Origin of the sequence: Bacillus sp. OTU2372 (genome assembly GCF_038440275.1) — a bacterium.
Classification (GTDB): domain Bacteria; phylum Bacillota; class Bacilli; order Bacillales; family Cytobacillaceae; genus Neobacillus; species Neobacillus bataviensis_B.
Genome location: NZ_JASATK010000019.1, coordinates 57,672 through 115,342, shown reverse-complemented (window position 1 = coordinate 115,342; position 57,671 = coordinate 57,672). Strand labels below are relative to the sequence as shown.

48 protein-coding genes, 1 pseudogene and 3 riboswitches are annotated in these 57,671 nt (G+C 38.8%); of the genes and pseudogenes, 43 read left to right on the top strand and 6 right to left on the bottom strand.

All coding sequences use genetic code 11. The annotated features are described in order from the left end of the window. Positions 1-488: 488 nt before the first annotated feature. A complete protein-coding gene (locus tag AAHB15_RS22990; protein ID WP_335575587.1) occupies positions 489-1,934 on the top strand; it encodes a DEAD/DEAH box helicase in 1,446 nt (481 codons plus the stop codon). 169 nt (positions 1,935-2,103) lie between these two features. Here the strand turns inward: AAHB15_RS22990 and AAHB15_RS22985 are convergent, their stop codons facing one another. Beyond that, positions 2,104-5,229 (bottom strand): efflux RND transporter permease subunit, encoded by a 3,126-nt coding sequence (locus AAHB15_RS22985; protein ID WP_342043440.1) that lies wholly within the window; start codon positions 5,227-5,229, stop codon positions 2,104-2,106. Between the two features lie 345 nt (positions 5,230-5,574). Here AAHB15_RS22985 and pssA point away from each other — a divergent pair, with 345 nt between their 5' ends. The 18 genes from pssA to argH all read left to right on the top strand — a co-directional run bounded on the left by pssA (position 5,575) and on the right by argH (position 26,557). Further along, entirely contained in the window at positions 5,575-6,066 is a 492-nt protein-coding gene (pssA, locus tag AAHB15_RS22980) for a CDP-diacylglycerol--serine O-phosphatidyltransferase (protein WP_335575589.1), read from the top strand. Positions 6,067-6,276: 210 nt separating this feature from the next. Continuing rightward, the gene (locus AAHB15_RS22975; RefSeq protein WP_342043438.1) at positions 6,277-7,554 is read left to right on the top strand and encodes a DedA family protein; all 1,278 of its coding nucleotides are present in this window, start codon (positions 6,277-6,279) and stop codon (positions 7,552-7,554) included. Between the two features lie 57 nt (positions 7,555-7,611). Continuing rightward, a complete protein-coding gene (locus tag AAHB15_RS22970; RefSeq protein ID WP_335575591.1) occupies positions 7,612-8,322 on the top strand; it encodes a response regulator transcription factor in 711 nt (236 codons plus the stop codon). Beyond that, positions 8,306-9,679, top strand: coding sequence for a sensor histidine kinase (locus AAHB15_RS22965; protein ID WP_342043436.1), 1,374 nt, complete (start codon positions 8,306-8,308; stop codon positions 9,677-9,679). Before AAHB15_RS22970 ends, AAHB15_RS22965 begins: the two co-directional genes overlap by 17 nt. 148 nt (positions 9,680-9,827) lie before the next feature. Next, positions 9,828-11,018: an MFS transporter gene (locus tag AAHB15_RS22960; protein ID WP_342043435.1), complete on the top strand. Its 1,191-nt coding sequence runs from the start codon at positions 9,828-9,830 to the stop codon at positions 11,016-11,018. Positions 11,019-11,163: 145 nt separating this feature from the next. Continuing rightward, positions 11,164-11,265: riboswitch (glycine riboswitch) on the top strand. A 3-nt stretch (positions 11,266-11,268) separates the two neighbouring features. Then, positions 11,269-11,325: riboswitch (glycine riboswitch) on the top strand. A 310-nt stretch (positions 11,326-11,635) separates the two neighbouring features. Further along, a complete protein-coding gene (locus AAHB15_RS22955) occupies positions 11,636-13,024 on the top strand; it encodes an amino acid permease (protein ID WP_335574819.1) in 1,389 nt (462 codons plus the stop codon). 120 nt (positions 13,025-13,144) lie between these two features. Beyond that, a riboswitch (glycine riboswitch) is annotated at positions 13,145-13,248 on the top strand. A 227-nt stretch (positions 13,249-13,475) separates the two neighbouring features. Then, the gene (gene glyA / locus AAHB15_RS22950) at positions 13,476-14,726 is read left to right on the top strand and encodes a serine hydroxymethyltransferase (RefSeq protein WP_342043433.1); all 1,251 of its coding nucleotides are present in this window, start codon (positions 13,476-13,478) and stop codon (positions 14,724-14,726) included. 15 nt (positions 14,727-14,741) lie between these two features. Further along, a complete protein-coding gene (locus tag AAHB15_RS22945) occupies positions 14,742-15,254 on the top strand; it encodes a serine dehydratase beta chain (protein WP_335574817.1) in 513 nt (170 codons plus the stop codon). Next, positions 15,254-16,132 (top strand): L-serine ammonia-lyase, iron-sulfur-dependent, subunit alpha, encoded by an 879-nt coding sequence (gene sdaAA / locus AAHB15_RS22940; RefSeq protein WP_342043446.1) that lies wholly within the window; start codon positions 15,254-15,256, stop codon positions 16,130-16,132. The genes AAHB15_RS22945 and sdaAA overlap by 1 nt, the downstream gene beginning before the upstream one ends. A 14-nt stretch (positions 16,133-16,146) precedes the next feature. Then, positions 16,147-17,259 carry a glycine cleavage system aminomethyltransferase GcvT gene (gcvT, locus tag AAHB15_RS22935; protein ID WP_342043431.1) on the top strand — a complete coding sequence of 371 codons (1,113 nt, stop codon included), beginning with the start codon at positions 16,147-16,149 and terminating at the stop codon, positions 17,257-17,259. A 116-nt stretch (positions 17,260-17,375) separates the two neighbouring features. Continuing rightward, complete coding sequence (gcvH, locus tag AAHB15_RS22930; RefSeq protein ID WP_335574814.1) at positions 17,376-17,771, top strand: glycine cleavage system protein GcvH; 396 nt, start codon at positions 17,376-17,378, stop codon at positions 17,769-17,771. 1 nt (position 17,772) lies between these two features. Continuing rightward, complete coding sequence (gene gcvPA, locus AAHB15_RS22925) at positions 17,773-19,131, top strand: aminomethyl-transferring glycine dehydrogenase subunit GcvPA (RefSeq protein ID WP_342043430.1); 1,359 nt, start codon at positions 17,773-17,775, stop codon at positions 19,129-19,131. Then, on the top strand, positions 19,118-20,608 hold the full coding sequence (gene gcvPB / locus AAHB15_RS22920; protein WP_342043429.1) for an aminomethyl-transferring glycine dehydrogenase subunit GcvPB: 1,491 nt from the start codon (positions 19,118-19,120) through the stop codon (positions 20,606-20,608). Before gcvPA ends, gcvPB begins: the two co-directional genes overlap by 14 nt. Positions 20,609-20,696: 88 nt before the next feature. Then, positions 20,697-21,575, top strand: a complete 879-nt coding sequence (gene lipA, locus AAHB15_RS22915; RefSeq protein WP_098528216.1) for a lipoyl synthase — start codon at positions 20,697-20,699, stop codon at positions 21,573-21,575. 35 nt (positions 21,576-21,610) lie between these two features. Beyond that, positions 21,611-21,916: an iron-sulfur cluster biosynthesis family protein gene (locus AAHB15_RS22910; protein WP_342043428.1), complete on the top strand. Its 306-nt coding sequence runs from the start codon at positions 21,611-21,613 to the stop codon at positions 21,914-21,916. Between the two features lie 106 nt (positions 21,917-22,022). Continuing rightward, positions 22,023-23,423, top strand: coding sequence for a dihydrolipoyl dehydrogenase (lpdA, locus tag AAHB15_RS22905; RefSeq protein WP_342043426.1), 1,401 nt, complete (start codon positions 22,023-22,025; stop codon positions 23,421-23,423). A gap of 148 nt (positions 23,424-23,571) precedes the next feature. Continuing rightward, positions 23,572-24,438: a formyltetrahydrofolate deformylase gene (gene purU / locus AAHB15_RS22900; RefSeq protein WP_342043424.1), complete on the top strand. Its 867-nt coding sequence runs from the start codon at positions 23,572-23,574 to the stop codon at positions 24,436-24,438. 583 nt (positions 24,439-25,021) lie between these two features. Beyond that, entirely contained in the window at positions 25,022-26,557 is a 1,536-nt protein-coding gene (gene argH / locus AAHB15_RS22895) for an argininosuccinate lyase (RefSeq protein ID WP_342043423.1), read from the top strand. 255 nt (positions 26,558-26,812) lie between these two features. On the opposite strand, the gene AAHB15_RS22890 is transcribed toward argH, so the two are convergent. After that, positions 26,813-27,724: a TauD/TfdA dioxygenase family protein gene (locus tag AAHB15_RS22890; protein ID WP_342043421.1), complete on the bottom strand. Its 912-nt coding sequence runs from the start codon at positions 27,722-27,724 to the stop codon at positions 26,813-26,815. A 483-nt stretch (positions 27,725-28,207) separates the two neighbouring features. Here AAHB15_RS22890 and AAHB15_RS22885 point away from each other — a divergent pair, with 483 nt between their 5' ends. From AAHB15_RS22885 to ssuE, 9 genes are all read left to right on the top strand, one after another. Further along, complete coding sequence (locus tag AAHB15_RS22885; protein ID WP_335574805.1) at positions 28,208-29,251, top strand: ABC transporter substrate-binding protein; 1,044 nt, start codon at positions 28,208-28,210, stop codon at positions 29,249-29,251. A 12-nt stretch (positions 29,252-29,263) separates the two neighbouring features. Beyond that, positions 29,264-30,091, top strand: a complete 828-nt coding sequence (locus tag AAHB15_RS22880; protein ID WP_335574804.1) for an ABC transporter ATP-binding protein — start codon at positions 29,264-29,266, stop codon at positions 30,089-30,091. A gap of 34 nt (positions 30,092-30,125) precedes the next feature. Beyond that, positions 30,126-30,956: an ABC transporter permease gene (locus AAHB15_RS22875; protein WP_446715894.1), complete on the top strand. Its 831-nt coding sequence runs from the start codon at positions 30,126-30,128 to the stop codon at positions 30,954-30,956. Between the two features lie 19 nt (positions 30,957-30,975). Beyond that, positions 30,976-32,340 (top strand): LLM class flavin-dependent oxidoreductase, encoded by a 1,365-nt coding sequence (locus tag AAHB15_RS22870; protein WP_342043419.1) that lies wholly within the window; start codon positions 30,976-30,978, stop codon positions 32,338-32,340. Positions 32,341-33,330: 990 nt separating this feature from the next. Further along, positions 33,331-34,320 carry a sulfonate ABC transporter substrate-binding protein gene (locus tag AAHB15_RS22865; RefSeq protein WP_342043418.1) on the top strand — a complete coding sequence of 330 codons (990 nt, stop codon included), beginning with the start codon at positions 33,331-33,333 and terminating at the stop codon, positions 34,318-34,320. Between the two features lie 17 nt (positions 34,321-34,337). After that, entirely contained in the window at positions 34,338-35,477 is a 1,140-nt protein-coding gene (gene ssuD, locus AAHB15_RS22860; RefSeq protein ID WP_342043417.1) for an FMNH2-dependent alkanesulfonate monooxygenase, read from the top strand. 13 nt (positions 35,478-35,490) lie between these two features. Further along, positions 35,491-36,249 carry an aliphatic sulfonate ABC transporter permease SsuC gene (gene ssuC / locus AAHB15_RS22855; protein ID WP_342043416.1) on the top strand — a complete coding sequence of 253 codons (759 nt, stop codon included), beginning with the start codon at positions 35,491-35,493 and terminating at the stop codon, positions 36,247-36,249. A 15-nt stretch (positions 36,250-36,264) separates the two neighbouring features. Beyond that, positions 36,265-37,038 (top strand): ATP-binding cassette domain-containing protein, encoded by a 774-nt coding sequence (locus AAHB15_RS22850; protein WP_342043415.1) that lies wholly within the window; start codon positions 36,265-36,267, stop codon positions 37,036-37,038. A 139-nt stretch (positions 37,039-37,177) separates the two neighbouring features. After that, complete coding sequence (gene ssuE, locus AAHB15_RS22845; RefSeq protein ID WP_342043414.1) at positions 37,178-37,738, top strand: NADPH-dependent FMN reductase; 561 nt, start codon at positions 37,178-37,180, stop codon at positions 37,736-37,738. A gap of 126 nt (positions 37,739-37,864) precedes the next feature. Here ssuE and AAHB15_RS22840 read toward each other — a convergent pair whose 3' ends face one another. Then, positions 37,865-38,068, bottom strand: a complete 204-nt coding sequence (locus AAHB15_RS22840) for a hypothetical protein (RefSeq protein ID WP_342043413.1) — start codon at positions 38,066-38,068, stop codon at positions 37,865-37,867. 1,142 nt (positions 38,069-39,210) lie between these two features. Here AAHB15_RS22840 and AAHB15_RS22835 point away from each other — a divergent pair. From AAHB15_RS22835 to AAHB15_RS22785, 11 genes are all read left to right on the top strand, one after another. Then, positions 39,211-40,995 carry a S9 family peptidase gene (locus tag AAHB15_RS22835; protein ID WP_342043412.1) on the top strand — a complete coding sequence of 595 codons (1,785 nt, stop codon included), beginning with the start codon at positions 39,211-39,213 and terminating at the stop codon, positions 40,993-40,995. A 677-nt stretch (positions 40,996-41,672) separates the two neighbouring features. Next, the gene (locus AAHB15_RS22830; protein WP_335575807.1) at positions 41,673-42,857 is read left to right on the top strand and encodes an acyl-CoA dehydrogenase family protein; all 1,185 of its coding nucleotides are present in this window, start codon (positions 41,673-41,675) and stop codon (positions 42,855-42,857) included. After that, a complete protein-coding gene (locus tag AAHB15_RS22825; protein ID WP_335575808.1) occupies positions 42,844-43,716 on the top strand; it encodes a transporter substrate-binding domain-containing protein in 873 nt (290 codons plus the stop codon). Before AAHB15_RS22830 ends, AAHB15_RS22825 begins: the two co-directional genes overlap by 14 nt. 21 nt (positions 43,717-43,737) lie before the next feature. Then, complete coding sequence (locus tag AAHB15_RS22820) at positions 43,738-44,445, top strand: amino acid ABC transporter permease (protein ID WP_335575809.1); 708 nt, start codon at positions 43,738-43,740, stop codon at positions 44,443-44,445. Between the two features lie 11 nt (positions 44,446-44,456). Further along, complete coding sequence (locus AAHB15_RS22815) at positions 44,457-45,170, top strand: amino acid ABC transporter permease (protein ID WP_335575810.1); 714 nt, start codon at positions 44,457-44,459, stop codon at positions 45,168-45,170. A 22-nt stretch (positions 45,171-45,192) separates the two neighbouring features. Next, positions 45,193-45,948, top strand: a complete 756-nt coding sequence (locus AAHB15_RS22810) for an amino acid ABC transporter ATP-binding protein (RefSeq protein ID WP_335575811.1) — start codon at positions 45,193-45,195, stop codon at positions 45,946-45,948. Positions 45,949-46,291: 343 nt separating this feature from the next. After that, entirely contained in the window at positions 46,292-46,561 is a 270-nt protein-coding gene (locus tag AAHB15_RS22805; RefSeq protein ID WP_342043410.1) for an ArsR/SmtB family transcription factor, read from the top strand. 73 nt (positions 46,562-46,634) lie between these two features. Then, positions 46,635-47,735 carry an alkene reductase gene (locus tag AAHB15_RS22800; protein WP_342043409.1) on the top strand — a complete coding sequence of 367 codons (1,101 nt, stop codon included), beginning with the start codon at positions 46,635-46,637 and terminating at the stop codon, positions 47,733-47,735. Between the two features lie 106 nt (positions 47,736-47,841). Further along, on the top strand, positions 47,842-49,032 hold the full coding sequence (locus AAHB15_RS22795) for an MFS transporter (protein WP_342043407.1): 1,191 nt from the start codon (positions 47,842-47,844) through the stop codon (positions 49,030-49,032). Between the two features lie 79 nt (positions 49,033-49,111). Further along, positions 49,112-49,522 carry a potassium-transporting ATPase subunit C gene (locus tag AAHB15_RS22790; protein WP_342043406.1) on the top strand — a complete coding sequence of 137 codons (411 nt, stop codon included), beginning with the start codon at positions 49,112-49,114 and terminating at the stop codon, positions 49,520-49,522. Between the two features lie 87 nt (positions 49,523-49,609). Then, positions 49,610-50,236 carry a chloramphenicol phosphotransferase CPT family protein gene (locus AAHB15_RS22785; RefSeq protein ID WP_335575820.1) on the top strand — a complete coding sequence of 209 codons (627 nt, stop codon included), beginning with the start codon at positions 49,610-49,612 and terminating at the stop codon, positions 50,234-50,236. Positions 50,237-50,542: 306 nt separating this feature from the next. Here AAHB15_RS22785 and AAHB15_RS22780 read toward each other — a convergent pair whose 3' ends face one another. After that, the gene (locus tag AAHB15_RS22780) at positions 50,543-51,091 is read right to left on the bottom strand and encodes a TetR/AcrR family transcriptional regulator (protein ID WP_342043405.1); all 549 of its coding nucleotides are present in this window, start codon (positions 51,089-51,091) and stop codon (positions 50,543-50,545) included. 229 nt (positions 51,092-51,320) lie between these two features. On the opposite strand from AAHB15_RS22780, the gene AAHB15_RS22775 reads away from it, so the two are divergent. Then, complete coding sequence (locus AAHB15_RS22775) at positions 51,321-52,274, top strand: alpha/beta hydrolase (protein ID WP_335575818.1); 954 nt, start codon at positions 51,321-51,323, stop codon at positions 52,272-52,274. A 379-nt stretch (positions 52,275-52,653) separates the two neighbouring features. After that, a complete protein-coding gene (locus AAHB15_RS22770; protein ID WP_342043402.1) occupies positions 52,654-53,310 on the top strand; it encodes an NAD(P)H-binding protein in 657 nt (218 codons plus the stop codon). Between the two features lie 329 nt (positions 53,311-53,639). Here AAHB15_RS22770 and AAHB15_RS22765 read toward each other — a convergent pair whose 3' ends face one another. Next, positions 53,640-54,059: a MerR family transcriptional regulator gene (locus AAHB15_RS22765; protein ID WP_335574827.1), complete on the bottom strand. Its 420-nt coding sequence runs from the start codon at positions 54,057-54,059 to the stop codon at positions 53,640-53,642. A gap of 369 nt (positions 54,060-54,428) precedes the next feature. Between AAHB15_RS22765 and AAHB15_RS22760 the strand changes: the two genes are divergently transcribed. After that, complete coding sequence (locus AAHB15_RS22760) at positions 54,429-55,469, top strand: NAD(P)-dependent alcohol dehydrogenase (RefSeq protein WP_335574826.1); 1,041 nt, start codon at positions 54,429-54,431, stop codon at positions 55,467-55,469. Positions 55,470-55,602: 133 nt separating this feature from the next. On the opposite strand, the gene AAHB15_RS22755 is transcribed toward AAHB15_RS22760, so the two are convergent. Further along, entirely contained in the window at positions 55,603-56,505 is a 903-nt protein-coding gene (locus AAHB15_RS22755; RefSeq protein ID WP_342043400.1) for a LysR family transcriptional regulator, read from the bottom strand. 356 nt (positions 56,506-56,861) lie between these two features. Between AAHB15_RS22755 and AAHB15_RS22750 the strand changes: the two are divergent. After that, a pseudogene (locus AAHB15_RS22750) lies at positions 56,862-57,632 on the top strand (SDR family oxidoreductase); the annotation flags it as partial. Positions 57,633-57,671 lie beyond the last annotated feature (39 nt).

Sequence of the window (57,671 nt, the reverse complement as noted above, 5' to 3'; positions counted from 1 at the left end):
TGGAGATACTGATATTATTACTCTAAAAAAGGGGTATGATCAGTATGGGGTCCTGATACGATTGCTTTATTAAGCATCGCAATTGTTAAAGGATTAGTAGGATTATTTTCGCATCTGGTTAATTCGGGTATATAAAATTTGCTTCTTAAAGTAATGGGTGCTTGTGCGACCGAGCATAGGTCGTATCATATAGCGGGTGGACAGACTGTAGAGCCTCTTTTGCTATGTTGGGAAACCAAAAATGCAAAGGAGGCTATTTTATTGAAGACATGCAAAAGGAAGGGAAGACAAACGGTCATCAACCCGGATATTCGTTGAAGAAGAGGATAAGTTTACAAAAGAGGCAAATCGTTAAAAGATCTGTTTGAAACGTTTATGCGCGCGAAAGTTTCTAGTATAATGAACCATATTCAGATTATGCATATGATATTTCTTTGAGAGAAATCCTATAGATAAGCCGGATAAATACAAAAAAATGAGGTTAATACATGAGTGAAACAAGATTTGAGGGTTTTAATTTAAGTGATGAAATAAGAAGATCTTTAGAAGTATTAAAATACGAAGCTCCGACAGAGGTTCAGAGTAAAGTCATTCCATTAGCATTGGCAGATCAAGATCTTGTTGTAAAATCTCAAACGGGCAGCGGCAAGACTGCGTCCTTTGGAATTCCTATTTGCGAAATGATTGAATGGGAAGAAAAATTGCCACAGGCCTTAATCCTTACACCAACCAGAGAGCTGGCTGTTCAAGTTCGCGAAGATATTACGAATATTGGAAGGTTTAAACGGATCAAAGCAATGGCCGTTTACGGAAAAGAACCTTTTACGAAACAAAAAGAAGAATTGAAACAAAAAACTCATGTAGTTGTTGGTACTCCAGGACGTGTTATGGATCATATTGAAAGAGAAACCCTGATTTTAGATAAAATAAAGTACCTAATTATAGATGAAGCTGATGAAATGCTTAATATGGGTTTTATCGATGAAGTGGAAGCAATTATAAATCAACTCCCTTTAAACAGAGTAACAATGGTATTTTCGGCAACATTACCTAAAGATGTTGAAAATCTCTGCCATAAGTATATGGAAAATCCCATTAATGTCGAGATTGAGGCTGGCGGGATCACGACGGATACAATTGAACATCGTCTAATCGAAGTGAAGGAAGATGAAAAAATTTCACTCCTGAAAGACGTTACCGTTGTTGAAAATCCAGACAGCTGCCTTATTTTTTGCCGAACAAAAGAACACGTCGATACTGTCTATACCGAATTGGAAGAATCCAATTATTCTTGTGAAAGACTCCATGGCGGATTAGAACAACAAGATCGGTTTGCTGTAATGGATGGTTTTAAAATGGGGAATTTCCGTTATTTAGTTGCCACCGATGTAGCTGCACGAGGAATTGATATTGATAATGTGACACTTGTTATCAACTATGATGTTCCAATGGAAAAAGAGAGTTATGTCCACCGGACAGGCCGAACCGGCCGTGCAGGTAATGAAGGAAAAGCGATTACGTTTGCGACACCTTTTGAAGGAAAATTCGTTAAAAATATTGAACGGTATATTGGCTTTGAAATACCAAAAATGGATGCACCAAAGTCACATGAAGTTACTAGTAAGAAGGCTGCTTTCGAAGAAAAAATCAGCGGCCGACGAGTCGTAAGAAATAATAAGACCGCAAGAATTAACCAAGATATCATGAAACTATATTTTAGCGGTGGAAAAAAGAAGAAGATTCGAGCGGTAGATTTTGTTGGTACGATTGCGAAAATTCCTGGAGTAACTGCAGATGACATTGGGATTATTACGATCCAGGATCAAATGTCCTATGTTGATATTCTGAATGGAAAAGGCTCGCTCGTTTTACAAGCTATGGAGAATGCAACCATAAAAGGAAAGAAGTTAAAAGTGAGTAAAGCCCTTAAATAATTAAACCCAGCAAGGACGATATGCCAACATAATCGTCCTTTAAATTATCGGAGTAGAGAATACTTGTACGAGATGTGGAAGAATCCGTTCCAGTATAAAATTTGTATTATTTAATATGAAAAGCCACAAGGCACCTTATTAAATAAGGTGCCTTGTGGCTGGGATTAAATCAGCTAATGCTGTTTTCAATTTTTGTACTATTGTTTTTTGTTTCTGATTTTTTATGCAGCCATTCATAAATAATAGGGATAATAATAAAGCTGTTAATGGTTGATGTAACCATACCTCCAATTACCACAATACCAAGTGTTTGAGAAATAACCGTATCTGCATTATGAGAAAATGCAAGTGGTAACAACGTAAGGACAGTTGCAGCTGCTGTCATTAAAATCGGTCTAATCCTTGAAAGACTACCTCTTAAAACAGCCTCTTTAATAGGCATTCCTTCTTTTCGATTTCTTTCAATTTTGTCAATTAAGACAATACCGTTTGTTACGACAATACCAGTAAGCATTAGAATACCTATTAATGCTGCTAAATTCCATTCTCCATGGAATAAAATAAGCGCAATGACTACACCACTCAAAGCAAGCGGAATGCTTAATAGTACAGCTAATGGTGCTCGCCATCCTTTGAAGATAGAAGACGTGATGAGTAATACTAAAAGGATAGAAAATGCAACCGCAACGGACATATCGAAAATCATTTGTTTTACTTGTTCAGTGATACCTCCCAATGAATAGGTTACATCTTTAGGAAGTTTAAGGCTGCTTAAAGCTTTGTCTGCTTGGCTTGACACCTTACTAATATCATTTGATGTGATCTGTGCCGTGACAAGAGAGAATGGCTGACCATCTCGTTCGCTAATCGTTGAAGCAGACTGATCTTTTGTAATTTTGGCAATTTGGTCAAAACGGACCATTTTACCATTATTTCCATTAAACGTTTCCGCAGATAGAGATGCTAAAACATCATCAGCAGTGGCATTTAAGGTAATGGTTGAATTTGTTCCAGTTGCAATTTGATCTAAATATTGATCCACAGGAAGGGCTTTATGATCAACTGTAATCGTTGCGTCCTTGGATGAAGACATGTAACGATTAACAACGGTCAAAATGTCTGCAACCTTAACTCCTTTATCTTGAATTACTTTTTGGTCAAATGTAATCTTGTATTTTGGTGAACCATTCGTTAAATCTACTTTTCCATCGACACTTAGGTTCGCAATTTTTGATAAGTTTGTTCTTGCTTCTTGTGCGACTTGATCCAAAGTTGCTTGGTCTGAACCGGTAAACAGGATACGCATTTGTGAATCATCACCAGAAATGTTCTGGCTAGTTACCGTATAAATAACATTTTTAGATAAAGTCGGTAGTTGTTGTTGTAATTGCTTTATAACAGAATCCGTACCCTTCTCGTTTTTCAATACAACAGATAGGTTTGCGACGTTTGGATAGGTGATAAAACCTCCACCTTGGTCAAAAACGTCATCACTTTGTGGTGTCATAGTCGAACCAAAATTGGCTGAATAAGCATCCACATTTGGATTGACTTTTAATGCTTTTTCGATTTTTTGGACTTCAGAATCTACTTGAATTAACGTACTTCCTTTTGGCAATTCTGCTTTAATGGCAATTTGACCGATTTTCCCACTCGGCAATAAGCTTACTGGAAGAAAAGCAGAATAGATACCAGCAGCTAAAAAGACTAATATAGAAACAATAATCATAGCTTTTTTGTGTTTAAATGCTGATAGCAAAATTGGTTTCATTTTTGCATCGAGTTTGACCGTTTGCTTTTCTCCGTTTCCACCTTTCCATCCCATAAAGGCAAGAGCAGGGATGACAAGCATAGCAACAAAGAAAGAAATAATGAGTGCAATGACGACTGACCAAGCAAATCCTCTATATGATGCACTGATTACACCACCAACAAAAGCAATTGGAATATAAACGGCAATCGTTGTTAAGGTAGAACCTAAAATGGCAGGAATCATTTCAACAACAGAGGATGCAAGGACAGAAAGAAGAGATTGGTCCTTGGATTCTTCACGTTTACGATACATATTATCTAAGATAACAATGGAATCATCCACAATACGGCCCATGGCTACAATTAAACCTGAAACGGTTAAAATGTTCAACGTGATACCCATTGATTTTAGGAATGCAGTAGTTGCCAGTAATGAGATTGGCAATGAAATTGCTATTAATAATGTGCTTCTTACATTTCGGAAAAAGAAGAACACGCAAATCATGGAGAATAAGCAGCCTAGTAAACCTTCACGAACTAATCCGAAAAGAGAACTGTTTAATTCTTTTTCCCGGTCAAGTAAAACTTTGAAAGACACATCTTTTGAATTTACTGTATCCAAGTGAAGATGTGAAACACGATCCTTTACTTGTTCTGCAACATCCGTGATATTGGCTGATGGTGTCTTGATAACATTTAAGGTAACACTTGGTGCTCCGTTTGTTCTTGAGACGGTTTTTAAGTCATTTAATGAATGAGTGATGGTCCCAAAAGCTGATACAGGAATTACTTTTCCTTCCTTATTCTTAATTGTTGCATTTTCCATTTGCTGTTCTGTTAACGGTAACCCATCGAATGATACTGGAATTGATAATTGGTTGTTTACAATATTTCCTTGAGGCATGGATGGAACAGCTAACGCAAATGATTTATTTACATCATCCAATGTTAAGCCATTTTTCACTAGGTCTTTCATTCGGACAGTTAATACATATCCATCCTTTGCTCCACCAACTACGGATACCTCAGATACACCTGGCACAGATTTTAATTGTTTCACAATTTCCTGTGTGGCAGTTGAACGTAATGTTTGTTCATCTAATTTTGAACTTGTTACGCTATAAGTCAAAATTGGGAAAGAACTAGTTGTTAATCGTGTTACCGAAGGAGTGCTTGTAATGGTTGTCGGAAGATCTGCATTTGCCAACGCTTTATTTACTTGGTCCTCGGCTTGCTTCATATCTGTATTCATCGGAAAATACAAACTCATAAATAATCCACCGTCGTAAGAGGTTGTTTCAACATTGGACAATCCATCCACTGTTTTGACGGCACTTGACAGATTATCGGTTACTTGTTGTTTTACTTGTGCAGCTTGATACCCTGGCACTCTCATACTAACTGAAAGGGTGGTATTGTTAATTCCAGGCAAATAATCTCTTTGCATCTGGTATGCAGAAATTCCTCCCCAAGCCAAAATAATCACAACGCACACAATCATAAGAATCGCTCTTTGCATGGTTGCCTCTACTAATCTTTTCATTGTTTTACCTCCCAAAAATATTAAAACAATAATAATTATGAAAAAACCCGCTTTGGCAGCTTTTAAAATCTTTAATGGTTAAAAAAAATGATACGGCTTTTCAAAACTGGGTAACCTAAGTATATAAAAGGAAACTTTTCGTTCTATGAATAAATCCTTAAGAATTCCTTAAGATGCAAAAAAGATATTGTTTTGATGACGAACCTGAAGGAAAGACAGATGCCGGGGCTTATGAATCATGTGGGGCAGAGTGATGGTTTTTCCTTGGATAATTTAGAATAACAGAAGAGTTTATAGAAAATGCTACTTAAATGGTAAGTGTTCGACGTAAGGGGAGGGAATATGTTGATTAATCAGTTAGTAAAAAATGTACCAAATTTATTTACGATCGGAAATTTATTGTGCGGTGTTCTTTCCATTACCTCTAATATGAGTGGCTTATTGGAATTAGCCTCCGTTTTTATTTTCTTTTCGGCTATATTAGATCTTCTGGATGGAAGGGTTGCTAGAAAATTAAAAGTGAACAGTGAATTTGGCGTAGAATTGGATTCTTTGGCTGATATTGTTAGTTTTGGCGTTGCTCCTGCACTTTTATTCCATTCAATCGCAGCCCCTTCCCTTTTAACTTCGCTAGCATTTATCCTTTTCCCAACCATGGGGGCATTAAGATTGGCTAAGTTTAGTGTTAAACCAACCATTGGGTATTTTAAAGGATTACCTATTCCAGCTGCCGGATTGCCATTGGCTGGTATGGGGTTCTTTTTATATAGCAATGCATGGATTACCTTAATTCTCGCTCTTTTAATGGTAAGTCCCATTAGAGTAAAAAAGCTTTAATTTTATCTCCCTTATAAAAAAGCTAGTAACCTTTTCGAAAGGGTTTAGCTTTTTTATTTTATCCATAAACCTTTTGGTTCTCTTAAAACATGATTAAGAATTCATTAACATAGAAAATGAATGCATTTATCATGATAAATTGTATGTAGATTTATAGATGGAAGAGTTCTTAAACGTTAGTTTCTTTTTTTAACAGATGGGGGCATTTTTATGTCATACTTAATAACTTTATTTGAACAGCACAGTTATCTAATTCTATTTTTAGGAATCTTTCTAGAACTCATGGCTCTGCCTATTTCAGGTGAATTTTTAATGAGCTACGCTGGCTATTGTGTATTTCAGGGAAAAATGAATTATATTTTGGCACTCTTCACAGTCTTTGTTTCAGGTGGTGTTGGTATTACCGTAACGTATTGGATTGGTAAGGCAGGAGGATATAAACTAATTGAAAAATACGGGAAGTATATTCACCTAGGACCAGAAAGATATAAAAAAACAGCCGCATGGTTTGAACGATCAGGCAGTAAATTGTTGGTCTTTGCTTATTTCATTCCAGGAATTAGACATTTCACAGGTTATATTTCAGGGATTTCTAAAATGCCTTTTCGCAAATTTATTCTACCTGCATATACAGGTTCATTTTTATGGGGATTTTGTTTTATTACTCTTGGAAAAGTATTGGGACCTCGCTGGGAGGTTTTTCATCAAGCTGCAAGTAAGTATTTCATAATTTTTATTATTGGATTAGCGGTATTAATAGTTGGGTATTTGGCTTATCGGTTTTATAAAGTTCCAATTAAAAACTTATTTATTGTTTTAATTAAATGGTTAACGAATCGACTAAAAACTATAAGAAAAACTGAATTCTTTCTCATTTCTCTCACTTTAGTTTTAATCGGTATGGTGATCTTGATGCTGGGAATGGCTCAAGACTATTTATATAATGAGTTTACTCAGTTTAATGAAATTGCTAAATATATCGTCAAATCAGCCGTTTATATGTACTGGATGAAAGGATTTTTCGTATTTCAAACCCCAATGGCGATTGCGTCCATCATCGCCATAACCATCATCCGGATTTGGAGTAAGGGTCGGAACAGAGTGTTAGAGTATCTTCTACTCATCGTGTCCATTTTAGGGGCAAGGTTGTTTCATCAATCAGTTATACAGATTTTTACCTATCTCCAATCCATAGGGTTCGTTGGGAAATTTCATTCCGCAAATTTTCCTGATATAAATGCTACTATAATAATTATTATTTATGGAACATGCTTATTCTTACTTGTCCGTCATTCGAAAAAAAATTATATTTCCATAATCGTTCCTTTATTTGGGTTACTATTATTGATGGGGGTAACGATTGTAAATATTGCAACGACTGATTTACTTCCAAGTGATATTTTAGGTGGATATGTATATGGAAGTGTCTGGATATTTTTTAACTTCTTGTTGTTTGAAATGTTACGACTTGTATTGGAAAAGTATTGATTGGAAAATGGGGAATAAGGAGCAAAATGATTTACAGAAGAGGGGGATGAGCAGGAAGTGAAAACACATATACTCATAATAGAGGATGAAACTCAGATTGCTCGCGTCTTAAAAGTGGAATTAGAGTATGAGGGTTATCAAGTAACAGTAGAACATGACGGTAAAGCAGGATTAGAAACCGCTTTGCATTCCGAGTTTGACTTAATTTTGTTAGATGTTATGTTACCAGGGTTAAGTGGAATCGAGGTACTAAGGAGATTAAGAAAGGAAAACAGAAAGATTCCTGTTATTCTTTTAACAGCTCGTAATACTACATTTGATAAAGTAGCGGGATTGGATCAGGGAGCTAATGACTATGTAACAAAACCTTATGAAATTGAAGAATTATTAGCCCGAATACGTGCCATTATTCGCAATTATCCTAATAAAGTAGAATCAAAGAAAGAAGAGTCCTTATTGACCGTAGCCGACCTGATCATAAATCTGGATTCACGAGAAGTAATAAGGAATGGAAAAACGATTTCGTTAACACCGAAGGAATACGACTTCTTGGTTTATTTAGTAATGAACAAAAATAAAGTAGTTACACGGGAGAATATCATATTAAACGTTTGGGGATATGAATATGAGGGCGAAACCAACGTAATTGATGTCTTTATAACACACCTAAGGAGAAAAATGGATGAAGGTTTTCCTACCCATCTAATCACCACCGTTAGAGGGGTTGGTTTTACTATAAAGGAGAAAACGGATGAAGATCACGACTAAGATTAATCTTTTAACAACGGTCTGGATGCTTTGCATCTTAATGCTCATTAATTTTGTGGTCTACTTTTTATTTATGAAAACGACAGTAAATATGGAAGAAAATGTCCTTTTTCAAAAGGCAGAAGATATTGTAACAGACATCCATCCAAATTCATCCTCTAGTTATGTTGAGTTAAAATTAAAAGATTATTTAACCGACCATTCCTATATTAGGATCATACAACCGAAAAACAAGGTGATTCATGAAGTAACCAATGATCAGAAGCTCTTAAAAAAAATTAAGGGAAAATACACGAAGTCAAAGCAGTCACAAACACGGTTGATTTCGGCAGAAAATGGGGAAGAAGAAGTATTAGTTGTTAGAATCCCGATTAAAAAGGGAAACTTTGGGAGCTTGGAAATTGGTGAACGGTTAACAGGTCTAGAAACGAGAAAAGAACTCCTTCGTGGGATTTTAGGGTTTTGTACCATTTTAGCAACTATTTTGTCCTTACTTGGAGGTAGATGGTTAGCTAGTATGATCATGAGACCCATTTCTAATATGATAAAAACCATGGAGGAGATTGAAAAGAGCGGTGTGCCTAAAAAGATAATTATACAAAATGAAACCAGGGATGAACTGCAAATAATGGCAAGTACATTTAATCGGATGATCGATAGGCTCCAAGAAAATTTGGCGAAGCAATCACAGTTTGTTTCTGATGCATCACATGAATTAAAAACGCCTCTAACCATCATTAAAAGTTATGCAAATATATTAAGAAGGCAGGGGTTAGAAAATAAAGATATGGCCGAAGAAGCCATCCACGCCATTCATTCAGAGGCAACCAGAATACAAAAAATGACTGAAACTTTTCTAGACCTAACTAACTTAGAGAAAGAAAATGTATTAGAAAGGAATAAAGTTGATTTAGTATCTCTATCCGAAAGCATTCTAAAACAACTTAAAGATGTATATAAAAGAGAAATAATACTGCATTTTGAGGGAAATCCAATCACTATTTTTGCAGATGAATTAAAGATAAAGCAGGTAATTATTATTTTGATTGATAATGCGATTAAATATAGCAATGACAAAATTGAAGTCTTCTTAAAAAGGAACCAACAACATGCCAAAATCCTTATAAAAGATTATGGTATTGGGATCCCAGAGAAAGAAATAGTTAATATTTTTGAACGGTTTTACAGAGTGGATAAAGCAAGAAGCCGAGAAACGGGAGGCCATGGATTGGGTCTCCATATTGCCAAAAGTATTATAAAACTTCATAAAGGCGACATTAAAATTAAAAGCAAAGAAGGATTAGGGACTACAGTTGAATTGTTTTTACCCATTAACAATGAAAATGTTGAAGATTAATGTTCTTTAATACCAATATAAAAGTGAAGAAGTTCGACTAATCCGGAAGAATAGGTAAAGATAAATTAATTGTGGATTTGCACTACTGCAATATATGGCTAATTACTGTTTTAACATCCATTTTCTATAAAGTTATTAGAGGTGAATTATGGAATCTGAGAGACAATCTAAAAAGCAATTTTTTGGATTAAATTCAGTGATCTTTGTCCTTGGTATGGTTAGTCTTCTGACGGACCTTTCGAGTCAGATGATTGTTCCTATCCTTCCACTATATTTAACTTCCATATTACATGTACAATTAGGTACTGTGGGTATTATCGAAGGGATAGCTGAGAGCACATCAAGCATTTTGAAGTTTTTCTCAGGGTGGATTTCTGACCGATTTGGCAAAAGAAAATGGTTAATGGTTGGAGGTTATGGACTATCCAATCTGATTAAACCTTTTTTCGCATTATCAGCAACCTGGGGTCAAGTTCTCTTTATTCGGTTTGCTGACCGTTTTGGTAAAGGGATTCGTACATCACCAAGAGATGCCATCCTTGCCGATACCACTACAAAAGAAGAACGTGGAAAAGCATTTGGATTCAGAAGGTCAATGGATACGCTAGGTGCAGCTCTTGGACCTTTTGTAACCTACTTAATTCTTACTCTATGGAATGGCAGTTATCAGGCTGTATTTTGGTTATCTGCAATCCCTGGGTTAATTGCAACTTTGCTCCTGATCATCTTCTTAAAAGAAAAAAGAAAATCAATAAAAACACCAAGCAATGTAAAGTTGTTACCTAAGATTAGCTTCAAGGGGCTTAGTTCGCGTTTTGTGTTGTTCACACTCATAACTACATTATTTACCATAGGGAACTTCTCTGATGCATTCCTAATCTTACGAGCGAAGGACGTTGGCATGGCTGCCGAATATATCCCACTCACTTATTTTGCATACAACATCATTACAAGTTTATTTTCTACTCCATTTGGTATGCTTTCTGACCGTATCGGTCGCCGACCAGTTTTGATTACAGGTTATGTAATGTTTGCACTCATTTATCTCGGCTTTGGTCTGGTACATACTGTCTTTGGGATTTGGATATTATTCTTTATTTACGGGTTGTACTACGCGACTACTGAAGGAATTCAAAAGGCTTATGTAGCAGATATGGTACCAGAAGGACAACGTGGGATGGCAATGGGAACATTTAATGCATTAACTGGTATAGCTACATTGCCAGCAAGCGTAATGGCAGGTTTTTTGTGGCAATCATTTGGTGCTTTTACTGCTTTTGGCGTAAGTAGTTTACTGGCAATTATTTCAGCATTGCTAATGTTCATCCTTCGTATATAACAAAGCATAGTTAAGTTTTAATTGTAAACATATTACATTTATTCCTATGGTAATATACTTTTTCGGAATAATTAATAAATTCTGAATATTTAATTGACATCATCCTTTCCATAGAGTAGTATGTAAATGAAATGTATGATAGCGGATGAATATTGTGGGAGAGACCAAACGTATTGTTTGGCACCGAAGGAGCAAGTCCCCAAAAAATGGGGAACAATCTCTCAGGTAAAAGGACCATAATAGGACGCGTCTCTGGAGAGAGCCATGGGCCACCAAAGGAGTTAAACTCTCAGGTAAAAGGACAGAGGAAAGATTAGAGAAAATCTATCTTCCCTCTGTCCTTTTTTTGTTTGGGAAAGATAGTACACACGGAAAAAGGAGGATTGTGCTATGAAATCTATTGAGGAATGAGACTATGGGGACCTGCTAAGAACAAGCTGATCCTATTAATTTTATTTGAATTGTAAGCGCTTTTTTAGTTGTAGAATTAACCGGTAATATTATCTTAAACTTTTTTTGGGATATTAATTTGCATTTAGTTTGATTTAAATTCTTTAAAAATAGATTTAAAACGAAAAAAATTGTAAACATCCTAGAAAAGTAGAGGGGGAAATCGAATGCAGGAACAAAAATTGGAAAGAGGCCTAAAAAACAGGCATGTACAACTAATCGCTATTGGTGGAGCAATCGGAACGGGATTATTTCTTGGTGCAGGAAAATCGATTCATTTAGCAGGACCATCGATTTTATTTGCTTATATGATTACGGGGGCCATATGCTTTTTAATCATGCGCGCACTTGGCGAACTTCTCTTAACCAATTTAAACTATCATTCTTTTGTTGACTTTGTAAGAGACTATTTAGGTAATATGGCAGCCTTTGTAACTGGCTGGACCTACTGGTTCTGCTGGATTTCCATTGCTATGGCTGACTTAACAGCAGTTGGTCTCTACACCCAATATTGGCTTCCTAATGTACCGCAGTGGATGCCAGGATTAATTGCCCTTGTGATTTTGTTAATTATGAACCTTACAACCGTTAAACTTTTTGGTGAAATGGAATTTTGGTTTGCCTTAATAAAAGTCATCGCTATTCTGGGACTAATTTTTATCGGTATTGTCATGATTGTAAAAGGCTTTTCTACAAATTCAGGTCCATCTAGTTTCACGAATTTATGGAGCCACGGCGGCATGTTCCCGAATGGCATAAATGGGTTTATTCTCTCATTCCAGATGGTAGTGTTTGCATTTACAGGGATCGAACTAGTAGGACTTACAGCAGGCGAAACAAAAGACCCTGAAAAAGTTATTCCAAAGGCAATCAATAATATCCCAATTCGGGTATTTATTTTCTACCTTGGCGCATTGTTTGTCATTATGAGTATTTATCCATGGAACGCGATAAACCCGGCGAAAAGTCCATTTGTCCAAGTCTTCGTAGCAGTTGGTATCGCAGCAGCTGCCGGAATTGTTAATTTTGTCGTACTTACATCCGCTGCTTCGGCATGTAATAGCGCCGTTTTTAGTACAAGCCGGATGGTATACTCACTTGCCAAAGATAAAAATGCACCTGAATCATTTGCAAAACTTACTTCACGAAAAGTACCTTCAAATGCATTGTTCTTTTCAACTGTAGTTATTCTTATTGCAGTTATTTTGAACTATGTCATGCCGGAAGGCGTATTTACACTCATTACAAGTATATCTACAGTATGTTTCATCTTTATTTGGGGAATTACTGCCATCAGCCATTTAAAATACCGTAAAACAAGACCCGATCTGGCGAAGGTCAACCAATTTAAATTGCCGCTTTATCCATTTTCGAATTATCTGATCCTTGCTTTCCTAGCTTTCGTTCTTGTCGTGCTTGCTCTTGCTGAAGATACTCGTATTGCCTTGTTTGTAACTCCAGTCTGGTTTATTGTGCTAATTGCCATTTATAAGATTCGGACCATGAATACTAACGAGGTTGATCAAGTGAATCAGGAAACGATAGCAGATAATTAAACAGTAGCTCCAATTTAAGTCTTATTTTCCTATTTGTGTTACCGTTTTCAAAAAAATAAAAAACCGCTTGACTTAGCGTACTTTAACAACTATTCTGAAAATAACAAAATAATAGAGCGGATGACGGTTGTGGGAGAGTGCACGATTTAAACGCCACCGAAGGAGCAAGTTCCAAAAAAACCCTTGGAATAAATCTCTCAGGTAGATGGAACCACAGCTGGACGCAACTCTGGAGAGCGCATAATAAGAGATGCCACCAAAGGGGATGTTCTACACAGAACTAAACTCTCAGGTAAAAGGACAGAGAAGGGACAAAGAGCTTTTAAGCTACCCTTCTTCTGTCCTTTTTTGCGTGCAAAAAAGTCGTGTTTGGATAGTGAAAATGGGAGATCCATCTTCCATTTTGACACATTAAAGGGTAGTTTGAGCGATATTTCAAGGAGGAGTAGGAATGGGATTAAAACAAAATGATACAACTATTTTTGAAGCAATTAGGAATGAGCAGCAGCGCCAGCTTCAAACATTGGAGTTGATTGCATCTGAAAACTTCGTGAGCCCTGATGTGTTAGAAGCAATGGGAAGTGTGATGACCAATAAATATGCGGAAGGGTATCCAGGGAAGCGCTACTATGGCGGCTGCGAAGTGGTCGATGTGGCAGAACAAACAGCTATTGACCGCGTAACACAGCTTTTTGGTGCCAAATATGCAAATGTCCAACCGCACTCAGGTGCACAAGCCAATTTTGCTGTATTCTTCGCACTGCTTCAGCCTGGTGATAAAGTGATGGGAATGAACCTCGCACAAGGTGGGCACTTAACTCACGGAAGCCCTGTAAGTGTTTCAGGAAAATGGTTTGAAATTGTCTCCTATGGGGTTAAAGAGGATACTCAATTGATTGACTATGATGAACTAGAAGCAATCGCGAATAAGGAAAAACCAAAATTGATTATTGCCGGGGCAAGTGCTTACCCAAGAAAGATCGATTTCGCGCGCTTTAGGCAAATTGCCGATCAAGTTGGCGCAAAACTCATGGTCGATATGGCGCATATTGCCGGGCTGGTTGCAGCTGGACTACATCCGTCGCCGGTTTCATATGCGGATGTCGTAACGAGCACTACTCATAAAACATTAAGAGGCCCGCGGAGCGGAATTATTTTAACAAATGATGAAGAAATCATTAAAGCGATTAATAAATCAGTGTTCCCAGGAATCCAGGGCGGCCCGCACATGCACATTATTGCAGCCAAGGCGGTTGCTTTTAAAGAAGCATTGCAGCCAAGCTTTAAGGAATATGCAAAACAAGTAATTGAAAATGCAGCCACACTTGGCGAGACATTGAAAAATGAAGGTGCAGCCCTTGTTTCTGGTGGAACAGATAACCATATTGTTCTTTTAGATTTACGTCCATGGAACCTAACCGGAAAAGTAGCAGAAAAATTATTAGAAGAAGCTGGCATCACCGTCAATAAAAATACGATTCCTTATGATCCAGAAAAGCCGTTTGTTACAAGCGGAATCCGGATGGGAACAGCGGCTTTAACGACACGCGGCATGAAGCATGACGAAATGGTGAGAATCGGAAAAGTCATTGCAGCTGTTCTGAAGAGTAAAGGGGACCAAGTCGTGCTTGAGAAAGCAAAGGAAACAACGAAAACCATTTGTGACGCTTTCCCGTTATTTGAACAAGCAATCACAGTATAAGAAAGGGGCATTTGAATGGAATTTCAAAGTTGTTTTGACATTATCGGTCCGATCATGGTGGGACCGTCGAGTTCTCATACAGCGGGTGTCGTATCAATCGGAAAGTTTATATACGATTTATTGGAAGATTGTCCGCAAGAAGCAAATATTGTCTTTTATGATTCTTTTGCTGAAACCTATCAAGGTCATGGAACAGATAAAGCACTTCTTGGCGGATTACTTGGGATGGAAACGGATGATCCACGAATAAAATATTCACTGGAATGGGCTATAAAAGATGGGATGCAGTTCAGGTTCGAATTTGCAGAAGACTGTAAGTATTATGACCATCCAAATATAACAATCGTAACAGCAAAATGTGAGGAACATGTTGTTAAAGTTGGCGGCGTGTCACTCGGCGGCGGCTTATCCAAAATCTTTATGATTGACGAAGAAATGGTCGATATTCGTTTGAGTGCAGGCGAGGATTTTACAGCTCTTGCTCGTCATTATCAACCTAAAAGGAAAAGGCTACTGGGGGCGAAATGATGGAAATTCAATCCATGAGAGAGCTAATCAATGCTTGTGAAAGTGAACAAAAAACCATTGGTGAAATGATGTTGATGATGGAAGTAAAAAGATCAGGAAAAGACCAAGAAACCATTATTAGCATGATGGAAGAGCGGTTGATCAAAATGAAAGAAGCTGTTACTAGCGGCATCAATGATGCATCAGCCGCCCCAAGCGGTCTTTCCGGCGGTGATGCCGTAAAGATGAATGATTATATGAGTCAAGGCAAATCTTTGTCAGGAAATTACATTAGCAATGCAATGGCCTTTTCGTTGGCTACTTCAGAAAACAATGCGCGAATGGGTGTCATTGTAGCAACGCCAACTGCCGGGGCAGCCGGCATTTTACCCGGGGTATTGTTTTCACTTCATAAAAATGATGGTACGCCTTTTAAAGATTTAGTCATGGGGTTGTTTACGGCAAGTATGCTCGGTTATGTCATTGCGAACCGTTCCTTTATTTCGGGAGCAGCCGGAGGGTGCCAGGCTGAGGTCGGTTCGGCAACCGCTATGGCCGCCGGAACGATTGTTGAGTTAAAAGGGGGTACACCACAGCAAGCTGTAAATGCCACTGCCATTGCGATGAAGTCACTTTTGGGTTTGGTTTGTGACCCAGTGGCAGGACTTGTTGAAGTTCCTTGCATTAAGCGGAATGTGATCGGAACCTCCATCGCATTTTCAGCAGCCGACATGTCCCTTGCCGGGATTGAAAGCCGTATTCCTTGTGATGAGGTAATAGAAGCCATGTACAGGGTCGGAAAAGATATGCCCCGGACACTCCGCGAAACCGCACTTGGCGGTCTGGCAACGACTGAAACCGGAAAACAAGTAAAAGAACGACTATTCTGCAGGAAATAATAGGGGGGAGCAAGATGAGTACGGTAACAGCATTAAAGCAAACACCACTTTTCGAAACTTATGGAAAATATGGTGCGAAGGTTATAGATTTTGGCGGCTGGGCGCTTCCAGTCCAGTTTTCGAGCATTTTAGATGAGCATGAGGCGGTCCGAACAAAAGCAGGACTCTTTGATGTCTCTCATATGGGTGAAGTGCTTGTTGAGGGGAAAGATGCAGAGAGTTACATCAACTACCTTGTCACCAACGATGTGACAAAGCTTGCCATCAATCAAGCACAGTATACCGCCATGTGCTATCCAGACGGTGGAACAGTCGATGATCTATTAGTCTATAAATTAGATAATGAAAAATATTTACTCGTCATTAATGCCGCCAACATTGAGAAAGATTTCAACTGGATGCAGCAACATGTAAAAGGAGAGATGACGCTCCAAAATATTTCGAATGAAACCGCCCAGCTTGCCATCCAAGGTCCAAAAGCGGAAGGGATCTTGCAAAAGTTAACAGGAATCGATCTATCCAAAATAGGCTCATTTTATTTTGCCCAACATGTTGTTCTTGACGGTGTAACAGATGTACTGGTATCCCGTACGGGTTATACAGGAGAAGATGGGTTTGAGCTCTATTTAGCAGCGGATCAAGCTGAAACACTTTGGGAAAAACTTTTAGCCGCAGGAAGTGAAGACGGCCTAAAGCCATGTGGTCTTGGAGCACGGGATACGCTCCGATTAGAAGCACGTCTAGCACTCTATGGTCAAGAATTGTTAAGTGATATTAGTCCGCTTGAAGCAGGAATCGGCTTCGCCGTTAAACTCAAAAAAGAAAGTGACTTTATCGGGAAAGATGCACTGTTAGCCCAAAAAGAAGCAGGATTAAAACGAAAATTAGTTGGGATTGAAGCCACAGGACGGGGGATACCGCGTCATGGTTATAAGGTGATTTCAGAAGATGGAGAGGACCTTGGTGTTGTGACATCGGGAACCCAATCACCGACTTTAAAGAAAAGCATTGGTCTTGTTTTAATAGCAGCGGAACATGCTGAAGTGGGGACAAAGTTAAAAGTAGAAATTCGAAATAAGCTTATTGATGCTGTTGTTGTGAAAACACCATTCTATAAAAGAGGTTAATAGAGTATCAGAGTTCTCTAGAATACCACGATACAGGCTCCAGGAAGGCAGTCTGGTATGTAAAATACTTAAAAAATCATAAACCCAAATTTAAAAATTGAAAGGAAGTAATAATAATGACAAAAGCGACTGCAACCTTACTATATAGCAAAGAACATGAGTGGGTTTTACAATTAGACGGAAATCGAGTGCGAATTGGAATTTCTGATTATGCCCAAAAACAGCTGGGAGATATCGTATTTGTAGAAAGTCCGCAAGTGGATGATGATGTAACAGCAGATGAATCCATGGGAACAATTGAATCGGTTAAAGCCGTTTCTGAAATTTATGCTCCAGTTTCAGGTACAGTTGTTCGGATTAATGAGGAGTTGGAAGAAGCTCCAGAAACTATTAACGCCTATCCATTCAGCAAAGGCTGGTTAGTAGAAGTGGAAATGTCAAGTCCAGAAGAATTGGAATCTCTTTTAAATGAAGATGAGTATCAAACATTTATCAATGAAGGAGAGGAATAGAATGACATCTACTTACAGATATCTCCCTGATACGAAACAAGATCAAGAAGAAATGCTCGCTTTTTTAAATATGTCTTCTATCGATGAGTTGTTTGAAGATATTCCAGCTGAAATTCAATTGCAAGGTGAGCTAAATATACCAAAGGCGGACCCTGAAGTACTCCTACTGAAAAAAATGAATCGTCTTGCTTCCATAAATAAAAATGCGAATCAATACCCAACCTTTCTAGGGGCAGGAACTTATGATCACTACATACCAAGTGTGGTCAACCACATGATTTCCCGTTCTGAATTTTATACGGCCTATACACCATACCAGCCGGAAATCAGCCAAGGCGAATTACAGGCGATTTTTGAATTCCAAACGATGGTTTGTGAGCTGACAGGAATGGATGTTGCCAATTCTTCCATGTACGATGGTTTTACATCACTTGCGGAAGCGGCATCACTTGCCGTTTCATCAACAAGACGTTCGAAAGTGCTCGTATCAAAGGCCGTTCATCCTGAATCACGCGCCATCTTAAATACGGTAGCAAGCGGTCAAGGGTATACCGTAGAAGATGTGAATCTTGCTGCGGATGTTACCGACCTAGAAAAACTTGCAGAACAAATCGATAAGGGGACAGCTGCTGTTATTGTTCAATATCCTAACTTCTTCGGTTCGATTGAAGATTTGGCAGAAATTAAAAAAATTGCCGCAGCTAACGGAGCACTTTTCATCGTAAGTGCCAATCCGTTGGCGCTGGCGCTCCTGCAGGCTCCCGGTAAGCTTGGGGCAGATATTGTGATCGGCGATATGCAGCCATTAGGAATTCCGATGTCTTTTGGCGGCCCGCACTGTGGTTATTTTGCTGTAAGTAAGAAATTTATGCGGAAAATTCCTGGACGGATTGTCGGGCAAACGAAAGATGAGAAAGGACAGCGTGGCTTTGTCTTAACCCTTCAAGCACGTGAACAACATATTCGCCGTGATAAAGCTTCCTCCAATATTTGTTCAAACCAGGCATTAAATGCACTTGCTTCTGCTGTTTGTATGAGTGCACTTGGGAAGCAGGGAATTCGTGAAATGGCTCAACTAAACATTGAAAAAGCTGATTACATGGCAAAATGTCTCCAAAAGAAAGGCTTTATCGTTACGAACCAAGCACCATTCTTTAATGAATTTGTGGTAGAACTTCCTCTTCCAATCAAAGAGGTAAACGCAAAACTGCTTGAGGCGGGAATCATCGGAGGCTTTGACTTAGTGAGTGATTACGGCTTTGAAAATCAAATGCTGATCGCGGTGACCGAGCAGAGGACAAAAGAAGAGATAGACCAATTTATCGAGGTACTGGAGGCTGTTGTAAATGGTGGAATATAATGATCTGATTTTTGAAATTAGTCGACAAGGACGAGTGGGTTCAAGCCTTCCGGAAAGTGATGTTGCGAAAGTGGATATAAATGATAAACTTCCGCAGCATTTGATTCGTGATATTCCGGCAGAACTCCCGGAAGTATCAGAACTGCAGCTTGTTCGCCATTATACAGCGCTTTCGAATAAAAACCATGGGATCGATAACGGTTTCTATCCACTTGGTTCTTGTACAATGAAGTACAATCCAAAAATAAATGAAGATGTAGCCCGTTTGGAAGGGTTTAGCCGTATTCATCCATACCAGCCAACTGAAACCGTACAGGGTGCATTAGAAGTTCTATATGAATTACAGGAAGAACTAGCTGTTATCACAGGAATGGATGCAGTAACATTACAGCCTTCAGCAGGAGCTCAAGGTGAATGGACAGGGTTAATGATGGTCAAAGCCTACCATAAGCAAAAAGGTGAAGTGAGAAAAAAAGTACTTGTTCCGGACTCGGCACATGGAACAAACCCTGCAAGTGCATCGGTTGCCGGCTATGAAACCATAACGATTCCATCCAATGAGCATGGGTTAGTCGATCTGGAAGAATTAAAGAAACATGTGGATGATAACACAGCAGCACTGATGCTGACAAATCCGAATACGCTCGGACTGTTTGAAAAAGAAATTGTTGAAATTGCTAATGTTGTCCATGAAGCTGGCGGTTTATTGTACTATGACGGTGCGAATGCCAATGCGATTTTAGGAAAAACAACACCTGGTCAAATGGGCTTTGACATCGTGCATTTAAATCTTCATAAAACATTTACTACACCTCATGGCGGCGGTGGCCCAGGTGCAGGTCCAGTCGGCGTGAAAGAGAAGCTGATTCCGTTTTTACCAGTTCCACGAGTGGTCAAAGAAAATAATCAATATAAGCTAGACTATAACCAGCCTCTATCAATCGGTCGTGTGAAAGGGTATTATGGAAACTTTGGTATTCTATTGCGTGCGTACACCTATATTCGCACCATGGGACCTGAAGGATTACGTCAAGTATCGGAAGGTGCCGTCCTTCATGCGAACTATCTTCGCAAAAAGCTTGAGCCGTATTTTGATGCACCATATTCACAAATTTGTAAGCATGAATTTGTATTATCCGGGTCTAGGCAGAAAAAGTTAGGGGTAAGAACACTCGATATGGCCAAACGTCTGCTGGATTTTGGTTACCATCCGCCGACCATTTACTTCCCACTGAATGTGGAAGAGTGTTTGATGATCGAACCGACGGAAACAGAGTCAAAGGAAACGATGGATGCCTTTGCTGATGTGATGATTCAAATTGCCAAAGAGGTAGAGGAAAACCCAGGTATCGTATTAGCGGCACCACATACAACGGTGATTGGCCGATTGGATGAAGTGCAGGCAGCAAGACAACCGATTTTGCGTTATACAAAAGAGGAATCAGCAGTGAAAGAAAAAGAAACGGTAAACGCATAAAATGAAACTTTCATCTGTGCAGCGGATGCGCTGCACAGATGGTTTTCAAGTTAAAAGATAATATGATCCGTTCATAGGAGTGAATTAGATGGCCACCGAGTATGTACGTAAACCAGAATGGCTCAAGATAAAATTAAATACGAATGAACAGTATACGGGTTTAAAAACGATGATGCGTGAAAAAAAGCTTCACACAGTCTGTGAAGAAGCGAAATGCCCGAACATTCATGAATGTTGGGCATCACGAAAAACGGCAACCTTTATGATTTTAGGAAGTATATGTACACGTGCCTGCAGATTCTGTGCGGTTCAAACGGGGCTGCCGACAGAGCTTGATTGGGAAGAGCCGGAGCGCGTTGCTGAATCTGTGGAGCAGATGGGGTTAAAGCATGTTGTGATTACTGCTGTTGCCCGTGACGATTTAAAAGATGGAGGAGCAGGGGTTTTTGCAGAAACGGTCAGAGCCGTAAGACGCCGTAATCCATTTTGCAGTATTGAAGTTCTTCCTTCCGATATGAATGGTGAGTATGACAACTTAAAGACATTAATGGATGCGAAGCCTGACATTTTAAATCACAATATTGAGACGGTAAAACGTTTATCACCAAAAATTCGAGCACGGGCTACCTACGAACGTTCCCTTGAATTTTTACGCCGGGCAAAAGAACTAAATGCTGCTATTCCAACAAAATCAAGTATTATGATTGGTCTTGGAGAAACAAAAGAAGAAATTATTGAAACGATGGATGATCTTCGTGTGAATAATGTCGATATTATGACGATAGGCCAATATTTACAACCTACCAAACATCATTTAAAAGTTCAAAAATATTGGAGTCCGCAGGAGTTTGATGAACTAAAAGTAATAGCTATGTCAAAAGGATTTAGTCACTGCGAAGCCGGCCCGCTTGTTCGCTCCTCTTATCATGCCGATGAACAGGTCAATGCAGCAAAGGCGAATGCGTAATCAAGGAAATGAGCGGTTAGGAGAGGTGAGGTCCGATGAAATTAAAAATGACAGAAGCAGCCATAAACAAGCTAAAAGAATTAGCTGGGAATGAAGAGGGAATTCCTCGGATTGATGCGGAAGTAGCTGGCGGATGCGGGATGTCAGTTAAGTTTTCGATTCTTTTTGATGAACCGCGTCGAAACGATATATACATAGAGATAGAAGGGCTGCAGATCCGAATGGATCGCTTTACAAAACGTTATTTAGATGAAGAAACAGTAATTGATTATCAAGATGACCATGGTTTTCTAGTCGGAGTCAGCTTTATCTCAAGTGCGTGTGCAATCGAAATAGATTAATAGGAACGTGGCTAATGTTAGTGTCCTAGGAGAATCAACTGTTTTAACACTATAAATCAAAGTTTTCCTGTAGGTAATATGGGTATTATGGAAAGGAGAAATGAAAATGACAAAAGAATATGACATTGTGATTATCGGCGGGGGACCAGGAGGCTACGTTGCTGCCATACGCGCATCACAATTAGGCTTAAAAGTGGCGGTAGTCGAAAAAGGAAAAGTCGGTGGAACATGCCTTCATGCCGGATGTATTCCAACCAAGGCCTTATTAAGAAGTGCAGAATTATATGCACAAACAAAAAATGCAAATCGATATGGTGTCATTGCCCCAGAAGTTGGACTCGATTTTACAAAGGTACAAGCTCGGAAAGAAGAAATTCAGGACCGACTGTATAAAGGGATCCAACATTTAATGAAAAAAGGAAAAATTGATATTTATGAGGGAAAAGGAAGTATCTTGGGGTCAAAGGATGTGTTAGTTCAATTAAACAATGAGGAAGGGGAAGTCATTGTAAGTCCTCGGAATATTTTAATTGCAACAGGTTCTCGCCCAAGAACATTTCAGGGCTTGGAAGCGGATGAAAAGTATGTCATGACATCAGATGAAGCGTTAGAAATGGAAACGTTACCAAAATCAATTATCATTGTGGGCGGAGGAGTAATTGGAATCGAATGGGCGTCGATGCTAGTAGACTTCGACATCCAGATTACAGTGATTGAATATGCTGATCGAATTTTACCGACTGAAGATAAAGATGTTTCAAAGGAAATCCAGCGCTTACTAAAGAAAAAAGGCGTGAAAATCGTCACAGGGGCAAAGGTGCTCTCAGAAACGCTTGAAAAAGGTGATGGTGTTTCGATCAAGGCGGAGCATAAAGAGAAAGAAGTGTTATTTTCTGCAGACAAACTTTTAGTATCCGTAGGTAGGCTGCCGAATATTGAAGGGATTGGACTTGATAAAACAGCGATCGAAATGAATGGGATTTTTATCAAAACAAATGAATTCTATCAAACAAATGAGCCCAACATCTACGCAATTGGTGATGTTATTGGGGGATTACAGCTGGCCCATGTCGCCTCACATGAGGGAATCATTGCTATTGAACATATGGCAGGAAAAAATCCTAAAGTGCTTGATCCAACTCAAGTTCCAAAATGTGTATACTGCAGTCCAGAAGTAGCAAGTGTTGGTCTTACAGAAGATGATGCGAAGGAGAAAGGATTTCAAGTTAAAACTGGTAAATTCTCATTCCGGGCAATCGGAAAGGCCCTCGTTTTTGGTGAATCAGACGGATTTATCAAACTTGTTGTTGAAGAAGGAACAAATAAAATGTTAGGTGCCCATATGGTGGGTCCCCATGTAACGGATATGATTACAGAGTTTGGATTAGCCAAAGTTCTGAATGCAACTTCAATGGATATTGCTCATATGATCCATCCACACCCAACATTAGCCGAAGCGATTGGTGAAGCAGCGCTTGCTGTAGATGGAAAGGCAATTCATGCATAAGTCTAATACTTTAAGAATGATAGTGTTATAAAATAGAACAAATATTTCAGAAGTATGAGAGGATTCCTCTTGGGCGGGACGAGTAGCCCTTCTTATCAATTCATTTCATTTCACATAAATCATAGGCCTAAGGATGGTGTGAGCAAGGATGACAAAAGTAAACCTGAACCGTGTTAAACTATTAATTTCTTGTCCAGAAAAGCCTGGTATTATCTCAAAAGTAACGAATTTTTTATTAGAACACAAGGTGAATATTGTACATTTTGACCAACATACGACAGATCCAAACTCAGGTATATTTTTTATGCGGATAGAGTTTGAAATGAAAGAATCTGATTCTTCATTTGAAAAACTAGAACAGGATTTACAGGTAATGGAACGGGACTATAGTCTGGATTGGCAGCTGAGCAGTAATGAAAAAAGAAAGCGAATGGCTATCTTTGTTTCCAAAGCAGACCATTGCCTCAATGAGCTTCTTTGGCGCTGGAAATCCAAGGAAATCGTGGTGGATTTCCCTTTGGTCATCAGTAATCACCCCGATTTAAAAGAAGTCGTTGAGGGGTATGGCATCCCTTTTTATCATATCCCCATGTCACATGAAACGAAAGAAGAGGCTGAACAGAAGGCATTAGAACTATTGGAAGGGAAGGTAGACTTTATTGTCCTGGCAAGGTATATGCAAATTCTTTCCCCCAATTTTATATCCCATTTTCCTAATCAAATTATTAACATCCATCACTCCTTCTTACCGGCATTTGTTGGGGCAAATCCTTATGTGAGAGCGTTTAATCGAGGTGTAAAGTTAATCGGGGCAACGGCCCACTATGTAACAAATGATCTTGATGAAGGACCAATTATCGAACAAGATGTACAACGGATTAATCATCGCTATACAGTAGAAGATTTAAAGACGGCCGGACGTCATGTGGAAAAAAGGGTTCTTGCCGAGGCTGTTTCCTGGCATGTTGAAGATAAAGTACTAGTCCATGGCAATAAAACGATTGTTTTTACATGAGTTTAAACGGCAGATGATAGGAGATGAGGTTATTGGCAGGAAATGAACGTGTACTAGGCGTTATTCATTTCATATTAGCTATTCTTTGGATATGGATTTTTCTTCAAAGTAAACGAAGGAAATCGGTAAACTACATACATATCATGCTACTGCTTTTTGCCGTTGGTATTTTAATTAATTCTCTTTATAAAGTGATTAATCGTTGGTGGTATTAGGATAGTAGAAAAAGCTTGCGGATGATTTGTTATATGCAAGCTTTTTTTAATCAGAAATTGGTAAAAAATATCCTAGTTGCTGATTGAAGTACAAAACTCCAGTAGTTAGGATTAATGATAAAATTATAATTTTAAGAAAATATCGAAAGATAAGTAAATTACTGTTATAATTAAATATCCAATAGGAATAATTGAAAACAAAAAGTCTTCCGGACAACCGATGTCATGAACATACAATGTTCATGCTTTTTTTATAAGTATAAAAGGCTGCAGGCCAAAATAAACAAAAGATTGCGAACCTCTTTCTCTTATTTCATTTTCTAAAGTTTACTTGTCAGTATGTTAGGGATTTTTTAGGGGGGATAGTGATGGATAGTAAGGAGAGCATTTTGAAAAAGGAAGGACGGAAGTTTCCTGGAGCGACTTATTCAGAGGTAGTATTGGCACCTGCTTATGAGCACGCCAAACAAACTTTACTAGAGCCGATGCTAGCAGTCCATAAAGCCCATCTAATTATGCTGGTGGAACAAGGGTTGTTGGAGGTGAATGAAGCTTACCAAATTCTGGCAGGTATTTACGCGCTTGATAAGGAGGCACTTCTTCAATCCACCTATGATGGACAGTATGAGGACCTCTTTTTCCTTGTAGAGAGTCAAATAATGAATGTTGCCGGCGAAATGGGTGGAAGTTTGCACCTTGCCAGGAGTCGAAACGATATGGGTGTTGCCATGTACAGAATGGTTCTTAGGGACAAGATTCTACTCGCCATCGAGGCGCTGCTTTCCTTTCAAGAAACCCTTTTGAGGGTGATTGACACCTATAAGGAAACCATTGTCCTAGGGCATACTCATACCCAGCAGGCCCAGCCAATGACGTTCTCCCATTATCTACTAGGAATATACGATGTTGTTGACCGTGACTTAAAAAGATTGAAGGCAGCATATGAAACATGCAATGCCAGTCCTCTCGGCGCGGCGGCCCTCACTACGACCGGATTTCCGATTGACCGAAAAAGGATTGCAGAGTTATTAGGATTCCCTAAAATCATCAAGAGTGCCTATGATTCAATTGGCGGTGCTGATTATTTAGGGGAAATTGCCACAGCGATCCAATTAACCTTTATCAATCTCGGCCGATTTTCACAAGATCTTCTCTTATGGTCCAGTCAGGAATTTTCAGCGATCCGTGTGGCAGACCCCTATGTGCAAACGAGTTCCATTATGCCGCAAAAAAGAAATCCCGTTTCATTAGAGCATATTCGGGCATTAAGCTCAAGCGGGATTGGAAATGCCCAAACCGTACTTCAAATGTTACATAACACACCATTCGGTGATATAAACGATACCGAGGATGACCTTCAGCCTTATTTATGGAAGGGCCTGCACCTCATAGATCAAGTTTTTCGGTTAACAAAAGTGGTGGTTGGAACGATTGACGTAAATGAAGCACTGTTAAAAAGAAGGGCTCAAGAAAGTTTTGCGACGATTACCGAATTAGCCGACACCCTGTTTAGGGAAGCAAACATCCCGTTCCGGACCTCTCATTCCATTGCCAGCCAGGTGGTGAAAATTGCCTTGGCCAGAGGACTAAATGCGACTCATGTCACATCTCTACTCGTAGATGAAGCGGCAAAAGCAGTTGTCGGAGTTTCGTTGAATTTACCGGAAGAGGTCATTCGCACAGCAATGGACCCAGAACACTTTGTTAAAATTCGGTCGCTGCCTGGCGGACCAGCACCAGAGGAAATGCAGCGGGCCATTGTGGAAAGAGAAGCTAGTCTACACCACCAAATTTCTTTACTCCATACGGAGGTTAATCGAATTACAGTTTGTATGGAAAAACTTGATAAACTGACAAGCCATTGGGGCAAAAAGGATGAAGACGATATCAATACAGGACATTGATGTAGGCGGTACTTAGGAAAATTCTCGAAAAAGAATAGAAAGGTGCTTGTGATGTGATTGGAGTTCTATATTTGCGACTGTTGCGCACGCGATGCCTGTGTCAAATCACTAAATAAGCCTAATTTCTCAATATATTAAGGAGAAATTAGGCTTTTTATTTTCCGATAACATTTATGTTGTCATAACACTTTAATACGTCCCAAATTGGGGAGAACTATTTCCTAACTTTACAATATCTGATGGAAAGAAGATTACCTATTGAATCTTTTTTACTTTTGTTTTTGTAATACTACGGCGACCATCTAAACCAACAGGTACCTCTCCATCAATGGTAACTCTTCGGACAACCCTTTGTGAATTACCATAGTCATTCACTGCATAATGTTGGGTTGCGCGGTTATCCCAAATGATGACATCGCCCGCTCTCCATTTCCAACGGACCGTATTTTCGAGTTGTGTTACATGTCCTTGTAAGATAGAAAATAAATGAGCCGAATCAGTGGAAGAAAGCCCGATAAAGTTTTTCACAAAATGACCAAGTAGAAGGTGTCGCTCTCCTGTTTCAGGATGTACATGGACAACGGGATGTTCGGTTTCATAGATGGTAGAAGTAAAGATTTCATCATGGCGTTTTTTCGCTTCAGAAGAAACATTCGTGTGCTTGGCTGCATAATCGTAAGCATTCGTATGGACTGCCCATAATTGATCTGCTAGACTTTGTAATTCTGTTGGCAGGTTTTCATAGGCAGTAGCTGTGTTTGCCCAAACGGTATCGCCTCCTGCCTCTGGTATCACTACTCCGCGTAGAATGGAGAATTTAGGGTACGCCGCTTCAAACGTTACATCCGTATGCCATGAATTTGCACGACCGCCATGATCAGAATGAAGTTCTAATATATAGTTTGTGCCACCTTTTGCCGGAACAGTTGGGTGAACAACTGGGTTACCAAGTAGTTGTGCAAATGCTTCTTGTCCTTGATCATCTAGGTGATTCTGATCACGGAAGAATACAACCTTATACTTTAATAGTGCTTCACGGATGGATTTAACCGTATCCGAGTCGAGTTCACCGGAAAGTTTCACCCCTGATATTTCTGCTCCAATACGTCCGGACACTGGTGTTACTACGATTGCTGCTCCATTTTGCACTTCTTTAACATTACTCATTTTTATTTCCTCCTTGTTTTTAGCCGCAAAAGCGGCGCATTGATCATGGACCGATAAGACAAAAGAAAGCCAGAGCATATGGCTCTGGCTTCCAGGTGACTGGTCAGCAATTCATTTGAAAGTTAATTATGTAATCCCTATCGGTTTAATGTGATTTTAAATGGTCTAAATACTTCTGTCAATAATTAAAAAATAAATAGGCTGATAGAAAAATTCAATTTAGAAAATTTTTAATATTCCGTTGACTGATGAAAATGGAACTGATAGGATAGTGAAAACCAAGTAGTCCAATGGGAAATTAAATATATATCCACCGGTCGACCGGAGACTTTTCTTTTAAAAGATAGGTCTCCGTTTTTTTTTTTTCGAGGAATAGGTACGCAAATAAGAATGTGCCCTTAATTAATCGTATTTTTTGTTGCCAGTAAAGGATATTTCGATTGGATGGATTGGTTTTAATCTTAAGAGAAGGAAGGGAATGTTATGAAGTTTTGGAGAAGGAACGTACTTTTTTTGTTAGTGGTATTATCAATCGTTATATCTGCTGGATGCCAGGAGAAGAAGACAGGAGCTACAGGAACAAAAGGAAATGGCGCGTATGAAACGCTGAAACTCAGGTATGAAGGATCGGTGGGTTCGGTTACTTATCCAGAGTTAGCGGAGGATTTAGGCTATCTTGGTCCGATTAAACTTGAATGGATCGGAAATCAAACAAGCGGGCCTGCCTCTATTCAAAACGCAGCTACCGGTCAAACTGATTTTGGCGGTGCATTTAACGGGGCCATTGCCAAATTGATAGCGAGCGGTGCACCTATAAAATCGGTCATTGGTTATTACGGCAGTGATAAGGATACATACACTGGCTATTACGTTTTAAATGACAGCTCGATAAAAGATGCTCACGATTTAATTGGAAAAAAAGTTGGTATGAACACAATGGGAGCTCATGCTGAATTCGTTTTAAAAGAATATTTAAAACAAAATGGACTCACAGACGAAGAAATTAAGAAAGTAACATTAGTTGTTCTGCCACCTGTAAGTACAGAGCAAGCACTGCGCCAAAAACAAATCGATGTGGCTGTTTTGACTGGGATGTTAGGTGATCTGGCTGTAAAAAATGGGGGGATAAAAAAGCTTTTTAGTGATTATGATTTGTTGGGACCTTTCACAGCAGGCAGCTATGTATTTACCGAAAAATTCATCAAACAAAATCCACATACGGTGAAAAAGTTTGTTGAGGCTACAGCAAAAGCGATTGAGTGGGCACAAACCCATTCACGAGAAGAAGTGATTGCCCGTTATGAATCCATTATTAAGAAACGGGGGCGCAAGGAAGATACAAATACGGTGCAATATTGGAAAAGTACAGGTATTGCGGAGAAAGGTGGAGTTATTCAGGGCAAGGAATTTAAAATTTGGGTCGATTGGCTAAAGAAAAATGGTGAGTTCAAAGATGGCCAAGTGAAACTAAGTAATTTGTATACCAATGAATTTAATCCTTATAAGGGTGAAATTGAAAAAAAGTAATGGGGTGAGAGGATGACGGCAAAAATTCAGTTTGAACATGTCAGTAAGGTCTTTAAAGTAAGGGACTTAGAGCAAGGAAAGGGAGCCCTTAAAGAATTTACAGCCATTAAAAATGTTCATCTTTCGGTGAACAGTGGAGAGTTTCTTTCATTAGTAGGCCCATCAGGATGCGGAAAATCAACTTTGCTTGATCTTTTAGGCGGGTTGACGAAACCAACCTCCGGACGGATCTTATTGGATGGAAAACCGATTGAGGGACCCGGTTTAGATCGGGGGATTGTCTTTCAGCAGTATGCGCTATTGCCTTGGAAGACAGCTAAAGGAAATATTGAATTTGGCTTAGAATCTAAAGGTGTTCCCAAAAAGGAGCGGGCTGAAATTTCTCGGCACTTTTTGTCACTGGTTGGATTAGCAGGTTTTGAAGATCGTTATCCGCACGAACTCTCAGGTGGAATGAAGCAGCGTGTGGCCATTGCCAGAAGTTTGGCGTTTGACCCTGAAGTGCTATTAATGGATGAACCGTTCGCTGCCCTCGATGCGCAGACGCGTGAAACCTTGCAAACAGAATTACTTCGAATCTGGGAACATACCAAAAAGACAATTGTTTTCATTACCCATGGGATTGATGAGGCGGTGTATCTGGGACAGCGTGTTGCCGTAATGACTTCCCGTCCTGGAACCATTAAACAAATTATTGATAACCCGCTTCATTCAACCAGTCATGAAGAGGATTTACGTTCGACAACAGCATTTGCAAATGCCCGTCACCAAATTTGGGATTTGCTTCGAGAAGAGGTAGTCAAAGCGCAAACAGTCGAGAATAAAGATCAATCAGCTTAAAAAAGTTTAATTATTTTATAGAAGAGGTGAGGAAATGTCTGATTTTGGAAAATCGTTCACAGCCCCAATGCAAACATCCCATGGGATTCGTTTTTCTTTTCATTGGGTGCAAAGTCTTATCAAACAATCAATTGTCATCTTGCTTTTACTAATCCTTTGGGAGACTGCTCCCCGAATGGGGTTAGTGGATCCCACGTTCTTTCCGCCTTTTTCAAAAGTAGCAGAGAGTTGGTGGGGATTAGTGATTTCGGGTGATCTGTATGCCCACTTTCAGGCCAGTATTCTCCGTTCGCTTTTCGGATTTGGGTTGGCGATACTTGTTGCCATTCCTTTGGGGCTTATTATTGGGTGGTATCCGCTGGCAAGCGAATTGTTAAATCCGGTGCTGGAGGTGTTTCGTAATACAGCTGCCTTAGCATTATTACCTGTCTTTATTTTGCTGCTTGGGATTGGAGAAACCTCTAAAGTTTCCATCGTCTTTTTTGCTTGTACCTTTCCGATTCTTTTAAATACGATCAATGCTGTTCGAAATGTCGATCCATTACTTATTAAGGCGGCCAAATCCATGGCTCTTCCCTCCTACAGGCTGTTTTATAAAATCATTTTGCCAGCTTCTATTCCGACTATTTTTACCGGAATACGTATGGCTGGATCATCATCCATTCTTGTGTTGATTGCTGCCGAAATGGTTGGAGCTAAAGAAGGTTTGGGATTTCTCATTAATTATTCGCAGCAGAACTTTCAAATTCCGCAAATGTATGCCGGTATTATTACGATTTCCCTGCTTGGTGTGGCGATTAATTATCTATTAATTTCCTTAGAAAGAAAATTTTCAAGCTGGAAAACAAATTCAAACCAACAATAAAAGAAAGAAGGAATGAAACATGACTCAAAATAATCGAGAAATGAAATTAGGCGCATTTTTTATGATACCTGGACATCATGTCGCAGCTTGGCGTCATCCAAAAGCAGAATCTCATCAAACCATGAGTTTTGATTTTATCAAAAGACTAGCCCAAACAGCAGAGCGTGGAAAGTTTGATATGGTTTTTCTTGCAGATAACTATGCAGTGAGAGGGAAAAATCAAAAGGTACTTAGCCAAACTGTGAATACGTTATTTGAACCCTTTACTCTTTTATCGGCTCTTGCTGCTGTAACAGATCATATCGGATTTGTTGGAACGGTATCCACTACTTTTAATGAGCCATTTAATGTTGCCCGCAGGTTCGCTTCTCTAGATCATTTGAGCGGCGGCCGTGCAGGCTGGAATGTTGTCACATCAAGCACGGACGTAGAAGCACAAAATTTTAATTTAGAGCAGCAGCTTCTTCATGAAAAACGCTATGAGCGTGCTGAAGAGTTTGTCGATGTGGTCACGAAGCTATGGGATAGTTGGGAGGATGATGCCCTAATTATTGATAAAGAGACAGCCCAATTTGCGGATTCTTCCAAAATTCACGCGATTAATCATAAAGGGGAATGGTTTTCCGTTGCAGGTCCATTAAATATCGCTCGTCCGATACAAGGGCATCCGGTAGTGATCCAGGCTGGTTCATCTGAAGCAGGGAAGGAGCTTGCGGCGCGAACTGCAGAGGTTATTTTCACAGCTTGGCAAACCCTTGAAGAAGCAAAAGCCTTTTATGCAGATGTAAAAGGAAGAATGGCAAAATACGGTCGCTCACCAGAGGAACTGAAAATCATGCCTGGGATATTCCCTGTTATTGGAAGAACGGAGGAAGAAGCAGAAGCTAATAAGATACTGCTTGAGGATCTTATTTCGGAAGAAGCGGGGTTATCTCTTCTGTCTGGTATGATAAGTGTTGATTTATCAGGATATCCAGTGGATGGACCACTCCCTGATTTGCCTGAAGTGAGTCAGATAAATGGTGGGAAAAGTCGTTTCCAATTATTAAAGGATCTTGCCGATCGTGAGGGATTGACCATTCGCCAGTTGTATCAGCGGATAGCCGGTGCCCGCGGACATCGGGAAATCAAGGGTACTCCTGAACAAATTGCGGATCAAATGCAAGAATGGTTCGAAAATGGCGCAGCGGACGGATTTAATATCATGCCTCCTTATTTGCCTGGTGGTCTGGAGGATTTCGTCAATCTGGTTATTCCAGTACTACAACAACGCCGATTGTTCCGTAAAGACTATACAGGCAAAACATTAAGGGAAAATCTCGGATTAAAACGGCCAGTTAATACACTAATTGAGTCGGAAAAAGAAATAATTAAATCTCGTTAATTTTATTTTAATTAAATCCCACTTGACTTATAGGATTAATAAGTTTTATAATATTAATAACTAAATGGAAAATTAAGTAAAATCTGACTGATCTACCAGAGGCTCTTTATTTAGGTTGATTTGTTTTCCTATATAGGGAGCCTCTTAATTTTAGAGGGGATTCATGTAAATAAATTTGAAAAAAGGAGAGTATTTGAAAGGAGCATTTTTATGAACGATACTGAGGTAAAAATGTGGATAAATGATTATTTAGATTTGTACCTTTATGCAAAGAGTCTGAATGATCATTTGTGGCAACAAGAAATTATAGAAAAACTACAAAATTCTACATTCCATAACACCTCCGAAATCCTCTAGTTTAATAGACATTTTATATATGATTATCTATTAAGAAAAATGGTGCTGTTCCTACATCTAAAATCTCTTTTCCATTCTATTTTCATAATAAATAAAAAAAACACCTTCCTTTAATAGAGGTGGGTGCTTTTGGTTTACCAATCACCCATACAATTCATAGGATTTTACTTAATCCTAAATCAATTAATCTGATGAGATAAGTGAAATTAGAAAAAAATCTTTCAAAATCTTTCAAAAAATCAGTTGACAATTGAAGCGTAGGGATATAAAGTTTAATCATAGTTTTAAAACCAAGTAAACAAGTTGGTTAAGTTAGATTAAAAGCTGATTCTAACTTGACAGGTCAGAAAAGTGTGAATAAAATAATATTTAAATTTTCTATTAATTGAAGTGATTATTTAGGTTCACGAAAATACATAAAAAAGCTGATCGGACTACCGAAGGCTCCTTTTCTCGATTTTATGAGATCAGGGGCCTTTTTTATTCACTTTAATCCGACTAAATAAATAGGTTTAATGTAGTTAATTTTACATATTTTCTTATCAGTCCACTGAAAGGAAGTGATTCATTGTGTGTTAGTAAAAAAATATTTCAGAATCTACGAGAATAATAGAGAAAATGGAGGAGTCATACGTGATTAAAAAAAATAAAAACCAATGGTGGTTAGCATTCATCTTACTTTTGTCCTTTTTGGTAAGTGGATGCAGTTCTTCCACCTCAGGAGAAAGCAAAGAAACTGCTTCAAATAGTAAGGAATCAAAGGTCATTAATATTGGTTATCAAAAGTTCGGTACCTTAAACATCTTAAAGGCAAAAGGAACCTTGGATAAAGATTTAAAATCACTTGGATATACGGTGAAATGGACCGAGTTTCCTGGAGGACCTCAGTTGCTTGAGGCATTAAATGTAGGCAGTTTAGACTTTGGTCATACAGGAGAAGCGCCGCCAATTTTTGCTCAAGCTGCAGGAGCCCCGCTCGTGTATTATGCCAATGCAACCGCAAATCCAAAAGGAGAAGCGATAATAGTACCTGAAAATTCTCCAATTAAAACGCTGAAAGACTTAAAAGGAAAAAAAATCGCGTTAAATAAAGGTTCAAATGTCCACTTTTTATTAGTTAAAGCACTGGAAAAAGCAGGTATTCCCTATAGTGATATTAAAACAATTTTTCTAACTCCTGCAGATGCGCGGGCAGCATTTGAAAAAGGAGATGTAGATGCCTGGGTGATTTGGGATCCCTTCTTAGCAGATGCCCAGAACGCTACAAAAGCAAGGATTTTAGCAGATGGTGAAGGATTAGTAAGCAACCGCGAATTTTTCTTAGCTGCCAATCAATTTGCAAAGGACAATCCTAAAGTATTAGATGTCATCTATAAAGAACTGGAAAAGACAGATAAATGGGTTCAAGAGAATCCAAAAGAAGCAGCCAAATTTCTTGCACCTCAAATTGGGATGAGTGTGGAGACATTAGAATTAACACTTAATCGAAGAACATTTGGATTAGAAAAAGTAAGTGCCCAAACAGCAAAGGATCAACAACAAATCGCTGATGCATTTTACAAGCTTAAATTAATTCCAGAAGATATTGAGGTACAAGAAGCACTTTTAAAAACTAATAATTAATAAAGGGGATTAAAAAAATGAATGTATTCTGGTTTATTCCAACACACGGTGATTCAAGATATTTAGGAGTTACAACGGGAGGCAGAGCAGTTACCTTCCCTTACCTAAAACAGGTGGCTCAGGCAGTTGATGAGTTAGGTTTTACTGGGGCTTTACTTCCAACAGGAAGATCTTGCGAAGATTCATGGGTGGTAGCTTCAAGTTTGCTTTCCGTTACCTCACGTATGAAATTTCTAGTCGCCGTACGGCCTGGTCTAAGTTCCCCATCACAAGCTGCCAGAATGGCAGCCACATTTGATCGCTTATCCAACGGCCGATTATTAATCAATGTGGTAACTGGCGGAGATCCTGTTGAACTGGCAGGAGATGGTCTTCATATAAACCATACGGAACGCTATGAATTAACGGATGAATTTTTAACAATATGGAGGGACTTGTTAGAAAAAGGAGAGGCCAACTTTTCTGGAAACTACTTAACTATTGATAATGGAAAATTGTTATATCCACCTGTTCAACAACCTTATCCGCCTCTTTATTTCGGAGGATCCTCTGAAATTGGGCAAGAAATAGCTGCGAAGCATGTGGATTACTACTTAACATGGGGAGAACCGCCTGCGAAAGTGGCAGAAAAAATAAACGAGGTAAAAAAATTAGCGGAAAAGCAAGGAAGAACCGTTCGTTTTGGGATTCGATTACATGTCATTGTAAGAGAAACAGAGAAGGAAGCCTGGGCGGCAGCGAATGATTTGATTAAATTTGTAGATGATGATTTAATTACCTCCTCTCAAAAGATCTTTTCGCGGTTTGATTCGGTTGGACAGCAGAGAATGTCGGAATTACACAATGGAAGTAAGGAGCAATTAGAAATTAGTCCGAATTTATGGGCAGGAGTAGGCCTTGTTAGAGGAGGAGCGGGGACAGCTTTAGTAGGAGATCCTGAAACGGTCGCACAAAGAATGAAGGAATATGCTGACCTTGGAATTGAAACCTTTATCCTTTCCGGATATCCACACTTGGAAGAAGCTTACCGTGTATCTGAATTATTATTCCCGCATCTTCCATTAGCAAAGGATGCTCCTCAATCGGATTCAACTAATATCATCAGTCCTTTTGGAGAAATTGTTGCAAACAACGAATTGCCGAAAGTCTTAAAGTGAAGGGTGAATGAACATGAATAAAAAACAGATTGTTCCGTGGATTGTCCCCATTTTATTACTTGCTTCCTGGCAGCTATCAAGCCAATTTGGGCTATTATCTTCACGTGTGCTGCCAAACCCTGTAGATGTATTCAAGTCTGCGGTTGAGCTAACCCGATCGGGTCAGCTTTTTGAATACATTAGCGCAAGCAGTAAACGAGCTATCATCGGGTTTTTGATCGGCGGGGGAATAGGATTTGCTTTAGGTCTGTTGAACGGCCTGTCGAGAATTTCAGAAAGTCTATTGGATAGTTCCTTACAAATGATTCGGAATATTCCGCATCTTGCGTTGATTCCTATTGTGATTTTATGGTTCGGAATTGAAGAAGAGGCAAAGCTGTTTCTAGTTGCATTAGGTACTTTTTTTCCAATTTACTTAAACACCTTTCACGGAATCCGTTCGATCGACAAATCTCTTATCGAAATGGGAAATGTTTATGGCCTTAAAGGGTTTTCGTTATTCTGGAACATTATTTTGCCCGGTGCTCTTCCTTCTATATTAGTTGGGGTTCGGTATGCAATAGGCATTACCTGGGTCACCCTTATTGTCGCTGAAACGATTGCATCGAATTCTGGTATAGGGTATATGGCCATGAACGCTAGAGAATTTATGAGGCTAGATATTGTTGTATTAAGTATTATTCTTTATGCGCTTCTCGGAAAACTATCAGACCTTATTGCGAAAATAGCTGAGAAGAGATTCTTACAATGGAATCCGTCTTATCGAAAATAGGGAGGAGGGTAATCAATGAGTGAAAAAAAAGAACGTCAAACAATATTAGAAATTTCTAACCTGCAAAAATCATTTGGCAATCATAAAGTACTCCAAAACATTAATCTAAAGGTTCAAAAAGGAGAATTTATTGCGATTGTAGGAAAAAGCGGATGTGGTAAAAGTACGTTATTACGCTTACTTGCAGGTTTAGAGACGGCTAGTGATGGAGAAATCTATACCGATGGGGAACGTTTAGAAGGTAGAAATCAATTAGCAAAAATCATGTTTCAGGACGGCAGGCTCCTCCCGTGGAAAAGAGTGGTCCAAAACGTTGGTTTGGGTTTAAAAACTGACTGGCGGCAGCGTGCCGAAAAGGTATTGGAACAAGTCGGATTAGCGGACCGTGGAAATGATTGGCCATCTGTATTATCAGGAGGACAACGGCAGAGAGTAGCACTTGCAAGAGCATTAGTTCATGAGCCAAATATACTTTTATTAGATGAACCACTTGGGGCACTGGATGCTCTGACACGGATCGAAATGCACCAGCTCATTGAAGATTTATGGATGGATAAAAAATTTACCGCCGTGTTGGTGACGCATGATGTAGAAGAAGCGGTTGCTCTTGCAAATAGAGTCATTTTAATTGAAGATGGGGAAATTGTGATGAACCAGCCTATTAAACTACCTTATCCACGGCAGAGAGAACATCCTTTATTTTCTCCAACCGTCAGCCAAATATTGAATCGGATTTTAGGAAAAGACAAAATGTCAACGAGTGATTTAAGACTAACAAAAATTGAGTAACAGTTTCCTGGAATGGGGGGAGACCATTCAGTTTACAGAATTTTAAACCATAATAGATAAAGAAAGTATAAGCCTAGTCTATATTTATATGAAAAAACTCGTAAATAGATATCGAGTTCACTTTAGAAAGGGAGTTTACATGATGAGTAAAATAACGATTATTTCTGGAAGTCCTTCTGAACATACGAGATTAAATGGGGTGTTGGATGAAGTTGTAAGGCTTTTAGAAGGGATAAATATCATTCCTGACATCATCCATGTTCGAAATCTTCCAGCCGAGGATTTAATTCAAGCGAAATTTAATAGTGAAGAAATTGTTAGAGCCAATAAAAAGGTCGAAGATTCAAATATCATTGTCATTCTGACACCTGTTTACAAATCTTCTTTTACCGGGGTTTTAAAAACCTATCTAGATCTATTACCGCAAAATGGTCTTGAAGGTAAGACCGTTTTACCGATTGCGATTGGAGGAACCTTTGGACATCTATTAATGTTGGATTATGCATTGAAGCCAGTGCTATCTGCGCTTGGAGCAACCCATATTTTAAAAGGTGCTTTTATTCTGGATAGTCAAATAAAGAAAATAGAAAATATTCAATATGAAATAGATGAAGCAGCTAAAAATCGCGTTGAAACTTCCTTGAATTTCTTAAAAAATTCTTTATCCCCGGAAAAGAATGTGATCGGTTCTATTGTTTAAAAATGTTTTAAGGAAAAAGTACTTAAGCTAAATGGGGGGCTAGACTTTAAAGTAAATAAGATTTTACCCATGTGCAAAACTTCCGGCCAAAATTTGGCCGGAAGTTTTGCAACTATACAGCCCTCACTAGATTACCATCTGTACTGTATCAGAAACTTTATCTAATTTAAAGCTTACTTTCTTATCTCCACAAACAAGATCATAATCACCAAGGTATCCCTCGAATGAAACCTTTCCATTGTCATTTGTCTTGCATGTCACGTTTGTATACCAGTCATTTTTGATCAGTTTCTTTACAACTTCATATGATGGTACGGTGTGCAAATTCATTTGTCTGTCCCATTAGATTGCCTCCGTCTCATAACCGTTTTCGTATTATCTCACTAAAGAAAACGCTTTCGGTATATCATCTAAATTTTATCGAACTTTGTTTAATCGGGAAACTAACTATTCGTTCATATAATAAATTTTTTGAAAATTTTAATGCGAAGGTCCATTATAATGGATTTTGACGGGGTACCACCTAGAGGACCTTTTCTTTGCGTAGATTGAAAAAGGTGAAGCCCAATTAGCTTTGTTTATAGCTAATCTAGGCTTTACTTTTTTATGGTAAATACAATATAAGACCCGCCAATGGCAACCGTGTCATTCATAACGACTACAGTACAAGTAATGGCAGGAATAGGTTCAAACCCCATGTCTTTTATAGCTGCTAGATAAAAATCAATATGTTTTTTCGGGAGTGAACTGGCCGATGCCCTTTAATTTATAGTCAAAAAATTTAAGAATTAGTTTATTTCTAGTTTCAATAGAGTCATATTTATCAATGTCGCTTTTCCGCCTATAAAAAGCAGTAAAACCTCCATAAATGGAGGTAAGATTGTCGAGAAAGGGAATTTTTTCTCGGCAATTTTTTAAAATATCTGAATCTAAAACTCCCATTTTTTAATAATTTTTATTCCTGATTACTCCTTTATCTTTTCCTTCTGTAGTTTTATGCTCCCATTTTCCCTTGAAGTACAATCTGTTTTGCCGTTTGTTTGTGCTTCTTATTTGTGTGATAGATATTGGCCACTATCAGTATAATTCCTAAAATTAATAGTTTCGTATGGTAAGTATAAACGTCTCTCCCCTGGTTAACTGTTTTGGTGACGTCTGCTTTTTAAAGTTCTAATTCGCAAATCGTTAAAACAAAATTATTTCGTGTCGGAATGGGCGCACATTTTACTAATAACGTGTTTTCTTTTTTTCATATTCGCTAATACAACTTTTGAACCAATTCTTACTCCAATAAGTAAATCCGCAGTAATTCAGTGGAATAATTGAGTATCAAGTATGGGCTAATATAGCATAATTCCCCTTCAATTAAATAAAATGGATTGGAGAGTTTTATCCCGTTTTATTTCATTTGATCTTTCGACGGCTCTCAATTGTAAAGATCGGTTTTGATTTAATACAGGAAAGGGGATTTTATGGATGTCGTAAGTTTAGACCCTTATTTACATGTTCGTACTGCGAAAAATCCAGTGTACGCTCCTGTTGGTAACAAGTTACGCTTTATTGCTGATTATACTGGTGTACCTCAAGTATGGGAGCTCGATCGAGGTGAAGCCTGGCCTGCCCAAGTCTCTTTTACACAGGATAGAATAACCCTTATTAAGTATGTAAACGGTACATCTAATTTAATTATTGGGATGGATATTAAGGGAAATGAATATGAGCAATTATATTTACTAAAGAAAGATAATAAACTAATAGATCTGACAAACTCACCAGAACATATTCATCATTATGGAGGAAGCTCTCCTGATGGAAAATGGATTGCCTGGTCAAGTAATCGCCGGCATCCAGCCTATTTGGATATTTACATTCAAAATCTGGAAACACTAGAAATCCGTCTTGTTTATTTGGATAATGGGCTATTTTCATCCCTTAAATGGGTTCCAGAAGGAAATTCTCTATTAATTGAGAAAACAAATACACCTCTTGATAATGATTTAGGTATACTTGACCTTTCCACTGGAAGGGTGAACTGGATAACAAAACATTCAGGGGAAGCAAGCTTTAAAAATGTTCATTTTAATAAGGATGGAACTCATCTCTATTTATTATCCAATAAAGATAGAGAATTCTATGGGCTTGCATTTATTAACTTAAAAACAAAACATTTCGATTGGATGGAGATTGGAGAGTGGGATTTCGAAAATTTAGAAATGAGTAATGATAAAGATAAGCTTGCCTTTACGATAAATGAAGGGGGAATTTCCAAAGGGATTATTTTAGACTTAAACACAAGCTATCTTTATACATGCAAAACACCACTTGGTGTCATATCAAAAATGAAATTTTCCCCTGATAATCAAAAACTGGCATATGAATTTAATGGACCAGCATATCCACCAGAGATATGGGAACTTGATCTCAAAACAATACAAGCTGAGAGGCTTACATATGTTTCCCGATCACCAGCTCTGAAGGATAAATTGATTGAACCTGAAATCATAACCTTCCGCTCTTTTGACAACCTTCAGATTCCAGCATTTTACTACAAACCGAAAAACATCACTAAAAAACTGCCTGTTGTCCTTTATATTCACGGGGGTCCTGAGAGCCAAAGCCGTGCTGTTTACAACTCGATCCAGCAATACTTATTAAATCATGGTTATGCTGTTTGTGCACCAAACGTTCGGGGCAGTACGGGCTACGGAAAAACGTACACCCATCTTGATGATGTTCAAAAAAGAATAGATGCTGTAACGGATCTGGTTTATTTAGTTGAATGGCTAAAGACAAATAGGAACATAGATTTTGAAAAGATTGCCATAATGGGCGGCAGCTATGGTGGGTTTATGGTTCTTGCCGCCATTAGCCATTTTCCAAAGTATTGGTCTGCCGCTATTGATATTGTGGGAATGTCAAGTCTTAGAACTTTCCTGGAAACAACAAGCCCCTGGCGTAAGAAGCAAAGGGAGGCTGAATATGGAACAATTGAAAGAGACGGAAAATTTTTTGATAGAATTGATCCATTGAATCATACAGATAGAATCACTTCCCCGCTAATGGTACTCCATGGGGAAAATGATCTCCGAGTCCCGATAACAGAATCCGAGCAAATGGTAAATAAATTAAAGGATCGAAATCACCAAGTTGAATTTATTCGGTTTGAAGATGAAGGCCATAAATTCGAAAAACTTAAAAATAAAAGTACTGCCTATAAAGAAATGGTACAATTTCTCATTCGGCATATTGGTAAGTGATTTCTAAATGATGTCCTTTTCTATCAGAAAGGAAATATAAAGAATAGGAAACTCACAATGGGAGGTCCTATTTTTCAGATGATGGTTTTCTTTTAGAAATATTAAAGCACAGTTCGTATAATATTATGGGACTGCTCAAGGAGAGTTACCCACGTCATTAGTAAAAGTTGTTCAATAATATTTAGAATATTCGTCTGACAAGTAAACAGTGGAAAAAGCATACTTCTTAAGTCTTGAAAATGGTAGTTGGTTGTCTTGAATCTGAAGAAGGATCCAAGCTAATCAATCGATTAATTTCTTAAGTTGCCTTAGCTCGATACTCACTTAGGCTAAGGCAGCCTAAGATAAAGCCTAAAGAATTTTACATAAAGTACTGGGCACTATTCTTCTGAATATAGTTCATTAAAGCCTGTCAATTTAGCGCTGGTGAACACAAACTAGGACTCTCCAAAACTTTCGATCAGTTAAAAGCAGTATTTAAATTAGTTAATGGAAATACAAATTTAAATTCCTAGTTGACACATTGGATTAATATACTTATTATAATGTAATATATACATAATATTCCAAAAATGTATATAAAAACTTATGAGCATAGCTTATCAGTCAACTGAAGGCTGCTTCCATTCTAAATGGGAGTGGTCTTTTTTATTTAGTGTTAGGAGGGAGCAAAGAGCATGCAGGACTTATTTGTAAAAAATAGCAAGCAGCGCAAGTGGCTTGAACGGCTGTACCCATTAGAAGCGGACTTTAAAGCACAAGCCTCGCAAATCGACAAGGAGGGCAGCTTCCCTAGAGAGAATATCCAGGTGTTAAGAAAAATCGGTTATACCAAATTGACCTTACCAGAGGAATTTGGCGGGTCAGGATTTTCTCTATACGATACCATTCTCTTACAAGAAAAGCTGGGAAGCTATGATGGCAGCACCGCGTTATCGATTGGATGGACATTAATGACAGTTGGAGAATTATTTGAAAATCGGTATTGGAATCCAGAAAAGTTAGCATTTTTTGCTGAAGAAGTGAACGATGGGGCCATCATTAACCGAGCAGTAAGCGAAATGGCTACAGGCAGTCCCATTCGCGGGGGCAGGCCCGAAACAAGTGCTAAGCGTGTAGCTGGCAAATGGGTGATTAATGGGCGGAAGAGCTATACAACCTGCTCACCGGAACTGGATTATTTTTTAACTTCTGCTTGGATCGAAGAAAAAGGAACGGTAGGATTTTTGCTGATTCCAAAAGAAGCGGAAGGACTAACCATCGAGGAAAATTGGAATGTGATCGCGATGCGTGGTACCGGCAGCCATGATCTAGTATTAGAAAACGTGGTAGTGGATGAGTCGGACTTAGTCGAAATTCCCAGTCATCATACGGGGTTTAAACTGAATGGCTGGGGTCTGCTGATTCCTGCCACCTATTTAGGGATCGCGCAGGCGGCCAGGGACTATGCACTCGAATTTGCCAATACCCATTCGCCCAATAGTATTAAGGGTCCAATCGCTCAGCTGCCGAACGTGCAGGCGTTATTAGGCGAGATGGACTTGGAATTAAACAAAGCAAGATTTGCACTATATGGTACGGCAGAGGCTTACATTGATGAGGATCGTCATCGGGATATCACAAATGAAGCACTTGTAGCCAAACATATTGTGACCAACTCCGCGATTACAGTGGTCGACAAAGCGATGCGATTAGTCGGAGCAAAAAGCTTACAGCTAACCAATCCACTCCAGCGTTATTACCGAGATGTTCGGGCAGGCCTGCATAATCCGCCAATGGATGATCTAACCATTTTAAAATTAGCTCAAACAGCTATTCAACAATATGAATCTAAGGGAGGAAAAGACAATGAAAATGAATAAGTTTTTTAAAATCGCCGCTACAGGAATTGCTTTAGTAACCCTCATCGCAGGCTGCGGCTCAACGGCAACAACTGGGGCAAAAGCGGATGCGGGAGCTGCTAAGAAAGAAGTCAGAAAAGTAAAAGTAGCGTTTGATCAAGGCGGTAAACCAATCGGATACCTAGATGAAAAGGGCAACCCAACCGGATATGAAATTGAAGTGATGAAATTAGTGGATAAGGCATTGCCAGAATATGAATTCGAATATGTGCCGACATCCAGTGAAGACTTATTGGTAGGGGTGCAGCAAGGCAAATATCAAGTAGGGGTAAAAAATGCCTGGTTCACAGAGGAAAGAACGAAGAGTTATATTTTTCCGAAAGAATTCCTCGGACTCAGCGGTGTTGGCATTTTGTTAAAAAAGAAAAACGAAAATATAAAAGACTTATCAGACTTTGCTAAAGCTAAGCTTTCGTTAGCACCTATCGCGGCAAGTAATGCTCAATATACCATTGTGGATGAATATAACCAAGCCAATCCAGAAAATAAAGTTAAACTGGAAGCCGGAGATGCATTCTCAGTGGATGTCGTTCAATGGGTAAATGAAGGACGTGTAGATGGAGGCATTTATTTGGGAGCAACGTATGAAAAGCAAGTTCTTGCAAAGGATGGACCTTATCATAATTTAGCAAATGACCTCGTTTATAATGAGTTTGCAGTTGTCAAAACTTGGCCATTATTCAACAAAAAAGAACAAGAATTTGCAGATGCCTATGATCAAGCCATCAAGAAAATTAAAGAGGAAAAGAAGACAAACAAACTGATGGTTAAGTTCTATAATACCGATTTATTTAAACTATTGGATACTGTAAAAAGGTAACCATCTAAAAAGAGGTGGAATATGCAAACGTATTTTGATAGTGCCTACATTTGGGGAGCATTGCCACAACTTCTTTCGTTTTTACACGTAACTTTTATGGTTGCAGGTCTATCGGTTTTGTTCGGTACGATTCTAGGATTTATCTTAGCTGTTATGAAACTAGGAACGAATACGGCTGCCATAAAAATCGCTAATGGGTATACCACTATTTTAAGGTGTACCCCCTCTATTGTTCTTTTATTTTTAGTGTATTACGGGCTTCCGGCAATAGCCAGTAACTTTGGTACAGAACTGAATCATCTTCAAACTTCGATTTATGTTGTGATTACCTTTTCGCTGCAATTTGGGGCCTTCATGTCTGAGGTAATGAGAACGGCCTATGAAGCGATCGACCGGGGACAATATGAGGCAGCGGTTAGTGTCGGGCTTAGTCCTGCCCAGGCATTTCGGAGAATTGTGTTGCCGCAAGCATTTGTTGTCGCATTGCCCAATTTCGGCAACAGCTTCCTTGAATTAATGAAAGAAGGATCATTAGCGTATACCATTGGTTTGGTTGATATTATGGGGAAAGCAAGCCTTATTATTTCAAATAACTATAATTCTCATTCGTTAGAAATTTATCTAGCCTTATCTCTTATATACTGGGTTTTATCCATTTTGATTGAACAGTTCTTTTCAAAGTTAGAAAAGATTTTTAGTAAAGGTAACCTGGTTATAAAAACGACATAGGGGGTGACAGCATGTCGGTCGGATTGGATGTTTCATTTTTAGTAAAAACCTTTTTTGTTGCATTATCTGGAGTGCCTATAGCCTTACTCATTACGATTGTCTCCTTGCTCATTGCTCTGCCTTCAGGATTTTTGCTCGCCTTATCGCGGATTAATCGAATTCCAGTGATAAGCCAGTTAGCACGAGTCTATGTTTCGTTTGTGAGAGGGACTCCCGTCATTGTTCAAATTTTTATTATTTTTACAAGTGTTCCTTTACTATTGGCTCCCATATTCGAGAAGTATCATGTGAAAACGAGTATCTACGATATCAATCCGATTTGGTACGCATTTATTGTTTTCTCGTTGAATACAACTGCAATTTTAATAGAAGTATTTCGTTCTGCTATTAGCACGGTCAGTAAGGGGCAGCTGGAAGCAGCTTATTCCGTTGGGTTGAACAATGTGCAAGCGTTTAGAAGAATACTCATTCCACAAATATTAGTGGTGGCATTGTCCAATATTTGTACAGCAACGGTCAATCTTATTAAAGCTACCTCCTTGGGTTATGCTTTGTCATTGAGAGAGATTACGTTAAAAGCTCAAGTGGCTGCTAATGTTGGCTACAATTTTATTGAAGCGTACATCGATATCTTTCTTGTCTATCTTATTTTATGCAGCTTAGTGGAAACCTTATTTAAGCTGTTTGAAAAACGGTTAAGGAAGTATAAAGCAGCCGATGCCTAAGCTCAAGATTGGAGGCAAAGTCATGTTAGAGATTAAAAATATCCACAAATCCTTTGGTAAGAATGAGATTTTAAAAGGAGTAGATTTACAGATTGATAGGGGTGATGTGGTTGTCATTCTTGGCCCGAGTGGCTCTGGTAAGACCACATTGCTTCGGTGCATTAACTTTCTTGAACGAGCCGATCAGGGGCAAGCCATTTTTGGTGATATTCATGTAACCCTTAAATCTGCAACCAAAAAACAAATACATCAAATCAGGCAAAAGATTGCTTTTGTGTTTCAGAATTATAATCTGTTTACGAATAAAACAGTATTAGAGAATGTGACAGAGGGTCTTATCATTGGAAGAAAGGTTCCGAAAGCAGATGCCAACGAGCTGGGGAAACAGGCCTTGGCGAAGGTCGGATTGGCAGATAAATTGAATTCCTACCCTAGTGAACTGTCTGGCGGGCAGCAGCAGCGGGTTGGCATAGCAAGAGCGATTGCGTTAAATCCGGATATTATTTTATTTGATGAACCAACGTCTGCACTGGATCCAGAATTAGTCGGTGAAGTCTTAACCGTCATGAAAAATATTGCAAAAGAAGGAACAACCATGTTAGTGGTGACCCATGAAATGTCTTTTGCAAAGGATGTAGCCAACCGAGTCATCTTTATGGATGGCGGTGTGATCGTAGAAGAGAATTCTCCAAAGGAGATCTTCTCAAGACCAAAAGAAGAAAGAACGCAGCATTTCTTAAGACGGGTCATACCTGAAGATTTTATTTATAATATCTAATGAACGAGAAACCTCTAGAAATGGAGGTTTTTCTTCATTGTTCCCATCAAAATGTCTTGTAACTAATACTTTAATCTGATTTGGTATTAAAAGATTAATGTTTAATGATTTAGTTATAATTATATTTATTGGTTAAAATTAACTTTCATTTAAACGTGGATTAGAAAAAAACAAATTAGATGCATGGGTTATCATGTAGTGGAAATCACAATCACATTCTTAAATTAAGAAAACAGCCTTTGAATTAAAAAATGAAAAATACCCTCTTGACAGAGCATCCCTGATTAAATACAATATTTCTATAAATACTGAAATAAGAATTGCAGAAAGGAGGTTTTTAACGGTGAGTGATGATATTGCAGTAAAAGTCTATAAGGCACTAGGTGAATCGACTCGTTTACAAATCGTAAAATTACTTGCTCAACAATCAGAGTTAGCTTGCCTGGAAATGGCAAATCAATTAAAAGTCCCTGCCAATTCAACATTGACACATCATTTAAAACCATTACTCGATTGCGGATTATTAGCAGTTCGCAGAGAGGGAACCTTCAGATATTACAGTTTACAACGAGAAGTCCTTGAACAATACGCTCCCGCTTTGCTTAAATGTTAAAGCGGAATAATTTTAATTTCAATTTCAGTATTTATAGAAATACCGAATAATTGAAATGAACGGGGGAAAATGTATGGGTCAAATTAGCAAAGAAACAAATTCTAGGGGAAATTTAAAAAATGGTTTAGAAAGTAAATTGTTTGAACCGATAAAAATCGGAGCTTGGAATTTACGCTCTCGTATCGCAATGGCACCGTTAACGAGATCCTTTGCAGATGATCAGACGGGCGTAGTAGGAGAGGATATTGTTGAATATTACCGAAAACGTGCTGCCGATGGAGTCGGTTTAATCATCTCAGAAGGAACCGTCATTAGTCCTCGTGGAAAAGGCTATCCTGGAATTCCAGGCATTTATTCAGACGAACAAATTAAGGGATGGAAAAAAGTAACTAATGCTGTGCATAAAGAGGGAGGAACAATGATCGCTCAAATATGGCATGTTGGTCGTTTATCTCATCACGAGCTTGCTGGAAATCTGCCTCCTCAAGCACCATCAGCTATTCCAGCTGAAGGCCTTGTCTCTCGTTTCCGTAAGCCATATGATGTTCCTGAAGAAATGACAATTAAAGAGATTAATGAAGTAATCAATCAATATGCGCAAGCTGCGAAAAATGCAATAGCAGCAGGTTTTGATGGTGTGGAAATTCACGGTGCCCACGGATACTTAATTGACCAATTTAATTCAGATATAACAAATCATCGTACAGACGAATATGGTGGTGACCTTGCTCAAAGATTAACGTTCATGAAGGAAGTAATTAAAGCAGTTATCGACGCAATCGGTACAGAACGAACAATGATTCGATTCTCTGCTCATAAAGCAGATATACCAAATTACATGTGGGAAGATCCAGAAATGGCTATTCGTACATTTGTTGAGGCATTTAAGGAAGCGGGTGCAACAATGATTCACCCATCGATTATGCAATTTGATCGAGTGCTTGCAAATGGAAAAACGTTGCATCAATTAGTCCGAAAATACTGGGATGGTGTCATTATTGGGGTAGGTACATTAACTCCAGAAATGGCGAATCAGGCGATTGAAGAAGGAATAATTGATGTCGCTGCTTTCGGACGCCCATTAATATCTAATCCTGATTTTATTCATCGTTTAAAAAACGGTAAAAAATTGGAAGAATACGATGTTAAGAAGCATCTTAATACATTAATTTAAAGCACTAGAATAGAATGAAGCTTATATAGCTTCTTTCATTTTGTATGTTATTTCAGTGTTTATAGAAATATAAAAATTAATAGTGATAATGAGGAGAAAATTTTACATGTCAAATACAGCAAAGATTTATATTTTAGCATTGATAAGTTTTTTAGTTGGTACTTCACAGTACATCATCTCAGGTATTTTGGATAAAATGGCAGATGCCCTAGGAGTGTCAATTGGAGCGGCTGGTCAATTAATTACAGTCTTTTCATTAGCCTATGCAATCGGTACACCTATATTAATGGTATTAACGGCTAAAATGGAAAGACGTAAATTACTGATCTATACGTTATTTGTTTTTATTATAGGAAATTTACTTTCAGTAATTGTTCCAGGGTATGGATTATTTATGATTGCTCGCATTATTATGGCTTTAAGTACAGGTGTAGCGATCGTTACAGTTTTAAGTATCGCAGCAAAGATTACACCTGCTAATAAAAAGGCAAGTTCAATTGCAACAGTTGTCATGGGATTTACCGCATCATTAATCATTGGTGTTCCTATTGGACGTTTTATTACATCTACGTATGGCTGGAAATTTGTATTTATCGGTATCGCATTTTTAGTTTTACTTGTCATTTTTATTGTTATAAATACAATACCAAAAATGAATGGTGATGCTACGATCCCTTTAACGAGACAAATTGCTATGTTCAAAAAACCAAAAATTGCTTTAGCATTATCAATCACCTTCTTTTTAATGACAGGGTACGGGATTATTTTTACTTATTTATCTCCATACCTTGTAAATACTGTAGGTATGAGTGATCATCTTTTAAGCATTACTTTACTTGTTCTTGGAGTTGCAAGCTTATTTGGTTCTAAACTAGGTGGCTTAAGTGCAGATAAAAGAGGCGTAATTTTCACATTAAAAAGAGGGTTACTTGTAAACGGAACATCTTTAGTCGTGCTTTCATTTGTATCACATTCAATTATTGCAGTATTTATTATATTGACAGTCTGGTCATTTGCAGGATGGTCATCAGGTGCAACTCAGCAATATAATTTAGCAACGATATCACCTGAATCCTCAGATGTGTTGCTAGGTCTGAACCAATCGATGATGCAATTAGGTTTTGCAGTTGGTGCAGGTTTAGGTGGAGTAATTGTGGGGCAAATATCAATATCATCAATTACATGGTTCAGTGCGTTAAGTGTTGTGTTTGCAAGTATTACAACATTTGGATTATCACGTTTCTTAAATAATAAAAAGATAGTCAACCAAGGTTTTTTGGCAGAAAAGAGAGCTTGATCAAATTGGGAGTCTTAAATCGTTATCTTTGCATTTTGTTTACACAATTTGGCTAGTCAACCAACTAAAGGTTCAGAGCTTGTGGCTCAAGAGTTTAAGAGTTCCGCAATGGTTCCATCCAAGAGCATTCGCGGCAAAGTATGACCCAAAAGCATCTGATGCAACGAATGCTGCCGTTGCATCAAAAGAATACATTCAAACGGTGAAAGTCAATGAGAATCAATTAAAAAAGGAAAATGGAAATGTAGGTGACACGATTCCACCAGATCTAGTGACAACTTCCGGTTCCGGTTTTGATCCCGATTTAAATCCGGAAGCACCTAAGGCACAGGTACCTAGAATTGCCAAAGCCATGAATGTTTCGGAAGATCGAATAGAAAAACTTATAAAGGAACATACCAAAGGACGCCAGTTGGGGATTTTTGGTGAGTCTCGTGTAAATGTTTTAGAACTAACCTTCTTTTCTTTTTCAACTAAATGGGCAGGGTAGGTTAGTTTGAAATATGCGTAAAATAAAGGGAATTTAAGAGAATCTTAGTAATTTCAGATAAGCTACGGAATGCAAGGGGGATAATTCATGGATAAAGTTGATACTCCTGGAAAGATTATAATACTTAATGGTACTCCAAGATCTGGGAAGTCAAGCATCGCCGCTGTAATTCAGAATATGTTCGAAGGTGTGTGGATGAATATAGGTGTCGATAATTTCATGAAGATAACCCCCGAAAGATATCAGCCTGGGATAGGTTTGCGACCAGGCGGTGAACGTCCAGACCTCGAACCTCTCGTTAATATTATGTACCGTGCTATGTATGAGATGGTTGCTATATATAGTCGGCTAGGTCTAAACGTCGTAGTGGATGTTGGTCATCATGAAGGGTATTCCATCCCACTGGATATTCTCCCTAAATGTGCTCGGATACTAAATGGACTTCCTGTTTTGTTTGTTGGCGTCCGTTGTCCAATTGAAGTTGTCTTGGAACGACGGCTTAAAACTGGATATGTTGGATACAACGCTCAAGGTATGGTACCAAAGTCAGTCAGTTTATGGCAGCAGCTAGTCCATGTACCTGGTATCTATGATTTGCAAGTCGATACATCAGTTCTCGCTCCCGAAGAGTGCGCCAAATTGATTCGCCAGCGACTCGAAGATGGTCCACCTCCGACAGCTTTCCAGTACATTCAAAGATTGGGAATGAAATAGTTATTGTAATCGCGGTAGGTATTACTGCAGTAGAGTTATAGACCTTTTGATTTTCTAACTTTCTAGGTAAAAAATTATATATCAAAAAAGGCTAGGTATGCTACTGGCCTTTTTAACAAGTAAAGAAAGTATAAAAGGTTAGACTTTGAGAATTGTCCAGCTCCAGCGCCTAGCCCCTCGAGGTCACAAGCCTTCCTTTTGGGAGCGACTTGTGCTTGTCGGGGCTGAACAAGGCGCTTACGCTTTTCTTAATGATTATTATTAAATTGTGTTCTTTTGTTTTATAAAATGATATTTAAGAAAGTATTATATGATCCTCTCTAGCAAAATCCCCAATTCTTTTGCTATGGACTTAGGCGGAGAAGGCATCCCATCCTTTAACCATGACTCCAAAACGCCTACATAAGCATTTGCAGCGAATTTAACAATAATATCTTCACTTAAACCTTCATTTTTTCCTTTTGTTTTATGCAACTCTTCCTTGTACCCTTCCATAACATACTCTAGGAACATACTACGAAAAGAAGGGGTCGCCTCTTTGCTCGCTAACATCGTTGAAAAGAATAAATAATGAGTCTCAAAGTATTCAAAAAAGATCTGAATTGCATCTACCCATTCCTCTTGACATGCCCATTCACTGGTTTCCTTAAGCTCGTTTATATGCTCTTCTATCATCTTATCTAGTAAATCGTATTTATCCAAGTAATGGAGATAGACAGTACTTCGGTTTACATTTGCCCTGTCAGCAATATCCTGGATGGTAATGTCATCGAAATTTTTTTCACTCATCAGTTCAAGAAATGCTTTTTTTATCGAATTTTGAGTTTTGACTACTCTTCTATCTACTTTCTTCATTGTTTCATCACCAGACTTTCTTAAAGTTTATCAACAATTTTTATTGATTTGTTGTATAAACAACGAATTGCGTTAATTTAACGATTGAAAGCATCGTATTTCTATTTATAATTATAAACAGATGTTGTTTAAACAATCAATGATGTTAATTGTCTTAGTTAAGGTTTTGCGTCATTTTGTTGGCGGTACCCCTAAAAGAAAATAATAAGAAGAGAGGGTTATTGAAGAAATGTCAAAGACAGATAACTATATTTTTGAAATAAGCGATAAGGTAACAAGGAAATCAGTTTCATACAATAACAGGTTTGGAATCAAAATTGCGGCAGATCTCTATTTGCCAAAAGACTTTGATGAGTCAAAGAAACATGCAGCCGTTATTATAGGTGCTCCATATGGTGGTGTTAAAGAACAGGGTTCGTGTATTTATGCTCAAAACATGGCAGAGCGTGGTTTTGTGGCTCTTGCATTTGACCCATCATTCAACGGATACAGTGGTGGAGAGCCACGGCACCTTTCTTCTCCTGATCTTTTCGTAGAAGATTTCAGTGCAGCCGTTGATTATGTAGGTACGCGTCCATTTGTAGATAGGAATCAAATTGGTGTAATCGGTATGTGTGGTAGCGGTGGTTTTGCGATCAGTGCAGCGCAGGTTGATAGGCGCATCAAGGCCGTTGCCACGGTAAGCATGTACGATATATCCCGTGTGGCAGCCAACGGCTGGATGGACTCGTTAACCGAGGAAGCACGCAACAGTATCCTCGATGAAATTGCCGACCAGCGTTACGTCGATTTTGAGGAAGCCCAGCCAGCACTCGCCCAGCGAGGAGCACCTATTGGATTTGACGAAAATACAGACCCTGTCGGTCGTGAGTTTGGAGAGTTCTATTCTACGCCTCGTGGGTACCACCCAAACTCAATTACTCAATTTACCGTGACAAGCAGCATGTCATTTATGAATTTCCCGTTGCTTACGCACATTAAATCGATTTCGCCGCGTCCGATTTTGTTCATCATGGGCGAGCACGCTCACTCACGATACTTTAGTGAAGATGCTTACGAATTGGCGGCAGAACCAAAAGAGCTGTACATCGTTCCCAATGCAGGACATGTTGATTTGTATGACAAAACGGATTTGATTCCATTCGACAAGTTGGAAGCATTCTTTATCGAGAATTTGAAGTAACAATCGCTTCAAAATAAAAGTAAGGAACTTTAAGTGAAAAAGATTGGGTGGAAGACATTAAAAGGTCCAGCCGACTGTTCGCGAGTGACGTTCTCCACATTATCATACTTGGTAGTGAGGAGCCGTCGCGCGTATATCAAAACGCCTATCGATAGCTATCTGCCTCCTAGCTAGCTTACGAGGATGCATACATTGTCAGATGAGGTCCTTTATGTTTTTCATAAAATGGACTAGCTATGCCTCTTTGTATTAATTAAGTTTGTTCTGTTAAAATTACTTATGTGGAATTTTTAATTTGATTAAAGATCCCTTAACTATCCACATTAGCACCCTTGGAATTTAATTTCAGGGAGACTATATAGAATATTAGGAGAAGACAATGCACGCATTATTAATAGGAGCAACGGGAGCCACAGGGAAAGACTTGCTGGATTTATTGTTAAAAGACGATTCTTTTCATCAGGTAGATATCTTTGTTAGGCGTAATCTGGATGTCCAACATGAAAAATTAAAGATACATGTTATTGACTTTGATAAATCAGAACAATGGAGATATTTAGTGAAGGGCGATGTTTTGTTTTCGTGTTTGGGAACGACCTTTAAAACAGCGGGAAGTAAAGAAGCACAATGGAAGGTTGACTACGATTATCAATACCAGTTTGCTAAATTTGCCAGAGAAAGAAATGTAAATAATTATGTATTGGTATCATCTGGTTTTTCTTCTCCTAATTCTTTCTTCTATTATACAAAAATGAAAGGGCGGTTAGAAGAAGCTGTCAAGGCTTTAGGATTTCCAAAGTTGACTATCTTTAACCCGCCTGTTTTGATACGAAAAAATAGTGATCGAACAATGGAAGTTGCCGGATTGAAAGCCATACAGTTTTTTAATAAAATAGGGATTTTTCGCTCTCAAGAACCTCTACCGACCGAAATATTAGCTCAAGCCATGATAAATTCTGCCAAAACAAAAGAAAACGGCATTTTTACATTAAAAGGGAAAGCGATTTGGAAATGTGCCAAAGCTAATTATGAATAAAAATTTTCTATACAGTAGACAATAGAGCTCGTTGACGACCGGCATCTCCAAAAATCTTCTATTACGGTAGACAATAGAGCTCATTGACGACCGGCATCTCCAAAAATGTTTCATCACGGTAGACAATAGAACTCATTGACGACCGGCTTCTCCAAATATCATCCATCACGGTAGACAATAGAGCTTTAAGGATCGGCTCCCGTGCAAGAGCATGGGGGTAAAGCACTTGTGCTTCTGATATGGATTATAGAAATAGGTTAAGTGTAGTAAATGGTAGAAACAGAGAAGCCTGTATTTAAATAGATATTTATGAAATACAGTGGTTTCTATTAATTAGTAAGTAATGGAATCCCTATTTTATCGTTTTTATGAATATCTTCTGTTCCGGCATTCAATGCAGACTTGTAATAGCTGCATTTATGCTCGATCACTTCCATCGTTTTTTTTAGGTCTTCCATCTGTGCTTCAACATGAGCTTTTCGGTCTAAAAACATGTCATATCTTTGTTGCAACGTGGCATCCCCCTCAGAACACCAATCAATGAAAGTTTTAATTTCCTTAATAGGCATCCCGGTAGCTTTCAGACATTCAATTACTTTTAAAGCGTCGATATCGGATTCTTTAAACACTCGTGTTCCGCTGGTTGTCCGTTCTACAAAAGGAATTAGACCCTCCTTGTCGTAGTAACGCAAGGTATAAACTGTTAGATTTAATTCTTTTGCAACTTCGCTTATTGAATATGTCTTCATCGTTTATCTCCTATTCTAAATGATAGACTTAGAGTTAACTCTATGATTTTAGGAGATTTTATCACGGTATTATCCGAATGTCAAAGTAACCTTACAGGGAAAGTAGAACTTGGCTGGAGATATACTTCCAAAAAAGAATATAGGTAGCTTTAGGCTATAACAAATGGTTTGAAATCATTTTGGTCAAGGGATCTTCAAAAGAATTCTATACTAATCTCTTGACCTAGAGTTAACTATAGGGATTAATATTGTTTTGCAAGAGAAAGAAGAAAGGATAGAAGGGAATGAAGGGGAATTTTAACCTGATTTCTTCATTTTATCCGGTACAGGCCATTCTCTTGAAAACTATAAATTATTGGAGGTTTTTTTATGATAACTGCTAAAGCACGTGCTGTAGACGGTCCAGACAAACCGTTTCGAGCGGCTGAAATTAAAAGACGCGATCTTGATTCGCATGATGTTCTGATTGAAATTAAATATGCGGGTATTTGCCATTCTGACATCCATACTGCTCACGGCGAATGGGGTCCCGTGAACTATCCGCTCGTACCTGGACATGAGATTGCGGGAATTGTCACCGAAGTAGGCGCAGCGGTCTCAAAATACAAGGTCGGGGACCGGGTAGGAGTCGGATGTATGGTTGATTCCTGTGGCGATTGTGAGAATTGCCGTAAAGGTGAAGAACAATACTGTCTTAATGGAAATGTACCCACCTACGCTGGTGTTGACAAATACGGTGAGCCTACTCAAGGTGGCTATTCAACCCACATTGTCGTAACTGAAGACTTCGTAGTGAGAATTCCTGAAACAATAGAGCTTGATGTTGCATCACCATTACTTTGCGCAGGTATTACAACATATTCTCCACTAAATCATTGGGGAGCTGGTCCAGGTAAGAAAGTAGCGGTTGTAGGTATGGGTGGTCTTGGTCATATGGCTGTCCAAATTGCACACGCCATGGGTGCCGAGGTTACCGTCCTGTCACAAACATTGAAGAAAAAGGAAGATGGCTTGCAATTAGGAGCAGACCATTACTATGCAACAAGCGATCCAGAGACGTTTAGCAAACTGGCGGGTACGTTCGACCTTATCATTAATACAGTAAGCGCTAAGATTGATATTAGTGCCTACCTTTCGTTGCTAGCACTGGATGGTGCATTGGTCAACGTCGGTGCGCCAGCAGAGCCACTGTCACTAAATGTGTTCTCTCTCATCGGTCATCGCCGTTCATTCGCAGGTTCAATGATTGGAGGTATCCGTGAGACTCAGGAAATGTTGGATTTCTGTGCAGAACATAACATTGTTCCTAAGATTGAAGTCATTTCAGCCGACCAAATTGACGAAGCCTACGAACGTGTGTTAGCTTCGGATGTGAAGTATCGATTCGTGATTGACATTAGCACCATGTAAGTCTCGTAAATGATAAATTCTAATAAGGATGTCCATTAAGCCTAGCTTTTTGGACATCCTTGTATAAAGTGGCTTCAAAGTGCGTAAGTCAAGGTAAAATCAAAAAGTTACCCAACAGAAGCCGAGGCATTAGTCAATTTAAAGAATTTGAAAACTTCGCCTGAATTTCTTTTAAAAAAATATCTGAAGCAGCGGAAAAAACCTGATGCTTTTTCCAAACAATATTTAAGCCAGATGCAAGTTTTGGCTTTAGCGGTCTAAAACAAAGGTTACTATCACTAGACGTATTCACTATTTTATCAAGAGTTATTGCATAACCAATGCCCTCATCAACCATAATGGCAGCATTATAGGCAAGATTGTAGGTAGTCACGACGTTTAATTTATCAAAATCTTCACCAAACCAATCCGCAAATTCATTTTTGGAAAATGTCTGTTTCATTACCTGGCGAGAACAGATCAGCGGAACATTTAATATATCCACTGCTTGAATGGAATCTTTGAAAGCAAGAGGACTGTCTTTCCTCATAACAACGCCCCAAACATCTTTACCAGGGATGTTGAGATAATTGTATTTTGATAAATCAGCTGGTTGAATTAAGATACCAAAGTCAAGCAATCCTTTGTCAAGCCGTTCAGTCACATCATCTTCGTTTCCACTGTAGAGATGGTACCGTATATTTGGATAATGTAACTGTAAATCTTTGACTACCCGTGCAATCTGTCTGATAGCGTCCGTTTCCCCACCACCTATATAGACATCACCACCTATTGTTTCTTCCATAAAATTAAATTCTTTCTCTAATTTATCGACCATATCAACGATTTCTTCTGCTCTCTTTCGCAGGAGCATTCCTTCTTCTGTGAGAATGATACTGTGACTACTGCGAGTAAATAGTTTTTTTCCTAATTCTTCTTCAAGGTCTTTTAATTGTCTTGACAAGGTTGGCTGTGTAACATGCAAAAAATCAGCGGCAGCCGTCATGCTTCCTTCTCTTGCAACAGTAAGAAAATAGCGCAAAACTCTTAGTTCCAAAAAATAACCTCCTTTATGATGTTTTAGTATATACGTTTTTAAAATGCCTATCAAGCATATCATGATATTAGATATAAGCATTGGTTATATCAAAGGGACCAAGCTAAAATAAATAGTAATAACACATTAGAAAGGATGGTGTTTAGTGTGCCTGCTATTAAAGATAAAGTGGTTGTATTTATGGGTCCATCAAAAATCACCATCCGCCCGAAACAACAAGTGTATTAGTGGATGTTGAGTAGAAGGGATATTTTTTAAAGAAAATCTAGGAGGAAATCAATATGACTAACAATAAGAAAGTTTGGTTTATCACAGGTTCTGGACGTGGAATGGGCGTTTAGTTCGTAAAAGCTGCTCTTACAGCAGGTGATCAGGTCGTCGCCACTGGTCGTAATACTGATATGGTAGCTAAAGTTATCGGCGATGATGAAAATCTGTTAATTGTGAAGTTGGATGTCACGGACCCAACAGATGCTGAGGCTGCCATCAAGTCGGCTTTAGACCGATTTGGACGTATTGATGTGTTGGTCAACAATGCAGGTAACTTCTTTGGCGGATTCTTCGAGGAGCTGAGCCCACAGCAGATTGAACGACAAATTACTATCAATCTCTATGGTCCGATGAACGTCACCCGTGCAGTGCTGCCTGTAATGCGTAAGGCTCGTTCCGGACACATTATTTCTGTTTCTTCTCTTGCGGGCTTAGTAGGATTTGAGTACAATGCCGCTTACTCTGCTTCAAAATTTGGTCTTGAGGGTTTTATGGAGTCGTTACATCAGGATGTCGCTCCATTCGGCATCAAAACCACCATTGTAGAACCGGGCTTCTTCCGTACCGAATTTTTGGAGCCAGAATCAACATTCCTTGCTGAGCCAACTATCGATGACTACGCCGAGCGTAATGCACAATACCAGGCTTTCTGGAAAGAAAAAAATGGAAAACAGAAAGGCGATCCATTCAAGCTTGCAAAGGCTCTAATCACCATCGCAAGTAAGGAGGAACCTCCGTCTCGCTGGATCGCTGGTGCAGATGCAATCGCAGGTGCAGAGCAGAAAGTTGCAGAGCTTCGTAGTCAGATTAATGCCTATCGGGACCTTTCTATATCCCTTTCTTACCAGGATGAGTAACTAGTCAGACCCGAAGTAAACTAAATTCTTTGAGAAGAA

Bases quoted from the DNA above. Each gene is read 5' to 3' on its own strand.
- ssuD (WP_342043417.1), top strand. From the start codon at position 34,338: ATGAATGTATTCTGGTTTATTCCAACACACGGTGATTCAAGATATTTA.
- AAHB15_RS22815 (WP_335575810.1), top strand. From the start codon at position 44,457: ATGTCGGTCGGATTGGATGTTTCATTTTTAGTAAAAACCTTTTTTGTT.
- ssuE (WP_342043414.1), top strand. From the start codon at position 37,178: ATGATGAGTAAAATAACGATTATTTCTGGAAGTCCTTCTGAACATACG.
- lipA (WP_098528216.1), top strand. From the start codon at position 20,697: ATGGCCACCGAGTATGTACGTAAACCAGAATGGCTCAAGATAAAATTA.
- AAHB15_RS22985 (WP_342043440.1), bottom strand. From the start codon at position 5,229: ATGAAAAGATTAGTAGAGGCAACCATGCAAAGAGCGATTCTTATGATT.
- gcvPA (WP_342043430.1), top strand. From the start codon at position 17,773: ATGACATCTACTTACAGATATCTCCCTGATACGAAACAAGATCAAGAA.
- AAHB15_RS22835 (WP_342043412.1), top strand. From the start codon at position 39,211: ATGGATGTCGTAAGTTTAGACCCTTATTTACATGTTCGTACTGCGAAA.
- AAHB15_RS22820 (WP_335575809.1), top strand. From the start codon at position 43,738: ATGCAAACGTATTTTGATAGTGCCTACATTTGGGGAGCATTGCCACAA.
- AAHB15_RS22800 (WP_342043409.1), top strand. From the start codon at position 46,635: ATGGGTCAAATTAGCAAAGAAACAAATTCTAGGGGAAATTTAAAAAAT.
- AAHB15_RS22870 (WP_342043419.1), top strand. From the start codon at position 30,976: ATGACTCAAAATAATCGAGAAATGAAATTAGGCGCATTTTTTATGATA.
- AAHB15_RS22880 (WP_335574804.1), top strand. From the start codon at position 29,264: ATGACGGCAAAAATTCAGTTTGAACATGTCAGTAAGGTCTTTAAAGTA.
- AAHB15_RS22975 (WP_342043438.1), top strand. From the start codon at position 6,277: ATGTCATACTTAATAACTTTATTTGAACAGCACAGTTATCTAATTCTA.
- ssuC (WP_342043416.1), top strand. From the start codon at position 35,491: ATGAATAAAAAACAGATTGTTCCGTGGATTGTCCCCATTTTATTACTT.
- AAHB15_RS22775 (WP_335575818.1), top strand. From the start codon at position 51,321: ATGTCAAAGACAGATAACTATATTTTTGAAATAAGCGATAAGGTAACA.
- argH (WP_342043423.1), top strand. From the start codon at position 25,022: ATGGATAGTAAGGAGAGCATTTTGAAAAAGGAAGGACGGAAGTTTCCT.
- AAHB15_RS22825 (WP_335575808.1), top strand. From the start codon at position 42,844: ATGAAAATGAATAAGTTTTTTAAAATCGCCGCTACAGGAATTGCTTTA.
- AAHB15_RS22890 (WP_342043421.1), bottom strand. From the start codon at position 27,724: ATGAGTAATGTTAAAGAAGTGCAAAATGGAGCAGCAATCGTAGTAACA.
- AAHB15_RS22765 (WP_335574827.1), bottom strand. From the start codon at position 54,059: ATGAAGACATATTCAATAAGCGAAGTTGCAAAAGAATTAAATCTAACA.
- AAHB15_RS22960 (WP_342043435.1), top strand. From the start codon at position 9,828: ATGGAATCTGAGAGACAATCTAAAAAGCAATTTTTTGGATTAAATTCA.
- gcvPB (WP_342043429.1), top strand. From the start codon at position 19,118: ATGGTGGAATATAATGATCTGATTTTTGAAATTAGTCGACAAGGACGA.
- purU (WP_342043424.1), top strand. From the start codon at position 23,572: ATGACAAAAGTAAACCTGAACCGTGTTAAACTATTAATTTCTTGTCCA.
- AAHB15_RS22760 (WP_335574826.1), top strand. From the start codon at position 54,429: ATGATAACTGCTAAAGCACGTGCTGTAGACGGTCCAGACAAACCGTTT.
- gcvH (WP_335574814.1), top strand. From the start codon at position 17,376: ATGACAAAAGCGACTGCAACCTTACTATATAGCAAAGAACATGAGTGG.
- AAHB15_RS22785 (WP_335575820.1), top strand. From the start codon at position 49,610: ATGGATAAAGTTGATACTCCTGGAAAGATTATAATACTTAATGGTACT.
- AAHB15_RS22830 (WP_335575807.1), top strand. From the start codon at position 41,673: ATGCAGGACTTATTTGTAAAAAATAGCAAGCAGCGCAAGTGGCTTGAA.
- AAHB15_RS22795 (WP_342043407.1), top strand. From the start codon at position 47,842: ATGTCAAATACAGCAAAGATTTATATTTTAGCATTGATAAGTTTTTTA.
- AAHB15_RS22945 (WP_335574817.1), top strand. From the start codon at position 14,742: ATGGAATTTCAAAGTTGTTTTGACATTATCGGTCCGATCATGGTGGGA.
- AAHB15_RS22770 (WP_342043402.1), top strand. From the start codon at position 52,654: ATGCACGCATTATTAATAGGAGCAACGGGAGCCACAGGGAAAGACTTG.
- AAHB15_RS22990 (WP_335575587.1), top strand. From the start codon at position 489: ATGAGTGAAACAAGATTTGAGGGTTTTAATTTAAGTGATGAAATAAGA.
- lpdA (WP_342043426.1), top strand. From the start codon at position 22,023: ATGACAAAAGAATATGACATTGTGATTATCGGCGGGGGACCAGGAGGC.
- AAHB15_RS22780 (WP_342043405.1), bottom strand. From the start codon at position 51,091: ATGAAGAAAGTAGATAGAAGAGTAGTCAAAACTCAAAATTCGATAAAA.
- AAHB15_RS22965 (WP_342043436.1), top strand. From the start codon at position 8,306: ATGAAGATCACGACTAAGATTAATCTTTTAACAACGGTCTGGATGCTT.
- AAHB15_RS22810 (WP_335575811.1), top strand. From the start codon at position 45,193: ATGTTAGAGATTAAAAATATCCACAAATCCTTTGGTAAGAATGAGATT.
- AAHB15_RS22885 (WP_335574805.1), top strand. From the start codon at position 28,208: ATGAAGTTTTGGAGAAGGAACGTACTTTTTTTGTTAGTGGTATTATCA.
- AAHB15_RS22850 (WP_342043415.1), top strand. From the start codon at position 36,265: ATGAGTGAAAAAAAAGAACGTCAAACAATATTAGAAATTTCTAACCTG.
- AAHB15_RS22910 (WP_342043428.1), top strand. From the start codon at position 21,611: ATGAAATTAAAAATGACAGAAGCAGCCATAAACAAGCTAAAAGAATTA.
- sdaAA (WP_342043446.1), top strand. From the start codon at position 15,254: ATGGAAATTCAATCCATGAGAGAGCTAATCAATGCTTGTGAAAGTGAA.
- gcvT (WP_342043431.1), top strand. From the start codon at position 16,147: ATGAGTACGGTAACAGCATTAAAGCAAACACCACTTTTCGAAACTTAT.
- AAHB15_RS22955 (WP_335574819.1), top strand. From the start codon at position 11,636: ATGCAGGAACAAAAATTGGAAAGAGGCCTAAAAAACAGGCATGTACAA.
- AAHB15_RS22840 (WP_342043413.1), bottom strand. From the start codon at position 38,068: ATGAATTTGCACACCGTACCATCATATGAAGTTGTAAAGAAACTGATC.
- AAHB15_RS22875 (WP_446715894.1), top strand. From the start codon at position 30,126: ATGTCTGATTTTGGAAAATCGTTCACAGCCCCAATGCAAACATCCCAT.
- glyA (WP_342043433.1), top strand. From the start codon at position 13,476: ATGGGATTAAAACAAAATGATACAACTATTTTTGAAGCAATTAGGAAT.